Source organism: Allopontixanthobacter confluentis, assembly GCF_009827615.1.
In the GTDB taxonomy this organism is placed as follows: Bacteria; Pseudomonadota; Alphaproteobacteria; order Sphingomonadales; family Sphingomonadaceae; genus Allopontixanthobacter; species Allopontixanthobacter confluentis.
The window spans coordinates 230687-286904 of sequence record NZ_WTYU01000002.1; the positions used below are offsets into that span (position 1 = coordinate 230687).

General features: G+C 60.1%; 54 protein-coding genes (2 of these 54 cut by a window edge). 23 read left to right on the plus strand and 31 right to left on the minus strand.

The annotated features are described in order from the left end of the window. Together GRI44_RS09390 and GRI44_RS09395 are read left to right on the plus strand one after the other, a co-directional pair. Window positions 1-319, plus strand: partial view of a TIGR04282 family arsenosugar biosynthesis glycosyltransferase gene (locus GRI44_RS09390; RefSeq protein ID WP_232843094.1) — the 3' portion only. The gene continues 272 nt to the left of window position 1, outside the view; 319 of the gene's 591 nt are visible here — the last part of the coding sequence; the start codon falls outside the window, past its left edge; its stop codon occupies window positions 317-319. Beyond that, a complete protein-coding gene (locus tag GRI44_RS09395; RefSeq protein WP_232843095.1) occupies window positions 319-1056 on the plus strand; it encodes a glycosyltransferase in 738 nt (245 codons plus the stop codon). The genes GRI44_RS09390 and GRI44_RS09395 overlap by 1 nt, the downstream gene beginning before the upstream one ends. On the opposite strand, the gene GRI44_RS09400 is transcribed toward GRI44_RS09395, so the two are convergent. Both GRI44_RS09400 and GRI44_RS09405 read right to left on the minus strand, forming a co-directional pair. Then, the gene (locus tag GRI44_RS09400; protein ID WP_160601557.1) at window positions 1016-2080 is read right to left on the minus strand and encodes an SDR family oxidoreductase; all 1065 of its coding nucleotides are present in this window, start codon (window positions 2078-2080) and stop codon (window positions 1016-1018) included. The two genes, GRI44_RS09395 and GRI44_RS09400, sit on opposite strands and share 41 nt — an antisense overlap. Beyond that, the gene (locus GRI44_RS09405) at window positions 2074-3123 is read right to left on the minus strand and encodes a methyltransferase domain-containing protein (protein ID WP_160601558.1); all 1050 of its coding nucleotides are present in this window, start codon (window positions 3121-3123) and stop codon (window positions 2074-2076) included. The genes GRI44_RS09400 and GRI44_RS09405 overlap by 7 nt, the downstream gene beginning before the upstream one ends. A 102-nt stretch (window positions 3124-3225) precedes the next feature. Here GRI44_RS09405 and GRI44_RS09410 point away from each other — a divergent pair, with 102 nt between their 5' ends. Beyond that, complete coding sequence (locus GRI44_RS09410; RefSeq protein ID WP_160601559.1) at window positions 3226-4641, plus strand: dihydrolipoyl dehydrogenase family protein; 1416 nt, start codon at window positions 3226-3228, stop codon at window positions 4639-4641. Then, window positions 4638-5633, plus strand: a complete 996-nt coding sequence (locus GRI44_RS09415) for a radical SAM protein (RefSeq protein WP_332872399.1) — start codon at window positions 4638-4640, stop codon at window positions 5631-5633. The genes GRI44_RS09410 and GRI44_RS09415 overlap by 4 nt, the downstream gene beginning before the upstream one ends. 24 nt (window positions 5634-5657) lie before the next feature. Here GRI44_RS09415 and mtnP read toward each other — a convergent pair whose 3' ends face one another. From mtnP to GRI44_RS09430, 3 genes are all read right to left on the minus strand, one after another. Beyond that, a complete protein-coding gene (gene mtnP / locus GRI44_RS09420; RefSeq protein ID WP_160601561.1) occupies window positions 5658-6524 on the minus strand; it encodes an S-methyl-5'-thioadenosine phosphorylase in 867 nt (288 codons plus the stop codon). A gap of 88 nt (window positions 6525-6612) precedes the next feature. Beyond that, window positions 6613-7899 carry an acyl-CoA dehydrogenase family protein gene (locus GRI44_RS09425; RefSeq protein WP_160602310.1) on the minus strand — a complete coding sequence of 429 codons (1287 nt, stop codon included), beginning with the start codon at window positions 7897-7899 and terminating at the stop codon, window positions 6613-6615. Next, window positions 7899-9269, minus strand: coding sequence for a phosphotransferase (locus tag GRI44_RS09430; RefSeq protein ID WP_160601562.1), 1371 nt, complete (start codon window positions 9267-9269; stop codon window positions 7899-7901). Before GRI44_RS09430 ends, GRI44_RS09425 begins: the two co-directional genes overlap by 1 nt. A gap of 132 nt (window positions 9270-9401) precedes the next feature. On the opposite strand from GRI44_RS09430, the gene GRI44_RS09435 reads away from it, so the two are divergent. Further along, window positions 9402-9812, plus strand: a complete 411-nt coding sequence (locus tag GRI44_RS09435) for a baeRF12 domain-containing protein (RefSeq protein ID WP_160601563.1) — start codon at window positions 9402-9404, stop codon at window positions 9810-9812. A 132-nt stretch (window positions 9813-9944) separates the two neighbouring features. Then, window positions 9945-10970, plus strand: coding sequence for a serine hydrolase (locus GRI44_RS09440; protein ID WP_160601564.1), 1026 nt, complete (start codon window positions 9945-9947; stop codon window positions 10968-10970). A 131-nt stretch (window positions 10971-11101) separates the two neighbouring features. Here GRI44_RS09440 and GRI44_RS09445 read toward each other — a convergent pair whose 3' ends face one another. Continuing rightward, a complete protein-coding gene (locus tag GRI44_RS09445) occupies window positions 11102-11374 on the minus strand; it encodes a hypothetical protein (protein WP_160601565.1) in 273 nt (90 codons plus the stop codon). A 248-nt stretch (window positions 11375-11622) separates the two neighbouring features. Between GRI44_RS09445 and polA the strand changes: the two genes are divergently transcribed. From polA to GRI44_RS09460, 3 genes are all read left to right on the plus strand, one after another. Beyond that, window positions 11623-14475, plus strand: coding sequence for a DNA polymerase I (polA, locus tag GRI44_RS09450; RefSeq protein ID WP_160601566.1), 2853 nt, complete (start codon window positions 11623-11625; stop codon window positions 14473-14475). Beyond that, the gene (locus GRI44_RS09455) at window positions 14457-15764 is read left to right on the plus strand and encodes a CHASE3 domain-containing protein (RefSeq protein ID WP_160601567.1); all 1308 of its coding nucleotides are present in this window, start codon (window positions 14457-14459) and stop codon (window positions 15762-15764) included. Before polA ends, GRI44_RS09455 begins: the two co-directional genes overlap by 19 nt. 83 nt (window positions 15765-15847) lie before the next feature. Next, complete coding sequence (locus tag GRI44_RS09460; protein ID WP_160601568.1) at window positions 15848-16924, plus strand: mechanosensitive ion channel family protein; 1077 nt, start codon at window positions 15848-15850, stop codon at window positions 16922-16924. 12 nt (window positions 16925-16936) lie between these two features. Here GRI44_RS09460 and GRI44_RS09465 read toward each other — a convergent pair whose 3' ends face one another. Beyond that, window positions 16937-19243: a CDC48 family AAA ATPase gene (locus tag GRI44_RS09465; RefSeq protein ID WP_160601569.1), complete on the minus strand. Its 2307-nt coding sequence runs from the start codon at window positions 19241-19243 to the stop codon at window positions 16937-16939. A 584-nt stretch (window positions 19244-19827) separates the two neighbouring features. Here GRI44_RS09465 and GRI44_RS09470 point away from each other — a divergent pair. Beyond that, window positions 19828-20550 (plus strand): CoA transferase subunit A, encoded by a 723-nt coding sequence (locus GRI44_RS09470; protein ID WP_160601570.1) that lies wholly within the window; start codon window positions 19828-19830, stop codon window positions 20548-20550. Beyond that, window positions 20550-21224, plus strand: a complete 675-nt coding sequence (locus GRI44_RS09475; RefSeq protein WP_160601571.1) for a CoA transferase subunit B — start codon at window positions 20550-20552, stop codon at window positions 21222-21224. Before GRI44_RS09470 ends, GRI44_RS09475 begins: the two co-directional genes overlap by 1 nt. Before the next feature lie 78 nt (window positions 21225-21302). On the opposite strand, the gene metK is transcribed toward GRI44_RS09475, so the two are convergent. The 6 genes from metK to hisS all read right to left on the minus strand — a co-directional run bounded on the left by metK (window position 21303) and on the right by hisS (window position 28422). Next, complete coding sequence (metK, locus tag GRI44_RS09480) at window positions 21303-22520, minus strand: methionine adenosyltransferase (protein WP_160601572.1); 1218 nt, start codon at window positions 22518-22520, stop codon at window positions 21303-21305. Between the two features lie 62 nt (window positions 22521-22582). Beyond that, entirely contained in the window at window positions 22583-24169 is a 1587-nt protein-coding gene (gene lnt / locus GRI44_RS09485) for an apolipoprotein N-acyltransferase (protein WP_160601573.1), read from the minus strand. A 43-nt stretch (window positions 24170-24212) separates the two neighbouring features. Further along, window positions 24213-25055: a DUF4167 domain-containing protein gene (locus GRI44_RS09490; RefSeq protein ID WP_202386294.1), complete on the minus strand. Its 843-nt coding sequence runs from the start codon at window positions 25053-25055 to the stop codon at window positions 24213-24215. Between the two features lie 232 nt (window positions 25056-25287). Next, a complete protein-coding gene (gene prmC / locus GRI44_RS09495) occupies window positions 25288-26124 on the minus strand; it encodes a peptide chain release factor N(5)-glutamine methyltransferase (protein WP_202386295.1) in 837 nt (278 codons plus the stop codon). Beyond that, window positions 26117-27187 (minus strand): peptide chain release factor 1, encoded by a 1071-nt coding sequence (gene prfA / locus GRI44_RS09500; RefSeq protein WP_160601574.1) that lies wholly within the window; start codon window positions 27185-27187, stop codon window positions 26117-26119. The genes prmC and prfA overlap by 8 nt, the downstream gene beginning before the upstream one ends. Then, on the minus strand, window positions 27184-28422 hold the full coding sequence (gene hisS, locus GRI44_RS09505) for a histidine--tRNA ligase (protein ID WP_160601575.1): 1239 nt from the start codon (window positions 28420-28422) through the stop codon (window positions 27184-27186). The genes prfA and hisS overlap by 4 nt, the downstream gene beginning before the upstream one ends. Before the next feature lie 136 nt (window positions 28423-28558). Between hisS and ppa the strand changes: the two genes are divergently transcribed. Beyond that, complete coding sequence (gene ppa / locus GRI44_RS09510) at window positions 28559-29092, plus strand: inorganic diphosphatase (RefSeq protein ID WP_160601576.1); 534 nt, start codon at window positions 28559-28561, stop codon at window positions 29090-29092. Between the two features lie 52 nt (window positions 29093-29144). Here the strand turns inward: ppa and GRI44_RS09515 are convergent, their stop codons facing one another. From GRI44_RS09515 to GRI44_RS09525, 3 genes are all read right to left on the minus strand, one after another. Next, window positions 29145-30581 carry a mechanosensitive ion channel family protein gene (locus tag GRI44_RS09515; RefSeq protein ID WP_202386296.1) on the minus strand — a complete coding sequence of 479 codons (1437 nt, stop codon included), beginning with the start codon at window positions 30579-30581 and terminating at the stop codon, window positions 29145-29147. A 4-nt stretch (window positions 30582-30585) separates the two neighbouring features. Next, window positions 30586-31932 carry a TldD/PmbA family protein gene (locus tag GRI44_RS09520; RefSeq protein WP_160601577.1) on the minus strand — a complete coding sequence of 449 codons (1347 nt, stop codon included), beginning with the start codon at window positions 31930-31932 and terminating at the stop codon, window positions 30586-30588. Between the two features lie 124 nt (window positions 31933-32056). After that, window positions 32057-32446: a hypothetical protein gene (locus tag GRI44_RS09525; protein ID WP_160601578.1), complete on the minus strand. Its 390-nt coding sequence runs from the start codon at window positions 32444-32446 to the stop codon at window positions 32057-32059. Between the two features lie 205 nt (window positions 32447-32651). Between GRI44_RS09525 and lptB the strand changes: the two genes are divergently transcribed. The 5 genes from lptB to GRI44_RS09550 all read left to right on the plus strand — a co-directional run bounded on the left by lptB (window position 32652) and on the right by GRI44_RS09550 (window position 37569). Then, window positions 32652-33443, plus strand: coding sequence for an LPS export ABC transporter ATP-binding protein (gene lptB, locus GRI44_RS09530; RefSeq protein WP_160601579.1), 792 nt, complete (start codon window positions 32652-32654; stop codon window positions 33441-33443). 44 nt (window positions 33444-33487) lie between these two features. Next, window positions 33488-34978 (plus strand): RNA polymerase factor sigma-54, encoded by a 1491-nt coding sequence (gene rpoN / locus GRI44_RS09535; RefSeq protein ID WP_160601580.1) that lies wholly within the window; start codon window positions 33488-33490, stop codon window positions 34976-34978. Between the two features lie 227 nt (window positions 34979-35205). Then, window positions 35206-35901 (plus strand): response regulator transcription factor CtrA, encoded by a 696-nt coding sequence (ctrA, locus tag GRI44_RS09540; RefSeq protein ID WP_160601581.1) that lies wholly within the window; start codon window positions 35206-35208, stop codon window positions 35899-35901. Window positions 35902-35980: 79 nt separating this feature from the next. Then, window positions 35981-36682, plus strand: a complete 702-nt coding sequence (gene trmB, locus GRI44_RS09545) for a tRNA (guanine(46)-N(7))-methyltransferase TrmB (RefSeq protein WP_160601582.1) — start codon at window positions 35981-35983, stop codon at window positions 36680-36682. Window positions 36683-36804: 122 nt separating this feature from the next. Then, window positions 36805-37569: a sulfite exporter TauE/SafE family protein gene (locus GRI44_RS09550; protein WP_160601583.1), complete on the plus strand. Its 765-nt coding sequence runs from the start codon at window positions 36805-36807 to the stop codon at window positions 37567-37569. A gap of 6 nt (window positions 37570-37575) precedes the next feature. Here the strand turns inward: GRI44_RS09550 and GRI44_RS09555 are convergent, their stop codons facing one another. After that, window positions 37576-39837 (minus strand): NADP-dependent malic enzyme, encoded by a 2262-nt coding sequence (locus tag GRI44_RS09555; RefSeq protein WP_160601584.1) that lies wholly within the window; start codon window positions 39835-39837, stop codon window positions 37576-37578. A 164-nt stretch (window positions 39838-40001) separates the two neighbouring features. Here GRI44_RS09555 and mutS point away from each other — a divergent pair, with 164 nt between their 5' ends. The 3 genes from mutS to GRI44_RS09570 are packed head-to-tail and all read left to right on the plus strand — an operon-like array spanning window position 40002 to window position 43420. Next, window positions 40002-42620, plus strand: coding sequence for a DNA mismatch repair protein MutS (gene mutS / locus GRI44_RS09560; protein WP_456298095.1), 2619 nt, complete (start codon window positions 40002-40004; stop codon window positions 42618-42620). A 25-nt stretch (window positions 42621-42645) separates the two neighbouring features. Beyond that, a complete protein-coding gene (locus GRI44_RS09565) occupies window positions 42646-43008 on the plus strand; it encodes a hypothetical protein (RefSeq protein ID WP_160601585.1) in 363 nt (120 codons plus the stop codon). Continuing rightward, window positions 42989-43420: a YidH family protein gene (locus GRI44_RS09570; protein WP_232843096.1), complete on the plus strand. Its 432-nt coding sequence runs from the start codon at window positions 42989-42991 to the stop codon at window positions 43418-43420. The genes GRI44_RS09565 and GRI44_RS09570 overlap by 20 nt, the downstream gene beginning before the upstream one ends. Window positions 43421-43432: 12 nt before the next feature. Here GRI44_RS09570 and GRI44_RS09575 read toward each other — a convergent pair whose 3' ends face one another. The 5 genes from GRI44_RS09575 to gluQRS form a co-directional block, all read right to left on the minus strand. Continuing rightward, complete coding sequence (locus tag GRI44_RS09575) at window positions 43433-43777, minus strand: hypothetical protein (protein ID WP_160601586.1); 345 nt, start codon at window positions 43775-43777, stop codon at window positions 43433-43435. 56 nt (window positions 43778-43833) lie between these two features. Next, the gene (locus GRI44_RS09580; protein WP_160601587.1) at window positions 43834-44703 is read right to left on the minus strand and encodes a 3-hydroxyacyl-CoA dehydrogenase family protein; all 870 of its coding nucleotides are present in this window, start codon (window positions 44701-44703) and stop codon (window positions 43834-43836) included. An 86-nt stretch (window positions 44704-44789) separates the two neighbouring features. Then, a complete protein-coding gene (locus GRI44_RS09585; RefSeq protein ID WP_160601588.1) occupies window positions 44790-45374 on the minus strand; it encodes a cob(I)yrinic acid a,c-diamide adenosyltransferase in 585 nt (194 codons plus the stop codon). 9 nt (window positions 45375-45383) lie between these two features. Further along, window positions 45384-45620 carry an HIG1 domain-containing protein gene (locus GRI44_RS09590; RefSeq protein ID WP_160601589.1) on the minus strand — a complete coding sequence of 79 codons (237 nt, stop codon included), beginning with the start codon at window positions 45618-45620 and terminating at the stop codon, window positions 45384-45386. A gap of 15 nt (window positions 45621-45635) precedes the next feature. After that, window positions 45636-46460: a tRNA glutamyl-Q(34) synthetase GluQRS gene (gluQRS, locus tag GRI44_RS09595; RefSeq protein ID WP_160601590.1), complete on the minus strand. Its 825-nt coding sequence runs from the start codon at window positions 46458-46460 to the stop codon at window positions 45636-45638. 128 nt (window positions 46461-46588) lie between these two features. Here gluQRS and GRI44_RS09600 point away from each other — a divergent pair, with 128 nt between their 5' ends. Both GRI44_RS09600 and GRI44_RS09605 read left to right on the plus strand, forming a co-directional pair. Continuing rightward, window positions 46589-47194: an HNH endonuclease gene (locus GRI44_RS09600; protein ID WP_160602316.1), complete on the plus strand. Its 606-nt coding sequence runs from the start codon at window positions 46589-46591 to the stop codon at window positions 47192-47194. Window positions 47195-47327: 133 nt separating this feature from the next. After that, the gene (locus tag GRI44_RS09605) at window positions 47328-47777 is read left to right on the plus strand and encodes a pyridoxamine 5'-phosphate oxidase family protein (RefSeq protein WP_160601591.1); all 450 of its coding nucleotides are present in this window, start codon (window positions 47328-47330) and stop codon (window positions 47775-47777) included. Window positions 47778-47826: 49 nt separating this feature from the next. Here GRI44_RS09605 and kynU read toward each other — a convergent pair whose 3' ends face one another. From kynU to dksA, 7 genes are all read right to left on the minus strand, one after another. Further along, window positions 47827-49092, minus strand: a complete 1266-nt coding sequence (gene kynU, locus GRI44_RS09610; protein ID WP_160601592.1) for a kynureninase — start codon at window positions 49090-49092, stop codon at window positions 47827-47829. Next, window positions 49089-49733 (minus strand): arylformamidase, encoded by a 645-nt coding sequence (gene kynB / locus GRI44_RS09615; protein ID WP_160601593.1) that lies wholly within the window; start codon window positions 49731-49733, stop codon window positions 49089-49091. Before kynB ends, kynU begins: the two co-directional genes overlap by 4 nt. Continuing rightward, on the minus strand, window positions 49730-50521 hold the full coding sequence (locus GRI44_RS09620; RefSeq protein ID WP_160601594.1) for a tryptophan 2,3-dioxygenase: 792 nt from the start codon (window positions 50519-50521) through the stop codon (window positions 49730-49732). The genes kynB and GRI44_RS09620 overlap by 4 nt, the downstream gene beginning before the upstream one ends. A 57-nt stretch (window positions 50522-50578) precedes the next feature. Beyond that, on the minus strand, window positions 50579-50968 hold the full coding sequence (locus tag GRI44_RS09625) for a DUF4112 domain-containing protein (RefSeq protein ID WP_232843163.1): 390 nt from the start codon (window positions 50966-50968) through the stop codon (window positions 50579-50581). A 114-nt stretch (window positions 50969-51082) separates the two neighbouring features. Further along, window positions 51083-52600, minus strand: a complete 1518-nt coding sequence (locus GRI44_RS09630) for an ABC transporter substrate-binding protein (protein ID WP_160601596.1) — start codon at window positions 52598-52600, stop codon at window positions 51083-51085. 65 nt (window positions 52601-52665) lie between these two features. Beyond that, window positions 52666-53043: a PilZ domain-containing protein gene (locus GRI44_RS09635; RefSeq protein WP_160601597.1), complete on the minus strand. Its 378-nt coding sequence runs from the start codon at window positions 53041-53043 to the stop codon at window positions 52666-52668. A gap of 158 nt (window positions 53044-53201) precedes the next feature. Further along, window positions 53202-53660 (minus strand): RNA polymerase-binding protein DksA, encoded by a 459-nt coding sequence (dksA, locus tag GRI44_RS09640; RefSeq protein ID WP_160601598.1) that lies wholly within the window; start codon window positions 53658-53660, stop codon window positions 53202-53204. A gap of 290 nt (window positions 53661-53950) precedes the next feature. Between dksA and GRI44_RS09645 the strand changes: the two genes are divergently transcribed. Then, a complete protein-coding gene (locus GRI44_RS09645; protein ID WP_408609195.1) occupies window positions 53951-54295 on the plus strand; it encodes an SEL1-like repeat protein in 345 nt (114 codons plus the stop codon). A gap of 44 nt (window positions 54296-54339) precedes the next feature. Here GRI44_RS09645 and GRI44_RS09650 read toward each other — a convergent pair whose 3' ends face one another. Both GRI44_RS09650 and GRI44_RS09655 read right to left on the minus strand, forming a co-directional pair. Continuing rightward, window positions 54340-55476, minus strand: coding sequence for a GNAT family N-acetyltransferase (locus tag GRI44_RS09650; protein WP_332872401.1), 1137 nt, complete (start codon window positions 55474-55476; stop codon window positions 54340-54342). Further along, window positions 55473-56218, minus strand: partial view of a glycerophosphodiester phosphodiesterase family protein gene (locus GRI44_RS09655; RefSeq protein WP_160601599.1) — the 3' portion only. Its footprint extends 88 nt past the window's final position; 746 of the gene's 834 nt are visible here — the last part of the coding sequence; the start codon falls outside the window, past its right edge — the gene reads right to left on this strand; the stop codon is at window positions 55473-55475. Before GRI44_RS09655 ends, GRI44_RS09650 begins: the two co-directional genes overlap by 4 nt.

Here is a 56218-nt window from a genome sequence, read left to right on the forward strand (position 1 = left end):
GATGCGCGCTGCAGCCCCTGGCATTGTTATTGGCAGCGATGCCCCCGCGCTGACCCCGCAATTGTTGCAGGCTGCGGCGCTGGCATTGGAGACTGCGCCCGCCGTTATCGGCCCGGCGCATGATGGCGGCTATTATCTGCTGGGCTTCAATACCCCCGTTCCCTTCGCCTTTGCCGATATTGAATGGAGCACAAGCGGCGTGTTTCAGGAAACCCTGCGGCGGCTGGAAGCTAACGGGATGGCCCCTCATATCCTCCCGCCTTTGTCCGATATCGATACGATGGACGATCTGGCAAACTGGCCGGAACTGCTGCCGTGATGATGGCGGGCGCAAATGCGGTCACCATCGTTATCCCGGTGCTGGACGAAGAACGCGCCCTGCCCCGGCTGATCGCCACGCTTGCCGCGCTCGACCCGCAGCCCGCAGAAATCATCGCGGTGGATGGCGGCAGCACGGATGGCACGATGGCGCTGCTGCAAGCTGCCGGATGGCGTGTGCTGGAAACCGCTGCGGGGCGGGCAATCCAGATCAACGCCGGGGTCAGCGCAGCCAGGTCAGCCCATGTCTGCGTGCTTCATGCAGACACCATCCCCCCCGCAGACATGGTCGCCGTGATTGAACGGACACTGGCAGACCGGTCCGTGGCGCTGGCCAGCTTTACGCCGCTGATCAAGGGGCCTGAAAAGACACGCTGGTTCACCACCTTCCACAATTGGATCAAGACCTGGTACGCGCCGCTGATCACCCGCCCGCATCTGTTTTTTCAAGGCGTGCGGCTGCTGTTTGGTGACCATGCGATGTTCTTTCGCCGCGCCGAATATCTGGCTGTTGGCGGCTGCGACCCCGGCACGCCGGTGATGGAAGAAGCCGATCTGTGTATCAAGATGGCCCGGCTGGGCAAAGTGAAGCTGGTCCCGCGCTGGGTAGAAACATCGGATCGGCGCATTGCGGAATGGGGCCCGCTGAAAGCCAACTGGATCTACTTCAAGGTCGGCATCCTATGGGCATTCGGCGCTAGAGCGCGGCTGGAACGGGAATATCCCCACGTTCGGTGATGGGCGCGCCGTCACGCAGAAAGCCTGCCTCGATGCAGAACTGGATCAGCCGGTACAGATATTCAGGGCCGGTGGGCGGGCATATCCGCCCTGCCACGCCTTGCGCCTCGCGGTCATCGAAATGCGGATCGCGCTGGAAATAGCTGGCGTATAATCCGGCCACCCGGCGAAACAGGCGCCGTTCCATCGGCGGCAGGCTTGCAGGGTCAAACCCTTCCGGCTCCACCAGCGTTGGCTGGCAGAATTGCGGAAAGGCCGCGATGGCGCCGGTGAATACAGGCACCGGCACCGGCCTGCCCGATACCAGATGAAATGTGCCGCCAGCCGCCCGCCGCATGTTTTCGGCAATGTCGACAATACTGCCTGCCACATGGTCAATCGGCACGAAATCCAGCGTGGCGCCGCTGCGCGCAGGCATATGGCGCACCCGCCCTTCGGCAATCAGTTTGAAAGCGGCATAAGTGGTGTCGAACTGGCGGATTGCGCCAGTTGCGCTGTCCCCCACCACGATGCTGGGCCGCGCAATGGCAAAGGCCACGCCGCTGTCCCGCACCAGCCGTTCAGCCGCCGCCTTGGATTTTTCATAGCCGTTCTTGAACCCTGCATCCGGCAGGGGATCACTTTCGAGTATCGGCCCGTCCCGCGTGCCGCAGACATAGGCTGTGCTCACATGCAGCAGCGGCATATCGCCCGCGCGCGCAAATTCCACCGCATTGGCAGCGCCGCCAGTATTCACCTGCCGGTAGGCATCATCATCCAGATCGAAACGCACCGTGGCCGCGCAATGGATGATGAGATCATGCGCCGCTGTCAGCCGGTCAAATTCTGGCTTGCCAAACCCCAGAAGCGGCTTCGACACATCGCCGCATACGACTGCACCGGGCGTTACGCTGCTGCCGTCATTGGCGCGAATATCGCGGTTCTGATGGACCAGCGCGGTCACCTGATGCCCTGCCGCCAGCAAGCGCGAAGCCACTTCGCCGCCGATCAGCCCGGCAGCGCCTGTCAGAAAGATTTTCAGCAACAGCCTGCAGCCTCCGCGCTATTTACCGGAGCCGCAAACGGGCTGGCCGTGCCGCAGCCGGGAAACACGCCGTAATGTTTGCTGAAATCGCCAAAAAACTCGAAATGGTCGGCAAACCGGCCTTCCGCCAGCATTTTCCAGCTATTGCCGCACACCGGGAAGACCCGCCCCGCTTCGATCAGATGGTGGGCATCCAGTTCAAACACCCGCTCCTGACCGGCGACGGTGCCCTTGTAACGCACGGCCTGTCCGTAATCTTCGCATTCCGGTTCCAGCCCATCCAGCTTGAACAATCGGTAAGTGGCGGAATGGAAGGCAATACCGTCCAGTTTCTCGGCAATGCGGGCATCGCCAATCGCCAGTGGGCGGGAGGTAACAAGACGCGGATCGGCAAAACCGGCTTCCTTTGCCAGCCGGTCAAAATCACCCCAATAGAGCGCGCCTGACAGGCATTCGCCATGCAGCACCGGATCATCCAGCAAGTCGGCAGGCACGCGGCGGTCGGCATAGACGTCGGAGAAATACAATTCCCCGCCGGTTTTCAGCAAACGGTGGGCAGCGCTGAAAACAGCCGCCTTGTCCGCCACCAGATTGATGACGCAATTGGACACGATGATATCGAAATGGCCCTGCGGCAGGTCCAGTGCATCCAGCCGTTCAATATCGCCTTCCACGAACATGACATTCGACGTTGCGTAGCCGAATTTTTCACGGTGCCATTCGATATGCTCATTGGCGACCGCCAGCTGCTGCGGCGTGGTGTCGACCCCGGTGACGCTGCCGTGCTGCCCCACCAGCTGCGCCAGAATATAGGCATCCTGCCCACTGCCGGAACCCAGATCCAGAATATGCGCGCCTTCGATGGCTTGCGGTGCCACCAGCCCGCAACCGTAATAGCGGGCGCGCACATCGTCATGCACATTGCGCATGGCCGCCATGATGGCGGGCGGCGGTGCTTCGGCGGTGCAGCAGGCATCGGTTTTCAGGTCTTGCGACCCTTCCAGCACAGTGCCGTAATAGTCGCGGCTGTTTTCGATATTCATGGCGTTCCGGATTCTCCGTGGATTGCGAGTGCAATCGGGCAAAAGCCGCTTGGCACAAATCATTTCGACATGCAGCCCATATTGGCTACACCTGCCTGCAAGATGAAATTTACCCATGATGCAATCGTAATAGGCGGTGGCGCTGCCGGCCTTACCGCAGCAGGCGGCGTTGCGCTGTTCGGCCTGAAAGTGGCGCTGATCGAAGCGGCCGAGATGGGCGGGGAATGCCTCAACAATGGCTGCGTGCCATCCAAGGCTCTGCTGACCGCTGCCCGCCACGCGCATGGTGCGGGGCAGGAAAAATATGGCATCAGCCCCGCCCGGCCTGCCATTTCCTGGCCTGGCGTCCATCGCCATATCCACGATGCGATTGCCCAGATTGCCCCGCACGATTCGCAGGAACGGTTCGAGGAGATGGGCTGCGAGGTCATTCGTGACTGGGCAAAAATCACCGGCAAACACACGGTAGAGGTTGGCGGGCGGGTGCTGTCAGCCCCGCGCATCGTGATCGCGACGGGTTCCAAACCCGCCATTCCGCCAATCGATGGCGTGGACAGCGTGCCGTATCTCACCAATGAAAACCTGTTCGATCTGGCGGAACTGCCCGGTCATCTGGTCATTATCGGCGGCGGCGTGATCGGCATGGAAATGGCGCAGGCTTTCCGCCGGTTGGGCAGCGGTGTCACGGTCATCAACCCCGGCCCGCTGATGGGCCGGGATGATCCGGAAGCGGTGGAGATTGTCTCTGCCCGCCTGCGGTCCGAGGGCGTTCAGTTCATCGACGGAACCGCGAAACGGATCAGCGGCCAGGCAGGCGCCATCCAGGTCGAGGTCGGCAATGCGCCCACGGTTATCGGAACGCATCTGCTGATTGCAGCGGGGCGCAAGGCCAATATCGAGACGCTCGGCCTTGAAGCGATTGGCGTCGAAACCGGCCCCAATGGCATCATTGTGGATGCGCGCCGCCGGTCCTCTGTAAAATCCATCTATGCCATTGGCGATTGCCGCGATGGCCCGCGCCTGACCCATGTTTCAGGCTATGAAGGCAGCAATGTCGCGCTGGAAATCACCCTTGGCATTCCGGCCAAGGTGGACTGGAGCGCGCTGCCCTGGTGCACCTATGTGGAGCCGGAACTGGCGCAAGTGGGCCTGACCGAAGCGGATGCACGCAAGCAGCACGGCGATGCCATCACAGTCGTGCGCGAAGGGTTTGACCATAATGAACGCGCCATCGCGGAAGGGCAGACAGACGGTTTCCTCAAAATCATCCTGAAGGGCAAAAAAGTGCTGGGCGCGACCATCGTGGGTAAACACGCGGGCGATTTGCTGCTGCCGTGGAGCCAGTCCATCACGGGCAAAAGCTCCACCTTCGCGCTTGGCTCCGCGATTATCCCCTACCCCACCCGCAGCGAAATTTCCAAAGCCGCAGCTTTTGCCGCGTGGGAGCCGACCGTGTTTGGAGCCATCCCGAAGAAATGGGCCGGGCTGGTCGCACGCCTGCGCAGGGCGTTCAAGTGAACGCGCCGCGCAGCAAAAGCCGCAATGCGCCTGCCGGCCCATCCCCCTTTGCGGTGGATGCCGCCAGCCTGCCACGCGCTAAATTTTCCGATCCGGAACGCACCGCGAAGGGTGAAGCGCGGGCAAAAGTGCCGCTGACCTGGCTGGATACGCTGTGGTTCAACACCGGCACATTGTGCAATCTGGCCTGCGCCACCTGCTATATTGAAAGCAGCCCGACCAATGATGCGCTGCTGTTCATCAGAGCCGCGGATGTTGCTGCCTATCTGGATGAAATTGCCGCCACCTGCCTGCCGGTGCGCGAAATCGGCTTTACCGGCGGCGAACCATTCATGAACCCGGATTTCATCGCCATGCTGACCGATGCGCTGGGCCGGGGGCATGAGGCGCTGGTGCTCAGCAATGCGATGAAACCCATGCGCCGGTATGAAACGCAATTGCTGGCGCTGCTGGCCCGCCATGGTGCGCGGCTGACCATTCGCGTCAGTCTCGATCATCATACCAGCGCTGTCCATGAGGCGGAACGCGGCCGGGGAAGCTGGGATGCAGCGCTGGACGGGCTGCGCTGGCTGTCGGCCAATGGCTTTGCCATCGCGGTGGCGGGCAGGATGCTGCCGGGCGAAGGCGAAGCCGACGAACGGGCTGGCTATGCTGAACTTTTCCGCAGCCAGGGCATCGGCATTGATGCGGCAGACCCGGCACAGCTGGTGCTGTTTCCGGAAATGGATGAGGCCAAGGACATTGCCGAAATCACCACTGATTGCTGGCAGATATTGGGCAAATCACCAGCGGACATCATGTGTGCCACCAGCCGGATGGTGGTCCACCGCAAGGGCGAACCAGCCCCCCGCGTGGCGGCGTGCACTCTCATTCCCTATGACCACGGCTTCGACATGGGGGCGACATTGGCCGACGCCGCGCTAGAAGTGTCACTGAACCACCCCCATTGCGCGCGCTTCTGCGTGCTGGGCGGGGCGAGCTGTTCCGCCTAAAATATATGACTTAGAGAAAACGCTCTAAAGAATACGGCCAGCCACGGCATCCAGCTTTGCCAGCATCGCCGGGTCACGGGCATCGGGGCTGGTAATCAGCGCATGGTCCAAGACTGTATCGAGCGGCGATGGCCCACGTTTTTCCGGCAATGCTGCCATGAATTGTTCGACTGCCTTGCGGGCAATGGTGCCATTGGCCTCCATCTGGGCAATCACATCGCTGACTTCGACAAATGCAGCATCTTCGCGCCAGCAGTCATAATCCGTCACCATGCCGACCAGCGCATAGGGCAGCTCTGCCTCGCGCGCGAGTTTGGCTTCCGGCATGGCAGTCATCCCGATGACATCCGCGCCCCACTGGCGGTACAGCAGGCTTTCGGCGCGGGTTGAAAATTGCGGCCCTTCCATCGCCAGATAGGTTCCGCCCCGCGCAACCTTGCCGCCCGCATTTTCAACCGCCGCAGCAGCAAAGCCGGCCATGCGTTCGCAGACCGGTTCCGCCATGGAAACATGCGCCACCATGCCCGTACCGAAGAAACTGGAATCGCGGCCACGGGTGCGGTCGATGAACTGGTCGACGACCACGAACCGGCCCGGCTCCAGCTCTTCCTGCAGGCTGCCGACAGCGGAGATAGCGAGCACATCCGTGCAGCCAGCGCGTTTAAGCGCGTCGATATTGGCGCGTGCATTCACCGCTGATGGCGGAATGCGGTGGCCCCGACCGTGGCGCGGCAGGAAGCGCACCTGCACCGCGCCAATCCGGCCGCACAGCACATCGTCCGATGGCTTGCCCCATGGCGTATCAATGCTGATCCACTGGGCATCTTCCAGCGCATCCATCTGATACAGGCCAGAGCCGCCAATGATGCCGATGGTCCAATTGCTTTTCATGTCTGCTCCGCCAACTATTCTGGGTTGCTATGCTGCCAATGCGTAAAGCCGGTCTTACCTGTGCCCGCCGCGCAGCCAAAGCCGGTTATCATCCATATTGACCTTTGCGCGGGCCAAGATAGCCGAACAGATAGGCGCCAACCTTGCGCATCTGGATTTCCTCTGCCCCTTCGGTAATCCGGTAACGGCGGTGGTGGCGATAGATATGTTCGAACGGCTTGTGCCGCGAATAGCCGATGCCGCCATGCACCTGCATCGCCCGGTCAGCGGCATCGCACACCAGCCGGTTGGCCCAGTAGTTGCACATGCTGACCTTGTCCGACAGCTGGCTTTCGATGTCCTTGTGCGGCATCCGGTCCATTTCCCATGCAGTCTTGTAAATCAGCATCCGCAGCATTTCGCACTGGGTCGCCAGTTCCACCAGCGGGAACTGGATGGCCTGATTACGCGCCAGTTCCTGCCCGAACGGCTTGCGCTGGCGGGCATATTTCACGCTTTCTTCCAGGCAATAGGTCGCCGCGCCCAACGATGATGCGGCCTGCCGGATGCGGTTTTGATGAACGAAGCTCTGCGCCAGAGCGAGGCCGCGCCCTTCCTCGCCCAGCATGGCATCATCAGGCACCCAGATATCGGTCAGGCTGAGGCGCGGATGGTCGGTGGGCATGTTGAAGGTCCACATCCATTCCTCGATCTTCAGCCCCTCTGTCGGGTTGGGGACCAGAAAACAGGTGATGCCCCGCGCATCGCCCGCATCGCCCGATGTGCGGGCAAATGTGGCGCAATGGGTGGCAACGTGCATCCCGGTAATCCACATCTTCTCGCCATTGATCAGCCAGCCATCGACCCCGTCCCGCGTCTCGCGCACGGCGGTGGTTTCCATATGGGTGGCATCAGACCCATGCTCTGCCTCGGTCAGGCCAAAGGCCACGCGCTTTTCCCGGGCAAAGCCGCCACGTATGAATTCCCGCTTCTGTGCTTCTGTTCCGAACGTGTCGAACATGGCCACGAACGGAAAATTGCCGACAATGGAATGTTCGTTCTGCAGATCATTATGCAGGCCAAGGCCCATCTGGGTGAAATGGTCGCGGATCACTGCCATCCACAAATTGGACCCGTCCTTCCCGCCATATTCCGCAGGCGCGGAAAACCGCCAGTGGCCTGCCGCATCGGCGCGGCGCGTGGCTTCTACCAGCAGGTCTTCCCATTCCTTGCGCGGCAGGCCGCCTGCCTCAAAATCGGTCCGCGCATATTCGCGGCGGTGATCGAAAAAGCGGATGTTGTCATCCTGCTGTTCCAGCGGTTTAATCTCCGTCTCAATAAAGGTGTCGAGCACCGACAGATATTCGACCAGATCCTGCGGCAGGGAAAAATCCATCATTGCTCTCCTTGTTCGGTAATGTCGCCCCACCGGGCGCGGGCCAGCGCCAATGCGGGATATTTGGGCATGTCGGCTGCCAGTTTGCCCAGCGCCATACGCCGCAAATTCGCCAGCAAGTGCGGAGTGGCGAGCGATTTTGCACCGGTCAGCAAATCCTGCGCCAGCGTGAAATCTTGCGCATGTGCGCCGCTATCTGCGCCGCTATCTGCCCCTCTGGCAATAATGCCCAGCGCATTGCGCGCCACGGCCAGTTGGAAACGGTCATGCCCGGTAACGCCATCCTTGATGGTTGCCAGCCATTCGGAAATGGCAGTGGCGATTTCGGCAGTGCTCGCTTCCCCGGAAATATTGTGCGGCATGGCTCGCGGCGGCGGCAGGGGCCTGTCCTGCTCTGCCTGCGGTGCGCTTTGTTCCAGCAGCATCAGCAGATCCAGTTCCTGTTCGGCTGTCCGCCGCGAAATAACCACCCGTTCCAGCGATCGGTCTTCTCCGCTGCGCCAGTATCGGGCCATGCCCAGACAGCCCAATGCCCACCAGCAGGTGCGGTAAACCAGCCAATAATGCACCCGCGTTCGGTCTACCGCGGCCCCTCCCGCAGCTTCATAGGCGGCAAACCAGTCTTCGAATAATCCCAGCCCCAGGGCAGGCCGGTCGATCCGGGCAAAGCGCCATACGGTCATGCAGGCATAGGCAATGTCTTCGTGGCGGTCGCCCAGATGCACCAGTTCCCAATCCAGCACGGCAGATAGCCGCCCATCATCCACCAGCAGATTGCCCAGCCGGAAATCGCCATGCAGCAGCACAGGTGCAATTTCGTCCGGAATATTGTCCGCCAGCCACGCAATCGCCAGCGCGATGATGGGACGGTCATTGCCGGCGTCCCGAAATTGCTCGCGCAATCCCGCCAATGCATCGGCATAGGACACATGGGGGACGCCGGCCGGTGCGCGGTCCACATCCAGCGCATGAATGACCGCCAACTCGCGCGCCGCATCGCGCAGCAGACTGTCCGCGTCCCGGCACGCAAGAATGCTTCGCGGATCAGCCGTGCCCGGCAGCGCCCGCATGATGAAGCCGGTGCCGATGCCATCTTCAGGTGCCAGCTGCGCGATAATTTCCGGCGCGGTCACGCCGCCTGCATGGGCCAGGCTGATGATTTGCGCTTCCACATCATGGCCATAGGCGCTGCGTTCCATCATTTCGGGCGAAGGCGCGCGCCGCAATACCAACTGCTCGTCGCCGCTGGCAAACAGCCAGCTTTCCATCATTGCCCCGCCAGTCAGCCGGGAAAGTCCATGTGGCGGCGGCCAGCCTTCGCGCGCAAGGGCGCGTTCCAGTCCCCGGGCAAGCGCTGTTGGGTCCATCATCTCTCCGTTCCAGACCGGAACGTTGCAGTTGGCGCCCCCCGCCGCAAGCCACATTTTAATCGGCGATCATTTGGTCAATCAGGGACCATATAGCGTGTTCGTTCGTTGGGCAGCCAACAGGAGAATAATTTCATGAAATTGCCCAACAACGCTTTTGTCGCCATTCTTGATGGTGAAACCTTTTTGCTGATGAAAAACACCAGCAGCAATGAAAGCGAACCAACGCTGGAAAAAGCCAGCAATCCCGATCTCGACCCCACCAATTTCAGCGCGGGCGTAAAACATCAGGACGATGGCGGCCAAAAAACGGGCAGCACCGATCTGAATGAACTGGCCCATGCTGCGGCGGCTGCGAACTGGTTGAATACCAAGGCTATTGCAGGCGCGTTTGACCATATTGCCATCATTGCCGATCCCAAATCGCTGGGCGAAATGCGCCGCCATTATCATGGCGAATTGAAAAGCCGCCTGGTTGGCGAAATCGACAAGACGCTGACTGGCGAATCGACGCAGAGGATCGAAGCGGCGATTGCCAAAGCCTAGTTTTTCGGAAATCCTGACGTAATCTTTTGTCTCTCGCGAGACACTTTTCGTCACTTTCTGCTTGTAAGCCTCCACAAGTTGGGCCGTTAAGGATATACAAACCTTAATTGCTTTACGTGTGGGGGCATGCAGATGAGATCACGACTATTTGGTTCGATCGGCGGCGCCATTGCGATGGCCCTGTCTCTTGGCGTTGCACCTTTGAGTGCTGCAAACGCGCAAACAAACAATTTTGAAGCGGCCTTTGACCGTTCTCTGGGCACCGAAACGCGCGCACCGCAAAGCTTCAAGGCCGTTTACGACAGCGGCCTGGAACAGCGTATCGCCCGGCTGGCAGTGGGCGACAAAGGGCGCATCGGTGTTGCCGCGGTGGACCTTACCACCGGCGCTGAACTGTCCGTGCTGGGCGATCAGCGCTTCCCCATGGCCAGCACCAGCAAGATTGCCATCGCCGCGACATTCCTTGAAGGGGTCGAGCAGGGCCGCTGGTCACTGAGCAGCGAATTTCCGCTGCTCGTCCCGGTGCGATCGGCGAAATATTCCACCCGCGTGGCGCCGGTCTCGAAAGGCCAGCACCTTGCCGCCAGCGAATTGATCGAATTGATGATCACCCGCAGCAGCAATTCGGCCACCGATGCGCTGCTGGCAGCGGTGGGCGGCCCCAAGGCAGTCAATGACTGGACCCGCCGTGCCGGCATCCGCGAATTCAGACTCGATCGGGACATTGCCACTTTGGTGCGCGATGATGGCGAGATTGATCCCGCCGCCCATATCGATCTGCGTGATAGTGCATCGCCCAAGGCCATGATCGACCTTTTGTCGGGCCTTTATCAGGGTAAATTCCTGAACAGTTCCAGCCGCCGGGTCATTCTGGGGGCAATGGAACGCTGCCGGACAGGCAAACGCCGTATTCCGGCGTTGCTGCCTGCGTCGGCGCAAGTGGCGCACAAGACCGGATCGCTCAACAACACATCCAGCGATATCGGGATTATCCAGACGCCTGATGGCCGCGCCATTGCCGTGGCGATTTATGTCACGGGCCAGGGTTCACGCCTTGCGCGGGAAGACCGGATCGCCCAGATCGCCCGCGCTGTCTATGACGGCTATGCAAGCGCACCGGGCCAGAACTGGACGAACGCCGAATATACGGGCGGTTAAGCTGCCGAGATCAGCGGCACCTGAATGATCTGATATGAAATGACTGGGCAAACGCATTGTCGGATTTACCCAAACAAAAAGGGCGGCGCCTTGCGGCACCGCCCTTAATTGTTTCGAACAAGGTTCGAAAATTAGTCAACCTGAGCTTCAGCTTCGGTTTCACCCTGAACAGCAGCTTCGGTTTCAGCAGCAGCTTCATCAGCGTCTGCAGCAACTTCGGTTGCAGCAGCGTCAACGTTTTCAGCAGCAGCATCTACGTTTTCAGCAGCAGCATCCATGTTCGCTTCAGCGTCAGCCATTGCGGAATCAGCAGTTACTTCTGCGGAATCCTGAGTGCCTTCCGAGCAAGCAGCCAGGGTCAGAGCGGCGCCGGCAACTGCGGCAGCAAGAACGAGTTTACGCATGTTTTAAAATCCTTAAACAGCGATTGAAAGTCGCATACCCCGTCGGGGAATACGTGAGGCCTTCCGAATGGCTGGCTTCTGATCCCCAAATAATGGCCACAATGTGTCCGCGCAAGTGATTTCGTCACAATTCGCCATTTTTCTGCCTTAATTTTGCCCGGATTGGCCAAATTCCGCCACATTTAATGACAGAAAAAGTCATACGATCTTGGCTGACCTTGCCGCTTTGCACTGCTAACAGCAGCTTTATGTCCGACAAAAAGCACCTCTATCTGGTCGATGGCTCCGCCTATATCTTCCGGGCCTATCACCGACTGCCGCCGCTGACGAACCCGGAAGGCACGCCGGTGGGCGCGGTTTATGGCTATACGACCATGCTGTGGAAACTGGCGGAAGACCTGGACAAGGCCAACGGGCCGACCCATCTGGCGGTCATTCTCGACAAGTCGAGCCATTCCTTCCGCAACGATATTTACCCGGAATACAAGGCCAACCGGCCGCCGCCGCCGGAAGATCTGCTGCCGCAATTTCCGCTGATCCGCGATGCGACCCGCGCTTTCAGCCTGCCCTGTATCGAGGAACAGGGCCTGGAAGCAGACGACCTTATCGCATCCTACGCCCGCGCAGCCACCGCCCGCGGCTGGGATGTCACCATCGTATCGTCGGACAAGGATCTGATGCAGCTGGTGGGTAGATGCGGCGAGACAGGTGGCTGTATCGACATGCTGGATACCATGAAAAACGCCCGCATCGGTATTCCCGAAGTGGAGGAGAAATTCGGTGTGCCGCCTGAAAAGGTTGGCGATGTCCTCGCGCTGATGGGCGATTCGGTGGACAATATTCCCGGCATTTACGGCGTCGGCCCCAAAACCGCGACCAAGCTTATTCAGGATTACGGCGATCTGGCAGGCGCGCTTGACGCTGCGGCAGGCATGAAGACGTCCAAGCTGAAAGAACGCCTGATCGAACAGCGCGAGATGGCGGAACTCAGCCGTGTCCTCGTCACGCTGAAGGAAGATTGCGACCTGCCCCTGCCGCTTGACGATTTCCTGCTCGACGGGGTGCCGCCTGAACCGCTGGCTGCATTTCTGGAAACGCATGGCTTTTCCAGCCTGCTGCGGCGGCTGGGCGCAGGTTCCGGCAGCCCGGACCGCCCCAACGATCTCAACCCGGCCAAGAAGGCAAACGTCGGAGCCAATGCCGCTGCCGGATCCAGCCAGCCCGTGCCCGACCAGCGCGTGCCCGAAATGCCTGCCATCGACCGCAGCGCTTATATTTGCGTGACTGACATGGCGACGCTGGAGCAATGGATAGAACGTGCCTTTGCCTTGCGCGAAGTGGCGGTGGACACAGAAACCAGCGCCCTGGACGCCATGCAGGCACAGCTGGTCGGCATCAGCCTGGGCCTGGGGCCGAATGATGCCTGTTATATCCCGCTGGCACATGGCGGGCATGATCTGCTGTCAGACAAGCCGCAGCAGATTGATCGCGCAGCGGCGCTGGCCGCATTGAAACCGCTGCTGGAAAGCGATGCTGTCATCAAGATTGGCCAGAACATCAAATATGATCTGAATGTCCTTGCCCGTTATGGCGTGGATATTGCGCCGGTTGATGACACGATGATCATCAGTTTCGATCTGGATGCAGGCCGCTCGCTCGATGGTATCGGCGGCGGGCACGGGATGGACGAATTGTCCGTCCGCCATCTTGGGCATACGCCGCTGACTTTCAAGGAAGTATGCGGCACGGGCAAGAAGGCCATCAGTTTTGGCGAAGTGCCGCTGGACCGGGCCACTCAATATGCGGCTGAAGATGCCGATGTGACATGGCGTTTGTATCAGCACCTCAAGCCGCGCCTGGTGACAGAAGGCGGCACACGTATCTACGAACGTGTCGATCGCCCGCTGATACCGGTGGTGGCCGGGATGGAGCGCGAAGGCATCAAGGTTGACCGGGCCAGCCTGGCCAAATTGTCAAAGGAATTTGCCGCCGAAATAGGCAGCCTGGAAAAACAGATACACACCATCGCCGATTGTGAATTCACCATCGGCAGCCCGAAACAGCTGGGCGATGTACTGTTTGAGAAAATGGGTTACAAAGGCGGGCGCAAGGGCAAGAGCGGCCAGTATTCCACCGATCAGGCCATGCTGGAAAAGCTGGATGAACAAGGCGCGCCCATCGCCACCAAAGTGCTGGAATGGCGGCAGCTTTCCAAGCTGAAATCCACCTATACCGATGCCTTGCAGGCAGCCATCAACCCGGCCACTGGCCGGGTCCATACCAGCTATTCTCTGGTGGGCGCGCAAACAGGCCGCTTGTCATCCACCGATCCCAATTTGCAGAATATCCCCATCCGCACTGCCCTGGGCCGCCAAATTCGCGAATCCTTCGTGGCAGAGCCGGGTAATGTCCTGCTGGCAGCCGATTACAGCCAAATCGAATTGCGGCTGGCAGCGCATATGGCCGATGTGCCTGCCTTGAAAGACGCATTTGCAGCCGGGCAGGATATCCATTCCCGCACGGCTGAAGAACTGTTCGGCACGGTGGACCGCGAAACGCGGGCGCAGGCAAAAACCATCAATTTTGCCATATTATACGGCATTTCGCGCTGGGGTCTTGCCGGCAGGCTGGGGGTGGAACCCGATCAGGCGCAGGCCATGATCGACACCTATTTCCAGCGCTTCCCCGGCATCCAGCGCTACATCGTGGCAACGCTGGAGACTGTGCGCGAAAAAGGCTATTCAGAAACGCTGTTCGGCCGGAAAACCTGGTTTCCGCGGATCAATTCGAAAAACCCCAACGAACGGCAGGGCAGCGAACGCGCGGCCATCAATGCGCCCATCCAGGGGACCAGCGCAGATATCATCAAACGCGCCATGGTGCGGATGCTGCCTGCCCTTCGCGAAGCAAGCCTTGGCCATGTCCGCATGCTGCTGCAAGTGCATGACGAACTGGTGTTCGAATTGCCGGAAGGTGACGTGGAGGCAGCAAAGCCGGTGATTGAAAGCGTCATGGCAAATGCAGCCCGGCCCGCCATAATTCTCGACGTTCCGCTGGGCATCGAAATAGGCAGCGGGCCAAGTTGGGGGGCGGCACACTGACTACATCATCCATAAACCCGCTTCGCCTGCTGGCGGGTGACCGGCCCCTGAAATGGACCAATTTCCTCATTCTCGGCCTTGTTTCGGCGGCGCTTCTGCTTGGGCTTATCTTTGTTTTTCGCACGATTGAGGCAGAACGAAGTGAACGGGCGCAGGTGCGTCAGACCAGCGAAATATTGCTGGAATTGCGCAATGTGACGCGGTCGGCGCTCAATGCCGAAACCGGCCAGCGCGGCTATCTGCTCACGCTTGACCGGCGTTATCTTGAACCGTTTGAAACGGGCAAGGCGCAATATGGCCCTGCCATGGTGCGGCTGAAAAATCTGGTGGGCGATGATGCCACGCCGCGGCAGGCCGAATTGCTGGATGAAATCGAGACCCTGCTGGAAGCCAAATTCGCCGAACTGGATGAAACGGTGGAACTGACGAAGCAGGGACAGCTGTTGGATGCCAAAACGCGGGTTCTGTCTGACGAAGGCCAGTTATTGATGAACCGGCTGCGGCGCGCCGCCCGCGAAATGGAGCAGATAGAAAACCGGATCCTGACCACGGCTGCCAATGACACAGCCCGCGCAGAAGCGCAGGTTCTGCCCTTGCTGACAGGGGTGATGCTGCTGCTGATAATCGCTCTTGTAATCGGTTACCGGCTGGCGGTGCGTGCGGCGCAAGCCGAAGTGAAAGCGCAGCAGGCAGTGGAGCTTGGTGAAGCACGGGACCGTGCCGATCTGCTGGCCAAGGAACTGAACCACCGGGTCAAGAACCTGTTCGCCGTCATTCTGGCCATCGTCCGGATGAGCGCGCGTGACAACCCCGAAGCCAAACCGGTGGTCGAACGCATCGCAGAACGTATTCACGCCTTGCTGACCGCGCATGAAGTGACCCAAGGCACATTGGACAAGCCGGTTGCGTCGCTTGGCAAACTGATCGAGACGACACTGGCGCCTTACCGGTCATCCAAGATGCGCGCTGATCTTGATGGGCCGGACATCATGCTGCCAGCCCGGCAGGTTACCCCTCTGGGGCTGGTGCTGCATGAACTTACCACAAATGCGGTCAAATATGGTGCGTGGTGCAGCGAAGGCTTGCTGACAGTGAAATGGCACCATGATGGTGAAAACATTGTCATCGACTGGCATGAAGCCTGTCTGGTGGAAGATCAGACACCGCAGCGCAAAGGGTTCGGCAGCATGCTGATGGTGAGCGCGTCGCGCCAGCTACGCGGCAATATCGATCGCCAGTTTTCTGCAGATGGCGTGAACGTGAAAATCGATTTCCCGCTGGAGCAATAAGGGGCCAGCGTTAAAGGCCAGCGTTCAGGGCTAGCACTCAAGCCAGCCTTGCCAGTCGGCATGGCAAGCAATAGTGCCGCCGCATGATTGACAGATATTTCCCCAAAAACACCGAAATCGCGTGGACAGAACTGGCAATTTCGGCTGCCGAACTGGCGGTAACGGTCATCGCAGCCCTGATCCTGCACCGTGTGCTATTTGCCATATTCAGCCGGCTTTCCAGCATGTCATCAACGCCAGTAGACGGCATGGTCTATGACAGATTATTGCGCCCCGCCCGCTGGTCCTTTGTCGCTATCGGTATTTCGCTGCTGGCAAAGGCCAACCCCTATGTCGCCGATATCTGGAATGTAGCGGCCAGTTTTGTCGTGCCTGCGCTGATGGGCTGGATGACGCTGTCGATCCTGCGCGCTTTTGCCCAGGCGCTGGAATATCAGACCGAATCATCTGAAGACCCGGTTGCAGCGCGCAGCCGCAGAACCCGCATTTCCATTCTGTCCCGCGCCGCCACCTTTGCCATCGTTCTGGTAACTGTGGGCCTGATGCTGCTGGCCATTCCCGGCGTGCGCGACGTGGGCGTGACGCTGATGGCATCGGCGGGCCTTGCCGCATTGGCAGTGGGTGCGGCCGCGCAGCCCGCGCTCAAATCCCTGATCGCCGGGATGCAGATGGCCATTACCGAACCCTTGCGGCTGGGCGATCTGGTGGTGGTGGAAGGCCATACCGGGCGGGTGGAAGAAATCCGCATGAGTTTTGTCATCGTCCGCACCTGGGATGAGCGCGCGATTGTGGTGCCGACCGCGGCGTTTCTGGACCATAGTTTCGAAAACTGGTCGCGGCAGAGCGAAATGCTGACCGGCCCGGTATTCCTGCATCTGGATCCTGCCACTGACATCGGGCCCGTGCGTGCAGAATTCGAACGGTTCGTGGCAACGCATGATTTATGGGACCAGCGCACCGCTGCGATGGTGATGACCGAAGCGCATCCTGAAAGCGTGGAACTGCGCCTTGCCATGAGTTCGCACACGATTGGCGATCTGTTTGCGCTGCGCTGTGCAGTGCGCGAACATATGATTGGATGGCTGCGGACAGAAATGCCCGGCGCGCTCATCCGTCACCGGCTGGAAGTGCAGGCAGCGAATGAGCGCGCAGTGATGTAATCTGCTAGTTCGTCACGTGTGCTTCTTGGTACGGGTGGACTCGATCATCCCTTCATAGACAAAGCCGATCGGGTTCACTTCTGCAGCGCGTTTCTTGAGTTCGCCCTGCATGGATTTATATTCCTCTTCCATCTTGGCCGTAACGGTGGCGCGCGAATCTTCCAGTGCCTCGGCAAAATCAGCCGCGGTCACTTCCTTCACATCGCCCCCTGCGCGGCGCAGCGCGTTGAGACCGGCACGGCGAACCACATCTTCGAGGTCCGCGCCGGTAAACCGTTCGGTCTTGGCTGCAACGTCATCCAGTTTCACATCATCTGCCAACGGCATATTGCGGGCATGAATCCCCAGGATATGCTCGCGCCCTGCCTGATCCGGCGTGCCGACATAAATCAGTTCATCGAACCTTCCCGGACGAAGCAAGGCGGGATCAACCAGATTGGGCCGGTTGGTCGCGCCGATGACCACGACGGACTGTAATTCCTCCAGCCCGTCCATCTCGGCCAGGATCGTATTGACCACGCGCCCGGTGACTTGCGGCTCGCCCTGTCCGGACCCGCGCGCAGGCACCAGGCTGTCAATCTCGTCGATGAAGATGACGCACGGCGCAACCGACCGCGCACGGGCAAACATCCGGGCAATCTGCTGTTCGCTTTCGCCATACCATTTGGACAGAAGATCGGAGCTTTTCATGGAAATGAAATTGGCTTCCGCTTCCTTGGCCACCGCTTTTGCCAGCAAGGTCTTGCCGGTTCCGGGCGGGCCGTAAAGGAGGAAACCCTTGGCCGGACGGATACCCAGCCGGCGGAAGGCTTCTTCGTTTTTCAACGGCAATTCGATGCCTTCGCGCAGCTTTCTGACCGATTCGTCCACGCCGCCAATATCTTCCCAGCCCACCGTGGGTGTCTGCACCATCACTTCGCGCATGGCCGATGGCTTCACGCGCTTCAGCGCCGACAGGAAATCTTCGCGGGTAACGCTCAGTTCTTCCAACACTTCTGGCGGAACGGTGCGTTCATCAAGATCAATCTTGTGCATGATGCCGCGCACCGCATCAATCGCCGCTTCCCGGGCCAGCGCAGCAATATCCGCGCCGACAAAACCATGCGTCACACGCGCCAGTTCTGCCAGATCAACCTTGTCGCCCAGCGGCATGCCGCGCGTATGGATCGCCAGAATTTCGCGGCGGCCTTTTACATCAGGCACGCCGATCACGATCTCGCGGTCGAACCTGCCCGGCCGGCGCAGGGCTTCGTCAATCGCATCAGGCCGGTTGGTGGCAGCAATCACCACCAGATTGGCGCGAGCTTCCAGGCCATCCATCAAGGTCAGCAGCTGCGCCACCAGCCGCTTTTCAGCCTCGCCCGGAACTTGCGTGCGTTTGGGCGCGATGGAATCGATTTCATCAATGAAGATGATCGAAGGGGCAACGCGGGTGGCTTCTTCAAACACCTCGCGCAGCTTCTTTTCGCTTTCGCCATAACCCGACCCCATGATTTCGGGACCATTAATGGTGAAAAACTCTGCATCGCTTTCATTGGCGACTGCCTGCGCCAGACGCGTCTTGCCGGTGCCCGGCGGGCCATGCAGCAAAACGCCCTTGGGCGGATCAACGCCCAGCCGCGTGAACAATTCAGGGTAACGCAGCGGCAGTTCGACCATTTCGCGCAGCTGCTCGATTGTTTCGCCCATGCCGCCAACATCGTCATAATTGACCACGGCGCGGCCATCGCGCGGCTCTTCAAACTCGGCGCGCAATTCGACTTCGGTGTTTTCGTCGATATGAACAATGCCCTTGGGCGCAGTGGACACCACTGTCAGGCGGATTTGCGTCAGCGCATAGGCAGGGGTGTTGAACATGCGCTGCACTTCAGCCGGCATGTTCTGCACGGGCTGCTGCCCGGTTGTGGCCACCAGATCGCCAGCGACCACCGGTTTGCCAAAGAAGTTGCGCTTCAGCGCCTGCGTCGGGCCCTGCAAGCGCATTTCGCGCTGCGCCGGTGCAAAAACCACGCGCGTGGCAGGGCGCGACTGCGCCACCGTGATCGTCACGTGCTCGCCCGAGCCGACTTCGGCATTGCCGCGCTGAAGCCCGTCGAGCCGGACAATCTCCAGCGACTGGTCTTCATCATAGGCCGACATCGCAATGGCCGGGGTGCTGCGCTTTCCCGAAATTTCGACAACATCGCCTTCGGTAATGCCCAGCGCCTGGAATGCCGAACGGGGCAGACGCGCGATGCCCTGACCGCTTTCTTCCTGCCGGGCTGCGGCAACCTGTAACCGGACTTGCTTGAGTTCTACTGCCGCTTCAGCATCAGCCATGTGCTGCTTGCTCCTGAGATTATGAGATCATTGAAGCCCATAGCTAGGAAGCCTGCGGCCATGATGCAAATGGGCAGGGAGGCAATCGCCGCCAAACCGGCGGACTGGCGCAAGCAAACGCAGCCGGAAAATCCCCTGAAACCAGACAGAAAAAAGGCCCGGTCGTTACCGACCGGGCCTGGAAAGTTTTGGGAGAGGATGCCTAAAAGGCACGGCTGATATGAGGGTGGCGTGAAAATTGTGCAAGTGCGAAAAACTCATCGTGAGTTGCGTATTATGCAACACGCTAAATAAAATGTTTATTTGCATTGGTTTAGTGAAGGCAGTGTTGCCCGCGCGTTCAGATATTCGCCGGTGCAGCAGAAATTTTTGTGCATTGCATCATTATTAGAGGCTGCCCGGTATGTGGAACAGTGCGAATCGAGTCCGCCGATTTTAAAGGCGCGCTGGCAAAGCGCCCAGTCCTGTATCGCTGATCGCATCAGATCCATGAAAATTATCTGGTGGCTGCTGTTTGGCGCCGCCACACAGGGTGACACGCCGCCATTGCCGCAGTAAGGATTTGGCGCCTTTCAGGAGATATCATGAACAAGATTTACCCCGATGCGAAATCTGCACTCGACGGCGTGCTGCGCGATGGCCTGCTGGTCGCTTCTGGCGGGTTCGGCCTGTGCGGAATTCCCGAACGCCTGCTCGACGCCATCCGCGACAGCGGTGTAACCGGCCTTACTTTCGCCAGCAATAATGCCGGGATCGACAATGAAGGTATCGGCAAGCTGTTGCGCACCAAACAGGTGAAGAAAATGATTTCGTCCTATGTCGGTGAAAACAAGGAATTCGAACGCCAGTTCCTGTCTGGTGAGTTGGAAGTGGAATTCTGCCCGCAGGGGACATTGGCCGAACGCATGCGCGCAGGCGGCGCGGGCATTCCCGGTTTTTACACCAAGACCGGGGTCGGCACGCAGGTCGCCGAAGGCAAGGAAGTGAAGAATTTTCACGGCGAGGAATATATACTGGAGGAAGGCATTTTTGCTGATCTGGCCATCGTAAAGGCATGGAAAGCGGACGAAACCGGCAATCTGGTGCTCCGCAAGACCGCCCGCAATTTCAACCTGCCCGCTGCCACCTGCGGCAAGATATGCGTGGTCGAAGTGGAAGAGATTGTGCCGGTTGGCAGCCTCGATCCTGACTGTATCCACTTGCCTGGCGTCTATGTGCAGCGCCTGGTTGTGGGCGCGCCCTATGACAAGAAAATCGAATTTCGCACCGTGACAGAGCGTGACCATACCGATGGAGGGAATGCGTGATGACGCAGGCAACAGGAACCCAGCAGCATGCCCAGCAACATGGCTGGACCCGGGACCAGATGGCAGCCCGCGCCGCACGCGAGTTGGAAGACGGGTTCTACGTAAACCTGGGTATTGGCATCCCGACGCTGGTGGCCAACCATATCCCCGATGACATCCACGTTACGCTGCAATCGGAAAATGGCATGTTGGGCATCGGGCCTTTCCCCTTTGACGAAGATGTCGATGCCGATCTGATCAATGCTGGCAAACAGACCATCAGCGAACTGCCCAACAGCGCCTATTTCGACAGCGCGGCCAGCTTCGCCATGATCCGTGGCGGCCATATCGACCTGACCGTGCTTGGCGCGATGGAGGTGAGCGAAGATGGCGATATTGCCAACTGGATGATTCCCGGCAAGATGATCAAGGGCATGGGCGGCGCGATGGATCTGGTCGCGGGCGTCAAGAAAATCATCGTGGTGATGGACCATTGCGCCAAGGACGGCAGCCCCAAATTCATCCCGCAATGTACTTTGCCCCTGACAGGCCGCAATGTGGTGGACATGATCGTGAGCGACCTGGCCGTGCTGCAACGCCCTGATCATTCCAGCCCCTTCCGGCTGGTTGAGCTGGCACCGGGCGTGACGGCGGACGAACTGGCGGCAAAAACCACGGCCAACTACGTCAGCTGAACTGGCGGCACTGCAAAATAAAAAGGGCCCGCCAGATGGCGGGCCCTTGTCGTTTGGGTTGATGGAAATGCTGGCGGATCAGCGGCCCATCGCAGCTTTCAGATCATCGACCAGATTGGTCTTTTCCCAAGGGAAATAATCGCCCTGCGCGATACGTCCGAAATGGCCGTATGCCGCGCTCTTGCGATAGATCGGCTTGTTCAGGCCCAGATGCGTGCGGATGCCGCGCGGGGTCAGGCCGCCCAATGCCTCGATCGAACGGATGGCATCTTCCAGCGCTTCGTCGGTCACGCCTTCTGCCGCTGTGCCATGGGTATCGACATAAAGCGAAAGGGGTTCGCTGACGCCGATGGCATAGGCCAGCTGGATGGTGCAGCGTTTGGCCAGGCCGGCAGCGACGATATTCTTGGCCAGATAGCGCGTGATATAGGCTGCCGAACGGTCAACCTTCGTCGGATCCTTGCCCGAAAATGCACCGCCGCCATGGGGTGCCGCGCCGCCATATGTATCGACGATAATCTTGCGTCCGGTCAGGCCGGCATCCCCGTCAGGGCCGCCAATTTCGAACGCCCCGGTCGGGTTGATGTGATAGACAGTTTCGTCAGACAGAAGCTCTGCGGGCAACACATCAGCCACCACGCCTTTAACATATGCCTTCAGCTCGGCTTCCTTGTCGCCTTCGTGATAGCCCCTGGCATGCTGGGTCGAGACGACGATGGCGGTGGCCGCAGCCGGTTTGCCATCCACGAAACGCAGCGTCACCTGGCTCTTGGCATCAGGTTCGAGGAATGGCGCAGCGCCCGATTTGCGGTCTGCGGCCATACGTTCCAGAATCTTGTGACTGTAATCCAGCGTGGCGGGCATCAGATCAGGCGTTTCGTCACACGCGAAACCGAACATGATGCCCTGATCGCCTGCGCCTTCATCCTTATTGCCCGTGGCATCAACGCCCTGGGCAATTTCAGACGACTGCCCGTGCAGATTATTTTCGAAAGTCAGCGTTTCCCAGTGGAAACCTTCCTGTTCATAGCCGATGTCGCGGACCGTCTTGCGGACCACAGCTTCGATTTCCGCCAAGGCGCCATCGGCCCATTTTCCGTCTTCATAAATGCCCTTGCAGCGAATTTCGCCAGCCAGAACCACGCGCTGCGTGGTTGTCATGGTTTCACAGGCCACGCGGGCTTCTGCGTCCTTGGACAGGAAAAGATCGACGATGGCGTCTGAAATCTGGTCGGAAACTTTGTCCGGATGGCCTTCAGAGACACTTTCGGAAGTGAACAGGTAATTGTTGCGCATGGAACCTCAGCTCGAAAGAATTAGCCAGATATAAAGAATTCTTTATGTCTTCTTGCCGCTTACTAGCGGCGTCTCAATCGCGTGGCAACCGGCGATGCAGCAAGAGCCGCAACAAGTGCCAGAAAAGCCCAACCCAACGCCAGCGCATTGCCCGTTCTGGCAAACAGGGTGGGCGGCTTTGCTGGCGGAACCAGCCCGTCAATCCGGTCTGCCCGGTGGCGGGCGATATATGATCGCACCACTCCGTTGGCGTCGATGACCGCGCTGATGCCGGTTGTGGTTGACCGCAGGACCGGCAGCCCTTCCTCGATCGCCCGCATCCGCGCCTGACCCAGATGCTGGGGCGGACCCCAACTGCCAAACCAGCCATCATTGGACGGATTGAAAATGTAATCGGGCCGGTTGCGGGGGTCCACCACTTGTCCGGAAAAGACGATTTCGTAGCAAATCTGCATACCTGCCTGGCCAAGCGGCCCCAGATCAAGCGTGCGCGGCCCCGGTCCGGGCAGGAAATCTATCGTGCCTGCCACCAGACGGGATGCCCCAAGGGGTTCCAGCAGCCAGCGCAGCGCCAGATATTCCCCGTAAGGCACCAGGTGGGCCTTGCTGTAACTGCCCGCGATCTGGCCCGCTGAATCCAGCGCCGTGATGGTGTTATACGCGCCGACCGCACGCCCGTTCTCAATCGCCAGATCAGTCGCGCCGGTCAGCAGAAGGCTGCCTGCGCCAATGGCGCGGCCAATCCGGAATCTGGCAAAGCGCGGATCGCCGCCCGCGGTCGCACTGTCGTAATAACGCTGCGGATACCCGTCGCGCAGATAATCCGGCACGCCTGATTCGGGCCACAGCACCAGCCTGTTTGCAACTGGATGGCGCGGCATCGAAAGCGCGGCAAGCCGCAGGAACTGGTCTTCATATCTGGACGGATCGGCCAGTTCTTCCTGCCGCAAATCCGGCTGGACCAACGTGAAATTCAGTGTGCCCTGCGCTGCAGGCGGTGCGGGCCAGACCATTCCTGCGGTGACCAGCCCTGCCAATAGCAACGCCGCAATCCCGCGCCGCTGCTGCACCAGAAAGACAAACCCTGCGCCCAGCACGATAGCGAGGCCGGACAAGGCATAGGTGCCCATCCACGGCAGCAACACAGCGATGCCGGGCCGGTCCCACGCGCCGAGCAGGGCAAGGCCAATCGGATCCCAGGCATAGCCTGTGAAAACCCAGCTTCGCAGCCATTCGGCAACAATCCAGCAACCGGCAAAGCCGATCCCGCCGGCCAGAAAGGTCGTTCGCCGAGCCACATGATAGCCTGCTGCACAGGCCATGGCCGGGTAAATGGCCAGATAGAGGGAGACCAGGGGGACTGCGAGCCAACCCAGCACCGGCGGCATTTCCGCCTGATAGGTAAATGCGGTCGCAATCCAGTTATTGGCGAGGGTGAAATGCGCCACCCCGAAAAACCACCCGGTCCACGCCGCCGCGCGCATGGTTGGCGCGGTGCGGATCAGCCATACCAACCCGCCCAACGCCAGCAGCGTAACGGGCCACAGGCCAAGCGGCGGAAAGCCGGTGGCCGCAGCAAGACCAAGCACGATAGCCGCGAGGCGCGGGCGTGCCTTGATCCCTTGGGCGAAGCCGGAAAAACGCTCCATCAGCGAAGCCCGCTTTCAGCCCAAGGGCGCTGTGTCTGGAATGTCAGCCAACAGCTTCGGATGCTTCGCTGTCGTCAGTCCGTTTGCGCCGGGGGCGCGGCGTCAGCTTTTTCGCAGGTTCTGCGCTGCTTGCCTTGCCGATTGCTGGCGGAAGGGCGGCAATATCGATTTCACCGGAATCTTCCGCCGCAGGCCGGGCCTCGCGCGGTTTGCGCGGTTTGCGCGGTTCTGCCCGCACACGCGGCTTGCGCGCTGGCGCGTCATCGCTGTCATCAGACGAGTAGGCTGAATTTCTGCCATCGGACTGGCTGTCGTCCCGATCATGCTGCTGGCTACTGGCCTGAACATTCGTGCGGCCATTGCCGCGGGGCCGGTCCTGACCGGAGCGTTCATTGCTGCGATTCTCGTGGCGGCCATCATTCCGGCCATCGTTACGCGCATCATTACGGGTATCGTTCCGGGAATCATTATCGTCGTCCGAACTGTCGTCGTCGCTGCGATTGTCGAAGCGATCATCGTCTTCTTCGCGGCGGGTGCGCGGGCGGCGCGAACGGCGATTGTCATCGTCCCGGCTATCCTGCTGCGAATCGCCGGAATTGTCGCCCTGATCGTCCCGCTTGGCGCGGGCTTCATCCTGACGGACCTTGTTGTCATTTATGACGCGAAAATAATGGTCGGCGAATTGCAGAAAATACTCGGCCTGGACCCGGTCGCCATTATGCTGCGCGTCCTGGGCCAGTTTCTTGTATTTATCGAGCAGCTGCGGCGCATTGCCCCGCGCACGGCTATCAATCCGGTTAAGCTGGCTTCCGCCACCACCGCCTTGTGGGCGATTACTATTGCTACGGCCGCGACGACGATTGTTGTTACGATTGTTGTTGTTCAAGGAAAATCTTTCCCTCTTGGTGACTATCGGACGGGAAACACCCGGCGCAGTCGCTTCTCATGTTGCCGCAGCCGCCTTAACGCGGCTCGCGGTGCCCCAGTTTTATTCAGCTCGGGCGGTTAAGCCCAGTTGACCTGACATATGTTGGAGCTGGACCGGGCGGGTGGCGAACACGCCGCAAACCGCTGGTCTTGTCCTAGAGGTAGCCATTGCATCACGGTTTGCCAAGCCCTTATGTCAGAACCAGTGCACGCGGCCTGTGGGCAAGATCGCGGCGCACTGTCACGCCGAAGCCGCAATCGCGCGCCAAATGGCCCACGGCTGCCGCCTGTGTGGCGCCAATTTCCAGCACCGCCATACCGCCGGAAACCAGCAAACCCCTCAATTGCGGGATCAGCACACGGTAATCATCCAGCCCTTCTGGCCCGGCAAACAAGGCGCTGGCAGGTTCATGGTCGCGCACGGACGCATCCAGCACGGCACAAGTTTCAACATAGGGCGGATTGCTGATGACAAGATCAAACAGGCCGAGACCATCCTGCCACCCTGCTGCCGTCCAATCCCGCACCAGCATCTGTGCGCGGTCCGCAGCGCCCAGCCGCACCGCATTGGCGGCGGCAACCGACAGGGCGCTGGGCGAGGCGTCCACCCCTACGCCGGTCAACGCTGGCCGTTCCGCCAGCAGGGTGAGCAGCAGCGCGCCGGAACCGGTTCCGCAATCCAGAACGCGGCCTTCTGCGCCAAGGGCGGCAAGTGCAGCCTCGACCACGCATTCACTATCGCCCCGCGGGATCAGCACATTAGAATTGACGATGAAGCTGCGGCCAAAAAAATCCTGTTCGCCCAAAATATAGGCAATCGGCTCATGCTGCATCCGACGGTCCAGCAAAGGCGCGAACGCCGCCGGAACCGGATCTGCCCCGTGCCTCAGCAGCAGGTCTGACCGCGTGACGCCCAACGCATGGGCCATCAGCAATTCAGCGTCCAGCCGCGCGGTATCGCTGATGGGTGCCAGTTGTGCGGCAGCGGCGCGGATCGCCGGCATCACAGTTGCCGGCAGATCAGCCATCCAGCGCCGCGAGGCGTTTGGCCTCGTCTTCGGCAGAAAGCGCATCCACCAGTTCGCCCAGCCCTGACCCTTCCAGAACTTCTGCCAATTTGTGCAGCGTCAGCCCGATCCGATGATCGGTGACGCGTCCCTGCGGAAAATTATAGGTGCGGATCCGTTCTGACCGGTCGCCAGAACCCACCATCGCCTTGCGCGCTTCTGCCTCGGCTCCGTGGGCTTCGGCGCGTTTGAGGTCATACAGGCGCGTGCGCAGAACCTGCATCGCCTTGTCGCGGTTCTTGTGCTGGCTGCGCTGGTCCTGTTGTATCACCACCAGGCCGGTGGGAATATGGGTGATGCGGATGGCACTGTCTGTCGTATTGACATGCTGGCCGCCCGCGCCGCTGGCCCGGTAAATGTCGATTTTCAGGTCGCCCTGATCAATCTGCACATCCACTTCGTCAGGCTCGGGCAACACCGCCACGGTGGCAGCCGATGTGTGGATACGCCCGCCGCTTTCTGTCACCGGAACCCGCTGCACGCGGTGCACGCCGCTTTCAAACTTCAGCTTGGCGAACACGCCCGTCCCGCGAATATTGGCGACAACTTCCTTGAACCCGCCCACGTCAGACGCGCTGGTGCTGACAATTTCGATTTTCCAGCCCTGTTCCGCCGCGTATTTTTCATACATCCGCAGCAGGTCGGCGGCAAACAGCGCGGCTTCATCGCCGCCTGTGCCCGCGCGGATTTCCAGCATGGCCGGGCGCGCATCGGCGCTGTCCCGCGGCAGCATGGAAATGGCCAATGCACGCTCGGCATCGGGCAATTCGCGGTTGATCCGGCCGATTTCCTCAGCAGCCAGCGCCTGCATATCCGGGTCGCCATCATCCAGCGCGCTCAGTTCAGCAAGTTCGGACCGCATCGCCTGAACATGGGTAGCAGCGCGGGCAACCGGTTCCAGCTCTGAATAATCGCGGCTGGCAGTGACAAAGTCCTCACCTTCCAGTGTGCCCGATGCAAGGCGCGCTTCCAACTCGCTGAAGCGGTTGCCGATCTGGCGCAGCCGCTCGTCGGAAATGCTCATGGTGTGACCGCTTCGAACAACGTCCTTATCTCCAACTCGAATGACTCATCGGCCAATTTTCTAAACGATGGAACCGGAACACCGTCATGGCAGTCCACAACTACTATTGTACGAGGGTCTAGCTTCTTGGCTTTGTCGAATCGTTTTCGAGGTGAACCACTGGCAATCAACTCCGTTGAATGGCCCGTATGCCGCGCAATCGCCATTAACTTCAGACCAAAAGTGGCGGCGGCGTCGTCTTCCACGACGATCACCAAATCAGGGCCTGCCTCAGCTCGATCGCCCACCAGCATCGCCAGCCGCTCTATTCCGGCAGCCCAGCCGACAGACGGGGTATGCGGGCCGCCCAATGTTTCGATTAACCCGTCATAGCGTCCGCCGCCCAGCACTGTGCCCTGTGCGCCCAGCCGGTCGGTCACAAATTCGAACGCTGTATGGCGGTAATAGTCAAAACCCCGCACCAGCTGGGCATTGCGCTGCCATGGCACCCCTGCTGCATCAAGGCCGCTGGTAACGGCGCAAAAAAACTCGCGCGCTTCCGCGGTCAGAAAATCATCGATCGGCGGGGCATTGGCGACAATGGCAATATCGCCGCGATCCTTGCTGTCCAGAATGCGTAACGGGTTACGGTCCAGTCGGTCCTGGCTGTCTTCGCTCAAAGCGTCCTTATGCGCAGCGAAATAATGCACCAGCGCAGCCCGCCATGCTTCGCGGCTTTCCGGATCGCCAAGTGTATTAAGCTGCAAGGTCACGCCATCGGCAATGCCCAATTCTTTGAGCAACTGGTCGGCCATCGCCAGCAATTCAACATCGGCCTGCGGTTCTGCCGCGCCCAGAATTTCGGCGTTGATCTGGTGAAACTGGCGGTAGCGGCCCTTTTGCGGGCGTTCGTAGCGGAACAGCGGGCCGTGCGTGGCCAGCCGCAGCGGGGCGTGCTGCTGCCACCCATCGGTGATGAAAGCACGAGCGATGCCAGCGGTGAATTCAGGCCGCAGGGTCAGCGATTCGCCGCCGCGATCTTCGAAGGAATACATTTCCTTGGCCACAACATCGGTGGTTTCACCCAGCGGGCGGGAAAAAACCTCGGTCTTTTCAAAAACGGGCATTTCTGCGCGGCGAAAGCGATAGAGCTTGCGGACGCGTTCAAAGGTTTCCACCACGAAGGCGAATGCCTCTGCGTCGGCGCCGAAGATGTCCTGCGTGCCGCGAACGGCCTGGGGTGTGTTATTTGCCATGATGTGCGGGCGCTTAAATGTTCGCTGCCTTCCCTGCAATGGCCGGGGCGGCATAGGGCGAATATTGCGCCCGGCTATTGCAATGCAACAAAATTAGTCTTGGCGGGGTCACAAGCGGCGTCTAGAGAGCCGCTCCATGAACATCGACATGATCCCGATTGGCGATAACCCGCCTGAAAGCCTCAATGTAATCATCGAAGTGCCGTCAGGCGGCGAGCCGGTGAAATATGAATTCGACAAGGCGTCTGGCGCGCTGTTTGTCGACCGTATTTTGCACACGCCAATGCGCTATCCCACCAATTACGGGTTCATTCCGCATACTTTGTCGCCCGATGGTGACCCGCTGGATGCGCTGGTTATTGCCCGTTCGCCCTTCATTCCGGGTTGCGTCGTGCGCGCCCGTCCGATTGGCGTGCTTAATCTGGAAGACGAGCATGGCGGCGATGAAAAGCTGATCTGCGTGCCTGTGGACACCACTTTCCCCTATTATTCGGATGTGGGCGAACGCGGCGATCTGCCGTCAATCGTGCTGCAGCAGATCGAACATTTCTTTACCCACTACAAAGATCTGGAAGCGGAAAAATGGGTCCGCGTCGGCCAGTGGGGCGATGCCGCAGAAGCGCGCCAGATTCTGCTGGAAGCGATCGAACGGGCGGAAAACGCCAAGTAAAACAGCGAGCAAAACAGCTGGCCGCGTTGTTCGGCCATCCTGGTTTGTAAATTTATTCCACCGGCCTGCCGTGATCGAGCAGGTCCTTGTCCTGCGGATCGGCAATCCGTTCCGCATCGACCATTTTTTCCACTTCGGTATCAGGCGACACGTCAGAAGCATTGGCAGAAGCCGTTGCCGGTGATGCTGCCGCCGTACCGGCAGCAGCTAGTTGTTTTTTGGCAGGCTGTTTTTTGACAGGCCGGTCTGCTGGCGGGGGCGCCGCTTGGGCGATATTCCCGTCTGCCAGGGGCAAGTGCGCCCCAGCATCGAAACGCAGGCGGTAAATGGGTTCGGGCAAGGCAAAGCCAGCCCCTTCCAACGCATCTTTCACCGCCGGTATCGCTTCGCTGCGGGCTTTGAACCAGTCGGTCCGGGTCTGGTCAATCCAGCCCAGAAACTTGATCACGATGTTGGAATCGCCCACTTCTTCCACCCGTGCGGATGGTTCAGGCGTGTCGAGCACGAAATCCAGATCGCGCAGCACCTTTACGCCCAAGCGCCGCGCTTCGCTCACATCATCTTCAGCATCGATACCCAGTTCAAATTCGAACCGGCGCTGCGGATTGCGGGTGTAATTTACAATCACCGCCTTGAAGACCGTGGAATTGGGGATCCGCAGATGATTGCCGTCCAGCGTCATCAGCACAGTGGCCCTGCTGGTTAGCCGAATAACCCGGCCTTCCATCGTGTCGATCACTACGTGGTCATTGGCGCGGAATGGCTGGCGCAGGGACAGCATCAGCGATGCCACATAATTTTCAATCGTGTCGCGCATGGCAAAGCCCAGCGCGATACCCACCACCCCGGCGCCGCCCAGCACTGCGCCCAGCAGGGCGGTCGCGCCGATCATGTCGAGCGCGATGACCACCCCGCCCACCACGAACACAAAGCGAATGGCGCTGGCGATCAGTTCAGCCAGAAAACTGTTGGGCGCAAGACGGTGCCACACATTGCCGAGGCTGGCGATCAGGTAGCCGGCCAGGGAAATGGCCAGCGCCACCCCCAGCGCCACCGCGATCAGCGGAAGCAGGTTGAGGAAGCTGTCGATCTTGCCCGACAGACCGCCCAACCCGCCCAGATTGCCATCGACCGAAACGTCGCGTTCGACCGCATTTTCCACGGTAACCACCCCGGCAACCCGGCTGGCAATCCGTTCTGCGCGGTCCTTGTCTGCCGCATCAGAGACTGACCCATCCAGCGACACCACGCCTTGATTAACCACGACATTAATATCCGAAAGGGCCGGAATTTCGCCGAAAATATCGCGGATACGCTGGGCAATGCGGGCATCAGCGCCGGCATCATGGGTATCGTCGATCTGCGGTTCAGCCGCCGGTTCCGCGGCTGGTGCGTCAGTGGCAGCAGGCACCAGCATGGATGCAGTTGCAGGCGCCGCCGCAGGGGCGATCAGCAACAGAATTGTCAGCAGCAGCCGCCAGAATGTCATGGTCCTATTCCCCCGCTACCATCATGCCATCAATCCGCAATGTCGGCACATTGACTGCGCGATAAAATTCCAGATCATCTGCTGCCTGCACAGCTGCCAGCATCGAAAGAAGATTGCCGGCAATGGTGAATTCAGCCACCGGGCCTGCAATTTCGCCATTTAAAATGCGGAAACCCGCCGCGCCGCGGCTGTAATCACCAGTGACAGGATTAACGCCCTGTCCCGAAAGTTCGGTTACCAGAACCCCATGCGCGATATCGCTGATGAGTTCAGCGCGCGTAAGGCTGCCGCCTTCCAGATGCACATTGCTGGCCGATACGCCCGGCGCGCCGCCGCTGCCGCGTGCGGCATGGCCGGTGGGCGCAATCCCCAGCTGGCGGGCGGATGACAGATTGGTCAGCCATCCGGTGATCCTGCCGCCTTCCACCAGAGAACGCATCGCGGTGGGCAGCCCTTCGCCGTCAAACGGACGGGACCGCAAACCGCGCAGGCGATGCGGGTTATCAATAATGCGGATATGATCCGGAAAAAGCTGTTCCCCCAACCGGCCGAGCAGGAAGCTGGAGCGCCGGGCAATGGCAGGGCCAGACATGGCCCCCAGCACATGGCCCACCAGCGATCCGCCCACGCGCGGGTCAAACACAACGGGCATGGCACCGCTGGCCAGCCCGCTGGGGCTGAGGCGGGCCATGGTGCGTTCGCCCGCTTCCCGTCCGATAGCATCAGGCGATGGCAGATCGGCCAGGTGGCGCGCGGTGCGATAGGCATAGTCGCGCTGCTTGTTGCTGCCCTCGCCCGCAATCACGCTGGCGCTGAGTGAATGGCTGCTGGAACCATATCCGCCAAGAAATCCGTTGCTGGTGGCCAGCACCGCGACAGACCGGCCAAAACTGGCGCTGCCCCCTTCGCTATTGGTGATGCCGCTTACGGCGCGTGCGGCATCCTCTGTCGCTTCTGCCCGTGCCCGCAGGGTATGGGGATCAGGCTCGCAAACGTCTTCAAGTTCAAGGTCGGGCCATTCGCTGCTGGCCAGCAGATCTGCCCCGGCAATGGCAGCATAGGCATCTTCCGGCGCGGCGCGCGCCATGGCGACGGCCCGCTGCGCCAGTTCACTGAAAGCAGCCGCGGAAAAATCGCTGGAACTGATGGACGCCGATTGCTGCCCGACAAACACCCGCAGGCCGATTTCCTCGCCTTCGGATCGTTCGACATCTTCCAGCTTGCCCAGCCGGATGCTGACCGCTTCGGATGAAGAAGCGCGCACCACCGCATCGGCGCTGGTGGCCCCGTGCAATTTTGCAGCGTCGAGCAATTGGGCACAGCGGTCCTGCGCAGCGGCAAGATCAATCATGGAAAACAGATGCAGTGGATCATGACCGGGAACCTAGGCCACGGCTGATGGCGGCGCAACATGGGCGCCTGAACATTTTACGAAAAGACTGCCCCTGTAATGCGGGCGATATGTGGCGGGCTTTTCAGCCGGCAAACACGGTGTTGAAGAAGCCGGTGAGGGCAAAGGGCAGGCCAATGGCAAGAAGCCAGAGGCCCAGCTGATCACGCCGGTAAGCGCCCGACCGCGCCGGGTCTGCTGCCTGTTCATCGCTCAGGCCCATCCACCGGTGTTCGAAGAAACGGCAGGCGGGGATTATTCCCACCACCAGCACCACCAGCGCGAAATAAGGGAGAATGGATGAACCGCCCTGCTCCATAGCGCCGACAGTGACGAAAATCTGCAGGCCGGTGTAAATCAGCAGGGCGTAAGCAACATTGTCGCTCATGCCGCGCCGCCAGTCCAGGGATCTGGTGCGTTTTGCAGCGGGTCCGTCAGCCTGACGGTGTGCGACCCCGTCCAGTGCTTTAACCATGCCCATCTCTCCCCATGTGCAAGTTTCGAGTCGGAGTATTTCAAACCTTTGGCCTCCAGTCAAACAAAGTAACCATTTTGTAACATTGCGCGCAAGCAATGGTCCCACGCACGCCATCGCTCCCCAATGCGCCCCATGCATGAAGCCTGCCACTTTTCGACGAACGGGGGTTTTCTGACCGCCCGGCAGTGCTACATGGGGCGTAATGAGCACGATAGACCAAGCCGCCGCCACAGATGCGCACCCCGCAATGGATGCGTCTGCCCCCATTCCGCAGGGCGGGCTGGAAGTCATCTCCATCGCGAAAAGCTATGACAAGCGGGCAGTGCTGACCGACATTTCCCTGACCGTGGGCAAAGGCGAGGTGCTGGGCCTGCTGGGCCCCAATGGCGCGGGCAAGACCACCTGTTTCTATTCCATCATGGGCCTGGTTCGCCCTGATTCCGGCCGCATCCTGATGGATGGCGAGGATGTGACCAAACTGCCGATGTATCGCCGCGCCATTCTCGGCCTTGGCTATTTGCCGCAGGAAACATCCATTTTTCGCGGCATGACCGTGGAACAGAACATCAATTGCGTGCTGGAAATGGTCGAGCCTGATCGCGGAACGCGCGAACATGAACTCGAACGCCTGCTGACAGAATTCGGGTTGACCCGCCTGCGGTCCTCGCCCGCCATGGCCCTGTCCGGCGGTGAGCGCCGCCGCTGCGAGATTGCGCGGGCGCTGGCGGCCAAGCCGTCGATCATGCTGCTGGATGAACCCTTTGCCGGCATCGATCCGCTATCGATCAGCGATATTCGCGACCTGGTCAAGGACCTGAAGCAGCGCGGCATTGGCGTTCTCATTACCGATCACAATGTGCGCGAGACACTGGATATCGTGGACCGGGCCTGCATCATTTATGGCGGGCAAGTGCTGTTTGCCGGCACGCCGCAGGATCTGGTCGCGGATGAAAATGTGCGCAGGCTCTATCTCGGCGAAGGCTTCACCTTGTGATGCGGCGCTGTTTCACAAAGCCTGCGCCTACGGCACGCTGATCGATGGCATTGGGGCCCCGCCTCGATCTACGGCAGAGCCAGTCACTGGTGATGACGCCGCAGTTGCAGCAGGCCATCAAACTGCTGGCGCTGTCCAATCTGGAAATCGAAAGCTTCATTGGCGAGGCACTGGAAGCCAACCCGCTGCTGGAAGCAGGCGAAGTCAGCCGCGATGCCACTGACACAGATGACGGTTCCGCCTCCCCCCGCGAAGAAGGTTCTGCCGATACGCTGATGGCAGAAGGGCGCGGCGAACAGGACAGCCCGCTCGACATTGCGACAGAAACGCTCGACCGGGACCGCGATACAGGTGACGGGGAATGGGGCAGCGCAGCCAGCAGCATGATGGGCGCCGAAGGCCCGTCGATTGACGAGCGCGGCAGCGGCGCCATTTCGCTCGCGGATTTTCTGTATGAACAGATCGGCTCTGCCTCGCGTGACGAGCGGGAAGACTTTATTGCCCGCTATCTGATCGGCCAGATTGACGACACCGGCTATATGACCATGCCGCTGCGCGAAGTGGCAAGCGAGCTGGATGTGCCGCTGGCCGAAGTAGAGCGGGCACTGGACGTGGTGCAGACGCTGGAGCCGACCGGAGTGGGTGCGCGCAATCTGTCCGAATGTCTTGCGCTGCAGGCCAAGGAAGCGGACCGCTACGATCCGTGCATGGCGCGCCTGATCGATAATCTGGAACTGATTGCCAGGGGGTCGTTCGAACAGCTGCGCCGGATGTGCGATGTGGATGATGAAGATTTTGCCGACATGCTCAGCGAACTCAGAACCTATGACCCGCGCCCGGGCCTGCAATATGGGGCCGCCGAGGGCACGGCCGTGGTGCCTGATATTCTGGTGGGCCACGGGTCTGATGCAGCAGATGGCGACAGCTGGAAAATCAGCCTGAACGAGGCCACCCTGCCCAGGCTGGTGGTCAACCGCACCTATTACCTTGAACTGAAACAGGGCAGCACGGACAAAGAATCGCGCGGCTGGCTACAGGAAAAACTGGGCGATGCGAACTGGCTGATCAAGGCGCTGGACCAGCGGCAGAAAACCATCCTCAAAGTGGCTGCCGAAATCGTGAAGCAGCAGGACGGTTTTTTCCGCCGCGGCGTTTCTGAATTGAAACCCCTCACCTTGCGTGCGGTGGCCGAAGCGATCGAAATGCATGAAAGCACGGTCAGCCGCGTGACATCGAACAAATATCTCCATTGCGACCGGGGCACGTTCGAACTGAAATATTTCTTTACCAGCGGCGTTGGCGCATCTGCCGATGGCGAAGGCGGCGCATCGTCCGAAGCCGTGAAATCGCGCATTAAGGCGCTGACCGAAGCCGAGGACCCGAAGAAAATCCTTTCCGACGACAGACTGGTTGAATTGCTGAAAGGCGAAGGGTTCGATCTGGCCCGGCGAACGGTGGCGAAATACCGGGAAGCCATGGGCATCGGCAGTTCCGTCCAGCGCCGCCGGTCCAAGAAGATGGCGGGAATGCGGTAAAGGCAAAACCTGTTGTCCAGGCGTCGCAAATTGCTGACGATTCTTCCGGATCGTCGCAAATCCGCGCCCTTCAGACTCCCCGCGACTCGCCGGATTCCATAGGTTTACGGTTAATTAACCTTTTCTGTTCAGAAGTTGTGTGGTTAATACAGGTCAACACCTCTTGCTAAGGGGTTACTGCCTGCAGGTTTCGGCCACAGGGATTCGGGTTAAGGGGGGACTTTCCCATGCGTGTACTGTTAATCGAAGACGAGCCTACAACGGCCAAGGCGATCGAGCTGATGCTCACGACCGAAGGTTTCAACGTCTATTCGACCGATCTGGGCGAAGAAGGCCTCGATCTGGGCAAACTGTATGATTATGATATCATCCTGCTCGACCTGAACCTGCCTGACATGCACGGCTATGACGTGCTCAAGAAACTGCGCGTCGCCAAGGTGCAGACGCCGGTTCTCATTCTTTCCGGCATTGCCGAAATGGACAGCAAGATCCGCAGCTTCGGTTTCGGGGCGGACGATTATGTGACCAAGCCTTTCCACCGCGAAGAACTGGTGGCCCGCATTCATGCCGTGGTCCGCCGTTCCAAGGGCCACAGCCAGTCGGTCATCCGCACCGGTAAGCTGGCCGTGAACCTGGATGCCAAGACCGTGGAAGTCGATGGCGCCCGCGTTCACCTGACCGGCAAGGAATATGCCATGCTGGAACTGCTCAGCTTGCGCAAAGGCACCACGCTGACCAAGGAAATGTTTCTCAACCACCTGTATGGCGGGATGGACGAACCGGAATTGAAAATTATCGACGTGTTCATCTGCAAGCTGCGCAAGAAATTGAGCCATGCCTGCGGCGGTGAAAATTACATCGAAACAGTCTGGGGCCGCGGCTATGTTCTGCGCGATCCGGAAGAAAAGGCAGAAGCTGCCTGACAGGTTAGAGTTCCTTTGGACGGGAAAATGAGCCCGGGGCCTCGCGTCCCGGGCTTTTTATTGGTAGCGGGCCGCCATCATGACTGCACATAAACCCGGTGACCCCACCACTCTCAACCGTCTGTATGGCCGCACCCAGGGACGCGCGCTGCGTCAGGGCCAGCAGGAATTGCTGGAAACGCTTCTTCCTGCCCTCAGCGTGCCGGATGAAGGCCCGGTGACATCGCAGGCATTGTTCGGCACTGATGCACCGCTGCATTTTGAAATCGGCATGGGTTCCGGCGAACATCTGGCCGCGCGCGCCGATATGCTGCCCGACCACGCCTTTGTCGGCGCCGAACCATTTGTGAACGGCATGGTCGGCGCATTGGGTCATGTCCGCGACATGGGGCTGACCAATGTGCGGCTGCACATGGGCGATGCGCTGGAAGTGCTGGCGCGCATTCCGGACGGGGCGCTGTCCTTTGTCTATCTGCTGCACCCGGACCCATGGCGCAAGGCGCGCCATGCCAAACGGCGAATGATGAATGACGGCCCGCTCGACATGATTGCAGCCAAGCTGAAACCGGGCGGTGAATTCCGCTTTGGCACCGATCACCCCATCTACCTGCGCCACGCGCTGATGGTGATGCGCCGCCACACGCAGCAGTTCGAATGGCTGATCTCCGGCCCGGCAGATTTCCAGAACCGCCCCGGCGGCTGGAGCGAGACCCGCTATGAAGCCAAGGCCCGCAGGCAGGGCCACGAAGTGTGGTATTTCCGCTATCGCAAGCACGCCTGAAATTTGGCCTAAAATCTGGACCTGAATAGCTGGATTTTACTGGCTGAACGCGCAAAGAATCTCTTTCTCGCCAAACCTGCCAAACCATTCTAGCGGCGAAAAAAATCGCTGGAGTGTGGTGGATGGAATTCTTCGGGATCGACTTTACGGCGCTGCTGCCCTTCATCGCCGTCGGCTTTGCCGCACAATTGGTGGATGGGGCGCTGGGCATGGCATTCGGCGTTATTACCAATACGCTGCTGGTCGGCGTGCTGGGCGTGCCGCCTGCGCTGGCATCACAGCGGGTGCATATCGTTGAATGTTTCACCACGGCGGCATCCGGCATCAGCCATCTGGTGCAAGGCAATATTGACAGGAAGCTGTTTTTCAAATTGCTTATCCCCGGCATCATAGGCGGCGTGACCGGCGCCTATCTGCTCAGTTCGATCGATGCGGCAGTGGTGAAACCCTACGTGCTCGCCTATCTTGCCTGCATCGGTATTTACCTACTGATCAGGGGGCTGCTTTATCCGCCCCGGCAGCGGGAAGCGAAATTTGTCGTCCCGCTGGGACTGGTCGGCGGGTTTCTGGATGCAGCCGGCGGCGGCGGCTGGGGGCCGGTGGTGACATCCAACCTGCTGATCCAGGGTGCCAATCCGCGCAAGGTGGTCGGCACGGTCAATTCGGTCGAATTCTTCCTTACCATGGCGGTTTCAGCCACTTTCATCTTCCATCTCGGCATTGCCGATCTGGCAGGCGCGACGCTTGGTCTTCTTATCGGCGGAGTCGTGGCGGCGCCGTTCGGGGCCATCGCCGCCAAGCGTTTCTCCACCAAATTCGTGCTGATACTGGTCGGCATCGTGCTGACGCTGACCAGCGGTTACGGCGCGTGGCTGGCGTTCAACTAGGGCGTTTCAGCCCACCACCCCAGCCGCCGCCAGCACCGCCAGCGTCAGAATATCAGGCGCAATCGCAGTCATCGGCACGATCTGCACCGGCTTTTCCATGCCGATCAGCATCGGGCCGATGGTGTCATCCCCGCCCAGTTCCTTCAGGATCTTGGCCGACAGGTTGGCCGATTGCAGGCCGGGCATCACCAGCACATTGGCCGGCGCTGACAAGCGGCTGAATGGATATAGCGCCATGACCTTGGGGTTGAGCGCGGCATCGGGGGCCATTTCGCCTTCATATTCGAAGTCCGGCTGTTCCTTGTCCAGAATGGCGACCGCGCCGCGGATATTATCCAGCCATTTGCCGCTCGGGTTGCCGAACGTGGAATAGGACAGGAACGCCACGCGTGGTTCGTGGCCCATCCGCCGCGCCACTTCTGCCGTTTCGCGGGCAATATGGGCCAGTTCTTCCGCGCTCGGGCGTTCGTTGATGGTGGTATCGGCCAGGAATGTGGTGTGGTTCTTGCCGATCATCATGTGAATGCCGAACGGCAACGCGCCTTTCTTGGCATCCAGCACCATGTTCACTTCGCGTGCGGTCTGGGCAAAGGTGCGGGTCACGCCCGAAATCATCGCATCGCCGTGGCCCAGCGCCACCAGCAGGGCGGCAAACACATTGCGTTCCTGATTGACCATCCGGCGCACGTCACGTTCCGTAAAGCCCCGGCGCTGGAGGCGTTTGTAAAGGAAATCGACCATTTCCGGCACGAATTCGCTATCTGCCGAATTCTGGATTTCGAATTCGCCCGGGTCATCCACCCCCAGCATATGCAATTTGTCTGCCACAGCTTTTGTCCGGCCCACCAGCACCGGCGTGCCATAACCAAAATCGCGGAACTGGACGGCGGCGCGCAGCACCACATCTTCTTCTGCTTCGGCAAAAACCACGCGCTTGGGATTGGCGCGGGCAATTTCATACGTGTTGGTGAGGACAGCCGTGGTGGGGTTGAGGCGCGATTTCAGGGCCAGACGATAGGCATCGAAATCCGCAATTGGCGCCTTGGCCACACCGGAATCCATGGCCGCTTTGGCCACCGCAGATGAAACAACTTCCATCAGCCGCGGATCAAATGGTGCAGGGATGATGTAATCGGTGCCGAATTTATGGCTCTTGCCATAGGCTGCGGCGACTTCATCGGGCACGCGCTGCCGGGCAAGTTCCGCAATCGCATGGGCGGCTGCAACCTTCATTTCCTCGTTAATGGCAGTGGCCTGCACGTCCAGCGCGCCGCGGAAGATGAAGGGGAAGCCCAGCACATTATTGACCTGGTTGGGATAGTCGGACCGGCCCGTGGCGATAATGGCATCTGGCCGCACCGCTTTGGCATCATCAGGGGAAATTTCCGGATCGGGATTGGCCATGGCGAAAATGATCGGCTGATGCGCCATTTTCTTCACCCATTCAGGCTTCAATGCGCCAGCAGCAGACAGGCCAAGGAAGATGTCCGCGCCCACCAGCGCTTCTTCCAGGCTGCGCGCTTCTGTGGGCACGGCATGGGCGCTTTTCCATTGGTCTACATCCTCACGACCCGGATAGATCGGGCCGGTGCGGTCGCAGACGATCACCTGATTATGCGGTACGCCCATCGCCTTGATCAGGGCCGTGCAGGCCAGCGCGGCTGCGCCAGCACCGTTGACCACAATTTTCACATCCTTCAACTCGCGGCCGGTCAGGAAACAGGCATTGATGAGGCCGGCGGCAGAAATGATCGCCGTGCCGTGCTGGTCATCATGCATGACGGGAATGTTCATCCTGTCGCGCAGGGCCTGCTCGATAATGAAGCATTCGGGTGCCTTGATATCTTCCAGATTGATGCCGCCGAAAGTCGGCTCCATCAGGGCCACCGCATTGATGAAGGCTTCGGGGTCTTCTGTATCCAGCTCGATATCGATCGCATCGACATCGGCAAACCGCTTGAACAGCACTGCCTTGCCTTCCATCACCGGCTTGGATGCCAGCGCGCCCAGATTGCCCATGCCCAGAATGGCGGTGCCGTTGGAAATGACCGCGACCAGATTGGACCGCGCCGTATAGCGCGCTGCATTGGCCGGATCATCCGCAATCGCCTGCACCGGCGCAGCCACACCCGGCGAATAGGCCAGCGACAGGTCGCGCTGGGTCGCCATGGGCTTGGAGGCAATGATCTCGATTTTGCCGGGGCGGATGGTTTCATGATAAAACAGCGCCTCGCGCGTGGTGAAGCTGGTCTGTTTATCGTCGGCCATGTCCGGAACTCCCTGTGTGTCGGCCATCCCGTAACGGACACAGGCCAGAAGCGATAGGGCAAAGCGGCCAGATTTAGCCTGAAGTTGGCCCGAAGCTGATGGGACAGGGGAAAGCCCGCGTTCACCCCTTCCCGAATCGCAAGGACAACGCCTAGGCACAGCGCATGGCGGGTTCCAAGGCCGGTAAGGTCACTCCGATGATGCAGCAGTATCACGCGCTGAAGCGCGAGGCGGAAGGCTGCCTGCTGTTTTACCGCATGGGCGATTTTTTCGAATTGTTCTTCGATGATGCGCGGCAAGCCGCCGCCATTCTGGATATCGCGCTGACCAGCCGCGGCGAACATGACGGGCAGCCGGTGCCGATGTGCGGCGTTCCCGTTCACGCGGCGGAAGGGTATCTGGCCCGCCTCATCAAGGCCGGCTGCCGCGTGGCCATTGCCGAACAGGTGGAAACGCCCGAAGAAGCCAGAAAACGCGGCGGGTCCAAGGCATTGGTGGCGCGCGATATTGTCCGCTTTGTCACTGCCGGAACCTTGACCGAAGATGCCCTGCTGGAACCGCGCCGTGCCAATATTCTGGCGGCGGTGTGCGAAGTGCGCGGCAAGGCGGGCATTGCCGCCTGCGATATTTCCACCGGCCGGATGGAAGTGGAAGAATGTGCGCCCGACGATATCGGCGCTGCCCTGGCCCGGCTGGGCGCAAGCGAACTGGTCGCCCCCGAAGATTGGGCCAGCGCGCCTGACAATGCCATCACCCGCCCGCGCGGTGATTTTGGCAGCGATGATGGCGAAGCCCGCCTCAAGTCGGTCCACGGCGTGGCGACGCTGGACGGGTTCGGGCAGTTCACCCGCGCCATGCTGGCAGCCGCAGGCGGTCTGATTGCCTATCTCGACCATGTCGGCCGGGGCAAGCTGCCGCTGCTGCTGCCGCCAGTGGCACATAGCGGCAGCGCCGCTTTGGCGATGGATGAAGCCACGCGCACCAGCCTGGAAATCCTGCAATCGCAGCAGGGCAGCCGCGCCGGCAGTCTGATTGCCGCGATTGACCGCTGCGTAACGGGCGCAGGCGCACGGCAATTGGCGGATGATCTGGCCGCACCGCTGATGGATGCAGCGGCCATCGAAGCGCGTCTGTCGCTGGTTCACTGGCTGCATGATGATCCGCTGCTGCGGGCAGATCTGCGGGATGTGCTTCGGTCCCTGCCCGATATCGGGCGGGCGCTGGGCCGGGTTGTGGCAGGCAGGGGCAGCCCGCGCGATCTTGGCCAGATCCGCGATGGCCTGGCAGAAGCGCGGCGGCTGCGCGATTTTCTGGCGGCCCGCCCTGACCGCCCGCAATTACTGGACAGCATCCTGCCGCACATGGGCGGCCACGGCCATCTGGTGGACCTGATGCAGCGCGCACTGGTAGCAGCGCCGCCGACAGACTGCGGACAGGGCGGCTATATCGCCGCTGGCTATGATGCGGCGCTGGACGAATTGCGTGCGATGTCGGGCAATTCACGCCGCGCCATCGCCGCCATGGAAAGCCGTTACCGCGAAGAAACATCGGTCGCCGCCCTCAAGATCAAGCATAATGGCGTGCTCGGCTATTTTATCGAAGTGCCAGCCAGATATGCCGATGTTCTGATGCAGCCTGACAGCGGCTTTACCCACCGCCAGACAATGGCCGGTGCAGTCCGGTTCAATTCGGTCATGCTGCATGAAGAAGCAGCCCGTATCGCGCAATCAGGCGGCCATGCGCTGGCTGCCGAAGAAGCGCATTTTGAAGAACTGACCGCGCAGGTCATCGAGGCGCGCCAGACCATTGCCGCCGCCGCAGCGGCGCTGGCGCGGATCGACGTGGCAGCGGGCCAGGCGGAACGGGCTGCTGATGGGGGCTGGTGCCGCCCGGCAATTACGCAGGACAATTGCCTGAATATCGAAGGCGGCAGGCACCCGGTGGTGGAAGCCGCGCTGGCCCGTTCGGGCGAACGGTTTGTCGCCAATGATTGCATCCTTTCGCCCGATGACCGGCTGTGGCTGATCGGCGGGCCGAACATGGGCGGCAAATCCACATTTCTGCGGCAGAATGCACTGATTGTGCTGCTGGCACAGGCAGGCGGATATGTGCCTGCCACCGCCGCCACGGTGGGTCTGGTGGACCGGCTTTTCAGCCGGGTCGGTGCCTCTGACAATCTGGCGCGGGGGCGGTCCACGTTCATGGTCGAAATGGTGGAAACCGCAGCCATTCTGGCGCAGGCGACCACGCGGAGTTTTGTCATTCTGGATGAAGTGGGGCGCGGCACCTCCACTTATGACGGGCTGGCACTGGCCTGGGCGGCGGTCGAAGCGGTGCATGGCACCAATCGTTCGCGCTGCCTGTTTGCAACGCATTACCACGAATTGTCGCGGCTGGCGGAAAGCTGCGATGCGCTGTCGCTGCACCATGTGCGCGCGCGCGAATGGCGCGGCGATCTGGTGTTGCTGCATGAACTGGCAAAAGGGCCTGCTGACCGCAGCTACGGCCTGGCCGTGGCCAAATTGGCAGGCGTGCCCAAAGATGTGGTCGCGCGCGCCAAATCCGTGCTGGACCGGCTGGAAAAAGGGCGCGCCGAGACTGGCGGCCTTGCGGCGGGGCTGGGCGATCTGCCCCTGTTTGCAGCCGCCAGCCAGTTGCAGGGAAAAGACGCAGACGAATTGCGCGACCATCTGGACACGCTGGATATCGATGCCCTGAGCCCGCGTGAGGCGCTGGATATGCTGTATGAATTGAAGCGGCTGGCAGGTTCAACGCAAACTTAACCGATGCGCTGATAGGCTGGCTGCCATGTTGAGCCAGATTTTCCGGAGCCGCTGGGGGGCGCTGATTATCGTGATGATATGTGCCGCGGGCGCGGCAGCACTGATTGGCACTGGTGAAAATTCCGGCATGTTGCTTGATGCAGCCGACAGGCTGGCCAGTCAGCAGGGTGAATTGAACCAGCCAGCCGCCGAGGTCACAGATCCGAATTCGGTGCCTGACACGCATGACCCGTCTTCGCTGACAGAATTTACGCCTGACGATGAACTGGTGGACGATACATCAGGCATCGACCCTACACCGCCTGAAGAACAGCCTTTCCAGCCTGACGTCGTTGCGCAAAGCGATGATATGGTTATTGTTCTGGACGATGACCCAACCGGACAATAACCCGCCAGCCGACCAGAATTCGGACCCATCGGACACCGATATGTCCACAATTGACAGTACCAAACTTGCTGAAAACCGCACTAACTGGGCGGAGGACCGCACAATTCTGGCGCTGGAACGCACCTTTGCCGGGTGGATGCGCACAGCCTTCGCGGCGATTGGCATTGGCCTTGGTTTCCGCGCGTTGTTTGGCGAATTTGATCCGCCGTGGCTCGCCCGCGCCATCGCAACCATGTTCATTGGGCTGGCGATTATTTTCGCAATTGGCGCCCAGAAACGGGCGCGCAAGGCGTTTGAACGCCTTTCGTCCCATGCAGTAGACACGCCGAACCTGCCGAACCTGAGATGGATATCCTATTCAGTTTCGGCAGGTGCGATTTTGCTGATTATCGCGCTGTGGGTGCTGCATTAACGAAGCCGCGGCCTAGCTTCCGTCGCCTTTCAGCCCATCGAGTTTGGCTGCATCGCCGAATTTATCGACATTATCATCGTGGTTGGGTTCACCGCGAAACGCATCCATGTCGATCCTGCCGCTGCTTTCCATATCGCGCATGTGGTCAATCACATCCTGCGTGGAATCGCCCATCAGATCAGAATTATTGTCGCTTTTGGTGCTTTCTGTCGGGCTGTGGGTATCGCCTCCCATATCGCGGGCCTGCTGCGCCACTTCCTGCGCTTGCGATCGGTGATCGTCCTGCTCGTCATTATGCGTTTCGGGCGCCAGATCGGCCTGGCGTTCTTCCTGGCTCTTCATCTTGTGGTCGGTCATGCACATTCTCCTCTGCCTGACCAACGGGTGATGCGCCCCACCTGTTCCACAAAAACTCAGCGCGTGGGAACGGGGGCATCGCCAGTATAATCGTAGAAGCCCCGGCCTGTCTTTCTGCCCAGCCAGCCGGCCTCGACATATTTGACCAGCAATGGCGCCGGACGATATTTGGAATCGCCAGTGGTGTTATACAGCACCATCACGATATCAAGGCAGGTATCCAGCCCTACGAAATCCGCCAATTCCAGCGGGCCCATCGGGTGGTTCAGACCAATGCGGCAGCCCTTGTCGATATCCTCGATGCTGGCAGTGCCCTGCCCCAGCACGAACACCGCTTCATTCAGCATCGGGATCAGGATGCGGTTGACCACAAAGCCGGGTTCATCCTGCACTTCGACCACCTGTTTGCCCAGACTTTCGGCAAAAGCGCGGGTGCGCGCAGTGGTTTCGCTGCTGGTGGCAAGGCCGGGAATGATTTCAATCAGGCCCATGATCGGCACCGGATTGAAGAAATGCAGGCCGATAAAGCGCGCCGGATCGGGCGAGAAATTGGCCATGCGGGTAATGGGAATGGAGCTGGTGTTGCTGGCCATGATGGCATCTTGGCCCAGCACCTTGCCGGCTTCGGCAAAAATGGCCTGTTTGATTGCTTCCTTCTCGGTCGCGGCCTCGATAATCATCTCGGCATCGGCCATCGGGGCATAATCGGCGATCGGGGTGATGCGCGCCAGCGCGGCTTCTGCTTCGGCAATTTCCAGCTTGCCCTTGCCCACCAGCCGGCCCAGCGCCTTGTCGATGCCGGCCTTGGCTTTTTCCGCAACTGAAAGGTCCACGTCGGACAAAAGCACCTGCATGCCATGTTGCGCGATTGTCTGGGCGATGCCCGAACCCATCTGACCCGCACCAATTACAGCAATCTTTTGCATCGCACCATTCCTTCGCATTTGCAGCAAGGATGGCCTGTTAGCGCGCCCGGAAGAGGATAGCTAGGGGCGGTTTCAGACAGAATGAATCAGCGGTTTGCGCCGGGAATCCACTTCACATCTGCCCGGCCGTCATCATTGGCAATGCGGGCAAGGACGAACAGATAATCAGACAGGCGGTTGATATAGGCCAGCGCTGCCGGATTGACCGGTTCTGCCTGCGCCAGCGCCGTCACGCTGCGTTCCGCGCGCCGCACAGATGCACGGGCAATATGCGTGCGTGCCGCGGCTTCGCTGCCACCGGGAAGGATGAAGCTGGTGAGCGGCTCAAGCCGTTCATTCAGACTGTCAATCGCCTGTTCCAGCCATTCAGCCTGGGCAGGCACGATGCGCAAAACCATTTCGGAAGGTTCAAAATCCTTGCCGCCGACATCGCCCAGCGGCGTTGCCAGGTCTGCGCCCAGATCGAACATGTCGTTCTGGATGCGAAACAGACTGTCTGCATGATCGCTGCCGGCCATGGCAACAGCGGCCAGCCCGATGGCGCTATTGGCCTCGTCCACCGCGCCGATCGCTTCGATCCGCGCAGCATGTTTCACGCAGCGCGATCCATCCACCAGCCCGGTAGTTCCATCGTCACCGGTGCGGGTGTAAATCTTGTTCAGTTTGACCATGAAAAGGGGTTAGCCGCGGCCACCGACTGCCAGAATGATCGCCACCACCAGCACGGCCAATGCCTGATATTTGATGCGGGCGAACATCATCTTGTTCTGCAACAGCTGCATTTCGGTGTTTTGCTGGGTTTCACCACTTTCCAGATCCAGCTTGGTGGTTTTAAGGAAAGCCACAATACCGCGAACCAGCGAAATGACGACCAGCGCACACAGCACGACGAGCACGATTATGAGTAATGTTGTCATGCCGGTAATGTAGGCTCAATCCAGCAGAATACCAGCGGGAAAGCGCCCCTGCCGCATGGCGTCTGCCAGCCTCCGCCCATCTTCCGCGCCCATGCGCCGGTCCGCCAGGGAAGCAGAGCCACGCCGCTTCGCGAGCTTGGTGCCGCTTTCATCCACCAACAGGCCGTGATGATGCCATTGCGGCACTGGCAAGCCCAGCAATGCCTGCAACAGCCGGTGAATATGCGTGGCGGCGAACAGGTCCCTGCCCCGCGTCACCAGCGTCACGCCATCTGCTGCATCATCCAGCGTGGCAGCAAGGTGGTAGCTGGCAGGGGCAGACTTGCGCACCAGCACCAAATCGCCGCCTTTGTCAGGCCGCGCCTGCTGCGGTCCGGCCAGCGCGTCAGTCCAATACAGCGGCCCGGCCTGTTCCATGGCGGCTGTGACATCCAGCCGCCATGCCGCACCTTGCGATGATGCGGGAGGATTACGGCGGCAGGTGCCGGGGTAGACCGGACCTTCCGGCCCCGTCTGCGTTGCCGCCGCTGCAATGTCGGCGCGGGTGCAGACGCATGGATAAAGCAGGCCCATGGCCTTCAGCCTTTCGGCAGCATCCGCATATTCCGCCAGCCTTGTGGATTGCGCGGGAACATCCCTCCACGTCAGGCCCAGCCATGCGAGGTCCGCCCGGAAGCTGCCTGCAAGTTCCGGCCTGCTCCGCTCTGCGTCGATATCCTCCACCCGCAAAATGAACTGTCCGCCCGCCTGTGCCGCCAGATCATGCGCGACAATTGCCGAATAGGCATGGCCCAGATGAAGCGGGCCATTGGGGCTTGGGGCAAAGCGGGTGACGATCATGATTGGCCAGCCCGGATAGGCCAAATGCAGCAGCTGAGCAAAATGTTCTGTGGATTCAGCCCATGTCACAGGGTTGACGCTTTTTCACAGCAATGCCTACCTAGGGCAGATCGGAGGTGACACCAGACGTGTTCAAGGCCGAATTGATTGAACGCGCGGCACAGTTTCGCAGCGCAGCAGAAGATCCGACACGCAATGTTTCGGGCTGCCCCGCGCTTGTGCTGAATGCGGATTACACCCCGCTATCCTATTATCCTTTGAGCCTGTGGCCGTGGCAAACCGCGATAAAGGCGATTTTCCTCGACCGGGTGGATGTGGTGGCCACCTATGACCGCGAAGTGCATTCGCCTTCACTGGACATGAAAATACCATCCGTGATCGCGCTGCGCCAATATGTGAAGCCGAGCGAATTTCCCGCTTTCACCCGTTTCAATGTTTTTCTGCGTGACCGGTTCGCCTGCCAGTTCTGCGGCGACACCCGTAATCTGACCTTCGACCATGTCATCCCGCGCAGGCTGGGCGGCAAGACGACCTGGGAAAACATCGTTGCGGCTTGCGCGCCCTGCAACATGAAGAAAGGCGGCCGCACCCCGCAGCAAGCGCATATGCCCCATGTAAAGCCGATCCGCCCGACCAATTGGCAATTGCAACAACGCGGCAAATCATTCCCGCCCAATTTCCTGCACGAAACATGGCGGGACTGGCTCTATTGGGACATTGAGCTGGAAGCCTGAAGGGCGCTCTTGTCGCTGGTATAGGGCGTTGGCTTGCTAGCAAATTGCTGGTTTTCGACGCGAAGAAGTTTCTGCGGTGCGGGAACGGGCGCCTCGCTGGCGCGCTTCTGTCTTATACAGAAAGGCGTAACCCATGAGTGACACCGCAGCCAGCCAACACCTTGAGCATATTGCAGAAGCAATGAAGAACATCGATTTTGCGATGCTCAATACGCATACGGCCAATGGGCAGATCGGTGCACGCCCGATGAGCAACAACCGTCAGGTCGATTACGATGGCGACAGCTATTATTTCACCTGGGAAAATGGCCGCATGGTGGATGACATCAAAGCCGACCCCAAGGTCGGCCTGTCATTTCAAGGCACCCCGTCACCTGAAGGCGCGCCGGGCATTTTCATAGCAGTCGAAGGCAAGGCCGAGATCGTCCGCGACAAGGCTGCGTTCAAGGAGCATTGGGTCGACGAATTGAGCCGCTGGTTCAAGGACGGGATCGATACCGAAGGGCTGGTCATGCTGCACATTCATGCCACCCGCGCTGCTTATTGGGATGGCGACAAGGAAGGCGATTTCGACATCGCCTGAAGCGGGCTATCACGCCGACACAACGCCCCGTAGTGGGAGTGAAGCCCCCTTACGTCACTGCCGAGCGGGCTTTAAACCGGGGCGCATCCCATTCACGCGTCGCAATGATATGGGCGAGATTTTCCGCCGCCATAAACGCATCTTCAAACGAGACATAGGCAGGCGCAAAGCCGAAGCGCAAAATGTCAGGATCGCGGAAATCGCCAATGATGCCGCGTGCGATCAGCGCCTGGCAGATGGCATAAGCTTCGTCGTGACGGAAAGAGAGCTGGCTGCCGCGTGCCAGCGGATCACGCGGGCTGACCAGTTCCAGATCGGGAGCACGATCTGTCACGCAAGCGCGGAAAAATTCGCTCAACTGGCGGGATTTCTGCGCCAAGCGATCGATTCCGATTTCCGCAATCAGATCGACACCGACTTCCAGCGCGGCGAGGCCGAGGATACCCGGCGTTCCCGCCAGCAAACGGTCCACGCCCGGTGCGGGGCGATAATCATCGGAAAAAGCAAAGGGCTGTGCATGGCCCATCCATCCGGTGAGGGGCTGGGACAAAGCCGCATGATGCCGCGCGGCCACAAAGGCATAGGCAGGCGCGCCCGGCCCGCCATTCAGATATTTATAGCCGCAGCCGACGGCAAAATCGGCATTGCAGCCATCAAGATCGACCGGCAACGCGCCGCCGCTATGCGACAGGTCCCACAGCACCAGCGCGCCTGCGTCCTGCGCCGCTTGTGTCAGGCGCACCATGTCATGCATGCGGCCTGATTTATAATGCACATGGGTCAGCATCAACAGCGCCACTTCGCCATCGAGCGCGGCTTCGATAGCGTCAGGCGCGGCCAGACGTCGCTGCGCCAGGCCCTGTTTCTCCAGTCCGGCGATCATATAGAGATCGGTCGGGAAATTGCCCGGTTCGGACAGGATGACTTTTCTGCCGGGCTGCATAGCCAGCGCCGCACCGATCAGTTTGAACAGGTTTACCGAAACCGTATCGCAGGCGATGACTTCATCCGGGGCCGCGCCAACAAGGGCTGCGATTTTGGCGCCAACGCGCTGCGGATACCGGATCCAGCCAGTATCGTTTGCGCCATCATCTTTAGCGCCATCATCATTTGGGCCAGTATCGTTCCAGCTGCGGATCAGCCGTTCACCCCATTCCGCGCGCATCACCTGTTCCAGTCGCGCCAGTGTCGCCCTGGGCAAAGCGCCCAGCGAATTGCCATCAAGATAGATCACCCCGTCGGGCAAATGGAACCGCTGGCGATAGGCGCGCAAAGGGTCTGCTGCGTCACGCAGCCTTGCATCTTCCAGGCTCATTCGCCAAGTTCCCGCAATATCGCACGGCACAGGCCGGCATCGCCGCCAGCGATTTTCAGCGGCAGGGCAATCAGTTCATACTCGCCAGCCTCCACCCCATCCAGCACCAACCCTTCCAAAATCCGCATGTCATGTTCCAGCACAGCCTTATGCGCGTCGATCGATTTGGAATTTTGCGGGTCCACAGATGGTGCGTCCGTGCCGATCAGCTTCACTCCCTGCGCTGCCAGCCAGCGGATTGCGGCGGCAGAAATGGCTGTAAAATCTTCGCGCCACGCATCGTGCGGGAATGCCTCATACGTGCGGAACAGCACCCGGTCCGCGCTTGCCATCGCGGGCAGGTCCCCCACCCCGATTGCGCCCATTATGCCGCGCGCATCGACCACCAGACATTTTCCGATATAGGGGTCGAGCGCAACCGAGGCGATGTCAGCTGCGTCATTGCCATAATGCAGCGGCGCATCGCCATGCGTGCCGGAATGTGTGCTCATGGTCATTCTGGCAACATTAACGGGCGAACCTGCGCCCATGTCCCAGCTGCGCTCAAAGGCAAATTCAGTATCGCCCGGCCACACCGGCAGGCCGGGCCGCAGGGTCTGGGAAATATCCCAGATTTTACGGGCAGATTTCCATTCGCTCATATCGCAGTCCTGACCGACAGAAGTTCCGGGAAAAATACCTGGCTCAGCACGCCTTCCAGATAGGCCACGCCTGCCGTCCCGCCAGTGCCGCGTTTGAAACCGATGATCCGTTCCACCGTCTTTAAATGGCCGAAGCGCCAGCGCTGGAAATGATATTCCAGATCAACCAGTTTTTCTGCCAGCTCGTACAAATCCCAATATTGACCGGGCGCCCGGTAAATCTGCGCCCATGCCGCTTCTACTTCGGCACTGGCCTGCCATGGCGCATCGGTTTCGCGCGCCAAAACAGATGCAGGAATGTCAAAACCGCGCCGCGCCAGCAGGCGGATTGCCTCGTCATACAGGCTGGCGCGGTTCATTTCGGCGCGCAGCATGGCGGCAACATCGGGCGTGGCTTCGTGGATGGTCACCATGTCGGGGTTGCGGCCACCCAGCAGGAATTCCATCAGCCGGTATTGCGCCGACTGGAAGCCTGACGATGTGCCCAGATGCGGACGAAGCTGCGAATAATCATGCGGCGTCATGGTCGATAGCACTTCCCAGCTGTGGATCAGCTGGTTCTGCGCCCGCGCCACGCGGGACAGCATCTTGAATGCCGGGCGAAGATCATCACCGATGATGTGGGCGCGCGCGGCCTCAAGTTCATGCAGGCACAGCTTCAGCCATAATTCGCTTGCCTGATGGACAATGATGAACAGCATTTCATCATGCGCGGGCGATGACGGATGCTGTGCTGACAGGATCCGTTCGAGATCGAGATATCCGGAATAGGTTACGTCACGTGCCATGGCGCAGGCCTATAGCCGCAAAAGCAGCCGCGATGGAATGCCCACGCAGCAGTTACCCTAACTCTCGATAATGCGGGATGCAGGGTGATGTTTGTCGAGGTGTTTCTTGACGATTTTGAGATTTCGCGTGTTGGACCGGAAAACAAGGTCGAAGGCATCGCCCACCACCGGGATGGCGCCCAGCGCCGTATCGACGGCCACATTGCCGGCCATGCGCCACAATTTCCACTTGGGCATGCCCAGGTTTCTGGCTTCCCACACCATATATCCGCCCATGGCCGCAGTCACCAGATCGCCCAGCACCGGCACCAGACCGACGATGGAATCAAGGCCCAACGGATAATTCACTCCGGGAATGGTGAAGCTGCGCTCCAGCAGTTTTTCCATCGCTTCCAGGCGTTTGCGCACTGAAACAGGGTCATTGCCCATCGGCAGTTCAAAACCCATCCTTTCGGCAGAGCCGGAATTGAGGCGTTCAGCCTTCGCAATGGGTTGGAGGCGATCTTCCATGGTGTAATCCTTGCGACATGAGCAGGCCCTACCAGATGGCCGGCATAGGGGTCACATGGGGCGTAAAGCCATCGGGAACAAGGGATGCAGGCCCCAGCGATTTTCCGAAAAACCGTCAACATTGCCGCGCACCAGCGACCAGCGGATGGGCGCGCCCAGCGGGATGAAGGCATTGATCGACGTCAGCTGCGCTTCTGCCTGGGCCAGCAGCGCGGCTGTTTGCAATGCGTCAGATGTGCGGCCAGCCTCGGCAATAAGCGCATCGGCTTCGGCGGAACACAGGCCGCGTTTCAGCGAACAGTTGAACTGGTTCAGAAACCAGCGCGCATCAGCATAGCGCGCCAGACGGTCCACCAGCACAAGATCGGCCTTTTCGCCAGCCTTAGCCCTCACCAGCCGCACACCAATGGCAGCAAGGTCACCTGCCAGCTCGCGAAACAGCAGATCAGACCCCGGCCCTACAGGCAGTGCGATGGACAGTGACGCGCCGCCCGTTGTACGCGCTGCAGCGCCAATGCGGCGCAGCGCCTGTGCCTGCCGCTGTTCGAGCGACAGACCGGTCCAGCGTTCGCCAACCCCGCCCGCATTGGCCCCCGAGTTGGCGCCAGAGTTTTCCCCCGATCCCCCCCCAAATTCACTGGGCAGGTCGGGCGCAACAATCCGCGTGGTCGGAACCCAGCCGCCAATGTTGAACGGTGCCAGCAGGTTTTCCCGGTCGATAGCCATGGCAATTGCTTCACGCGTGGTGGCTTCACTCAGCAGCCCTGTATCATGCATGATCTGGATGCCGAACAGGCCCAGAGTACCGTCCAGCCGGACCGTGCCGCGCGACAGTGGGCCAGTATCAGCCAGGGGCAGGCTGGCCAGCGTCCCGTTCATGACGATATCCGCAATGCCCTTGTTGAATGCATCAACCGCCTCCGGCGCGGCAAAGGCATGGACCCGCACCTGCCGCACGCGCGATTCCCAATTTTCATCGAACGGCAGGCCGCGCGCCTGCGGCGGCAGCGGATCGAGCACTGCAATATCATCCGTACGCTGCAAACGCATGGGGCCAGTGCCTTGCCCGCTGCGGCGCAGGCCCAGTTCTGGCTGCGCCAGCAATTGCAGGAATTGCGGCATCGGGCTGTCGAGCCGGATTTCGATCACGCGGCCCGTCATCGGAATGATTTCGGATATTTTGGCCAGATCCAGTCCCAGCGACGTGCCGCGCAGCGCCCGCAGATTGCGCTGCATTTCGTTGCGGACATTTTGCCCTGTTATGGGCGTGCCATCGGGCCATTGCGAATCGCGCAGGCGGAAAATGTAACTCAGCCCGTCTTCCGTCACGATCCAGCGTTCCGCCAGCGCCGGAACGACTTCGCCAAATTCGTCCATCGCCACCAGCCCTTCGGACGTGGCGGCGCGTATTTCCTGCCCCACGGGCGCAAGCCGCTGCGAATTGTCGAACATGGCGTCGGTGCTGCCAATGAAGGCAACATCGACCACCGTGTCATCCCCGCTTTTGCCGCAACCTGCCAGCACCAGAAATGCGCAGCACAGGACAATAAGGCGATGGGTGGATTTCATTGAATGTGCCTAGCAGCTTGTCACTGCCGGGTCAGGACCGATTTTGCCGTTTGAGGCAGCCAGGTTCAGATTTTTCTCAACGCAGCAGGATCGGGCTGCGCGGGGGACTTCAAATGCTTTGCCGGATTGATGAACATCTGGCGCCCCTGCGGCACACCAGCGCCGGTGGCGCGCACTTGTTTCGGGTCAATCTGATGGGTGAAGGCAACGCCGCACCGATCGCCCTGCACCCATGCAACAGCGCCGGGAACCCAGCCGATATGGCGCAGGTTGATCTGCACATGCTGGCCTGGGACAACCGGTATGGAACCTTCCGCCATCATCCCGCCTGCCGAAAGGTTACGGACCTTGATCCTGAAATCTTCCGGCGCGCCATCCACGCGCACATCAGCCAGCAGCAAAAGCGAATCGCGTGCAATGTTTCGGGTTTCAACACCGGACATTATGCGCACCCATCCTTTTTGCCATTGTTGCCGACATGCTTTGCGATCCCACATATTTCAGCCTGCCGGGGCAGATCGAATTGCGAATTGACCGCTTTGCTAGCACACAATTGGCTAACGAAGGTTTAAGCGTGTTCCAGGGGTAAAGACCGGCCGGATCAATCGTCCCGCGAGATTTTCTCGCGCCGTTCGTGCGCTTCCTGCGCTTCCACGGTCATGGTCGCCACGGGTCGGGCAATCAACCGCTTGAGGCCAATGGGATCGCCGGTGACTTCGCAATAGCCATATTCGCCCTCGTCAATCCGGCGCAGGGCGGAATCGATTTTGGAAATCAGCTTGCGCTGCCGGTCCCGCGTTCTGAGTTCGATACTCCAGTCTGTTTCACTGGACGCGCGATCATTCAGATCTGCCTCGCGGATCGGCCCGTCCTGCAACGACTGAAGAGTGGCGCTGGACGCATTATGGATCGAACGTTTCCATTCGAGCAGCAACATGCGGAAATAATTCTGCTGTGCATCGCCCATATACGGCTCGTCATCGCTCGGCACATATTCCGGCGCGAGAGATTTCCGTGCTTTTTCGAGCTTTTCTAGATCGTCGGCTGCCACAGTGGCCATATGGTCCTCTCAAATCGGAACAATGCAACAAGATACACCTGCGAAGGCTGCCCCGAATTTTTCCGGTGGCTTTGTTTCGACCGTTTCGCGGGCCTATAGTCGGGCGACATGAGGCGCACAAGCGCCAAAGCCGCCTCGGCCTATAGAGTGCACAGAATTAAGCACAGCCGAACGTAAACCCCTTTGTATGGTTAAAGAAATCGGGGCCTGTGTTAACCATTTGTTGACCAGCGGCAGGTGAAACCTTGTCAGGCGGCGACATGGGGGTCGTCCTTGAGGGGGGAATACACATGAAACTGACAATTATCGAAGAAAGAGCCGGCATAGTTCAGGCTGTCAATACTGCAGATATTCTGGGCGCCGACATGATGGTGGCCAATTGTCTGGCTGCCGCAGCCACAGGCGATGTGACGGCCTGCTATGATCTGGGCGTTGCCTTTTCCACCGGCAGTCACGGCGTGAATTGCGATCTGATCGAAGCGCATAAATGGTTCAATCTTGCTGCGGTTAACGGCCATGAAGAAGCCGCCTGGTGCCGCGCTGATGTGTCGGATGAAATGACCGCCCGCGAAATTGCCGAAGCACAGCGCCGGGCGCGTGAATGGCTCAAATCAGGCATTCGCAAGGCAGCCTGATCAACAAGGGCTCCTTATCTATCAGTTCTGGTGCCTGTTGCTGCCTAGGTTTTTCTGAACGGCGTGCGTTCCCCGAGGAACAGCTGGTCGGCATCTGTACCCTGCCGTTCACGCTCCAGAAAATCCGCCACTGCCGCGCGGAAACCGGGGTCTGCAATCCAGTGCGCAGACCAGGTCTGCACCGGCTCATAGCCGCGGGCCAGCTTGTGGGTTCCTTGCGCGCCTGCTTCCACGCGAGACAAGCCGCGCGCGATGGCAGCATCAATCGCCTGATAGTAACATAATTCGAAATGCAGGAAGGGCCGATCCTGCGTGCAGCCCCAATACCGGCCATAGAGCGCCGAACCGCCGATGAAATTCAGCGCACCGGCCACAGGTTGATCGCCGTCATAGGCCAGCATCAGGATCATCTGGTCACCCATACGCTCGCCCAGCAGCGAAAAGGCTGCACGCGTGAGATAGGGCGTTCCCCATTTGCGTGCCCCTGTATCCTGATAAAACACCCAGAACGCATCCCAATGGGCTTCGGTGATCTCGCTACCGGACAGATGGCGGAAGGTTAGGCCCTGGGCAGCGGCGGCGCGTTCCTTGCGGATGGCCTTGCGCTTGCGCGAAGACAGGGCCGCCAGGAAATCATCAAAACCCGCATAGCCGCGGTTGGCCCAGTGGAACTGGATATCGCTGCGCGCCAGCCAGCCGGCATTTTCGAACAGGGCCATCTGCGCAGGCTCGACAAAGGTGGCATGGGCGGATGCAAGACCATTGCTAACGCATAATTGTTCAGCAGCGCGCAGCAGCGGCACGCCATAGGCTGCATGGCGCGTCAAAATACGCGGCCCGGTTGCCGGGGTGAACGGCGCGGCAATCTGCAATTTGGGGTAATAATTTCCGCCCGCCCGCTGCCAGGCATCGGCCCAGGCATGGTCAAACACATACTCCCCCTGGCTATGTCCCTTGGCATAGGAAGGCAGCGCGCCCACCACCAGGCCGGACCGATCCTCCATCACGATCGGCGCAGGATCCCAGCCCGTGCCGGGGCCAACGCTGCCTGATTGTTCCAGTGCGGTCAGAAAATCATGAGACACAAACGGATTATCGCCATCTGTCAGATTGTCCCACACATCGCGTGGGACATGGCTGACAGAAGGCATGACGCGCGCCGTAAGGGATGCTTCGCTCACGCCTGGGGCGATCCTGCAAGGGCAGATTTACGGGCTTGGGCGGCCTCCCCTTCGGCAATGGCGGCATCAGCATACCGCGAGACAGTCTGCAGATGTTCAGCGGTGCGCACAGTCCAGCTCAGCACCGGCAGGCCGCGCCTGCGCTGCGCGGCGGCGAAACGGCTGGGCAAATCGCGGATATCATAGGCCAGAAATTCAGGCCGGGCGATCCACAAGGCAAAATGCCGCCGTAACCGGCCAGCCAGGTTTTTGGTGCCTTCCTCTGTGACCACAAGGCCGCGCACGACATGGCCTGAATGACGCGCAAACCACTGCGACACCCGCGGGTCAAAGCTCATCACTGCGCATTGCCCGCGATAGCCGTCCAATGCCCGGTGGACTGCGAGACAGATGGGCAAAATGCGCCGGTCCTTGCGGCTTTTTATTTCGATCAGCACCGGCACCCGCCCGCCGACCTGTTCCAGAAACCGTTCCAGCGTGGGGATAGTGCCCCCGTCACCCGGCAGGGAAATGCGCTCGATCTCCTCTGCCTTCAGCGCAGCAACTGGCCCGGTGTGCGGCGTCAGCCGGTCAAGATCCCAATCGTGAAAGACCATGGCGCGGCTGTCTGCGCTGCGCTGGACATCACATTCAATCCCCAGCCCTGCATCAATTGCCCGGGCAAACGCCGCAGGGCTGTTTTCGGGCACATCCGCGCTATGCAGGCCGCGGTGCGCATATGTCCATTGCCCCAGCCACCCTG

What these genes read in the sequence shown, in the direction of transcription:
- GRI44_RS09395 (WP_232843095.1), top strand. Translation starts at nt 319, where the DNA reads ATGATGGCGGGCGCAAATGCGGTCACCATCGTTATCCCGGTGCTGGAC.
- GRI44_RS09475 (WP_160601571.1), top strand. Translation starts at nt 20,550, where the DNA reads ATGACGCAGGCAACAGGAACCCAGCAGCATGCCCAGCAACATGGCTGG.
- lptB (WP_160601579.1), top strand. Translation starts at nt 32,652, where the DNA reads ATGAGCACGATAGACCAAGCCGCCGCCACAGATGCGCACCCCGCAATG.
- GRI44_RS09460 (WP_160601568.1), top strand. Translation starts at nt 15,848, where the DNA reads ATGATTGACAGATATTTCCCCAAAAACACCGAAATCGCGTGGACAGAA.
- GRI44_RS09410 (WP_160601559.1), top strand. Translation starts at nt 3,226, where the DNA reads ATGAAATTTACCCATGATGCAATCGTAATAGGCGGTGGCGCTGCCGGC.
- GRI44_RS09430 (WP_160601562.1), bottom strand. Translation starts at nt 9,269, where the DNA reads ATGATGGACCCAACAGCGCTTGCCCGGGGACTGGAACGCGCCCTTGCG.
- mutS (WP_456298095.1), top strand. Translation starts at nt 40,002, where the DNA reads ATGGCGGGTTCCAAGGCCGGTAAGGTCACTCCGATGATGCAGCAGTAT.
- metK (WP_160601572.1), bottom strand. Translation starts at nt 22,520, where the DNA reads ATGCGCAACAATTACCTGTTCACTTCCGAAAGTGTCTCTGAAGGCCAT.
- hisS (WP_160601575.1), bottom strand. Translation starts at nt 28,422, where the DNA reads ATGGCAAATAACACACCCCAGGCCGTTCGCGGCACGCAGGACATCTTC.
- kynU (WP_160601592.1), bottom strand. Translation starts at nt 49,092, where the DNA reads ATGAGCCTGGAAGATGCAAGGCTGCGTGACGCAGCAGACCCTTTGCGC.
- GRI44_RS09585 (WP_160601588.1), bottom strand. Translation starts at nt 45,374, where the DNA reads ATGGTCAAACTGAACAAGATTTACACCCGCACCGGTGACGATGGAACT.
- prmC (WP_202386295.1), bottom strand. Translation starts at nt 26,124, where the DNA reads ATGGCTGATCTGCCGGCAACTGTGATGCCGGCGATCCGCGCCGCTGCC.
- GRI44_RS09570 (WP_232843096.1), top strand. Translation starts at nt 42,989, where the DNA reads ATGACCCAACCGGACAATAACCCGCCAGCCGACCAGAATTCGGACCCA.
- GRI44_RS09605 (WP_160601591.1), top strand. Translation starts at nt 47,328, where the DNA reads ATGAGTGACACCGCAGCCAGCCAACACCTTGAGCATATTGCAGAAGCA.
- gluQRS (WP_160601590.1), bottom strand. Translation starts at nt 46,460, where the DNA reads ATGATCGTCACCCGCTTTGCCCCAAGCCCCAATGGCCCGCTTCATCTG.
- GRI44_RS09405 (WP_160601558.1), bottom strand. Translation starts at nt 3,123, where the DNA reads ATGAATATCGAAAACAGCCGCGACTATTACGGCACTGTGCTGGAAGGG.
- GRI44_RS09525 (WP_160601578.1), bottom strand. Translation starts at nt 32,446, where the DNA reads ATGGTTAAAGCACTGGACGGGGTCGCACACCGTCAGGCTGACGGACCC.
- GRI44_RS09465 (WP_160601569.1), bottom strand. Translation starts at nt 19,243, where the DNA reads ATGGCTGATGCTGAAGCGGCAGTAGAACTCAAGCAAGTCCGGTTACAG.
- GRI44_RS09550 (WP_160601583.1), top strand. Translation starts at nt 36,805, where the DNA reads ATGGAATTCTTCGGGATCGACTTTACGGCGCTGCTGCCCTTCATCGCC.
- mtnP (WP_160601561.1), bottom strand. Translation starts at nt 6,524, where the DNA reads ATGAAAAGCAATTGGACCATCGGCATCATTGGCGGCTCTGGCCTGTAT.
- GRI44_RS09630 (WP_160601596.1), bottom strand. Translation starts at nt 52,600, where the DNA reads ATGAAATCCACCCATCGCCTTATTGTCCTGTGCTGCGCATTTCTGGTG.
- ppa (WP_160601576.1), top strand. Translation starts at nt 28,559, where the DNA reads ATGAACATCGACATGATCCCGATTGGCGATAACCCGCCTGAAAGCCTC.
- prfA (WP_160601574.1), bottom strand. Translation starts at nt 27,187, where the DNA reads ATGAGCATTTCCGACGAGCGGCTGCGCCAGATCGGCAACCGCTTCAGC.
- GRI44_RS09645 (WP_408609195.1), top strand. Translation starts at nt 53,951, where the DNA reads ATGAAACTGACAATTATCGAAGAAAGAGCCGGCATAGTTCAGGCTGTC.
- GRI44_RS09445 (WP_160601565.1), bottom strand. Translation starts at nt 11,374, where the DNA reads ATGCGTAAACTCGTTCTTGCTGCCGCAGTTGCCGGCGCCGCTCTGACC.
- GRI44_RS09435 (WP_160601563.1), top strand. Translation starts at nt 9,402, where the DNA reads ATGAAATTGCCCAACAACGCTTTTGTCGCCATTCTTGATGGTGAAACC.
- GRI44_RS09440 (WP_160601564.1), top strand. Translation starts at nt 9,945, where the DNA reads ATGAGATCACGACTATTTGGTTCGATCGGCGGCGCCATTGCGATGGCC.
- GRI44_RS09635 (WP_160601597.1), bottom strand. Translation starts at nt 53,043, where the DNA reads ATGTCCGGTGTTGAAACCCGAAACATTGCACGCGATTCGCTTTTGCTG.
- lnt (WP_160601573.1), bottom strand. Translation starts at nt 24,169, where the DNA reads ATGGAGCGTTTTTCCGGCTTCGCCCAAGGGATCAAGGCACGCCCGCGC.
- ctrA (WP_160601581.1), top strand. Translation starts at nt 35,206, where the DNA reads ATGCGTGTACTGTTAATCGAAGACGAGCCTACAACGGCCAAGGCGATC.
- GRI44_RS09565 (WP_160601585.1), top strand. Translation starts at nt 42,646, where the DNA reads ATGTTGAGCCAGATTTTCCGGAGCCGCTGGGGGGCGCTGATTATCGTG.
- rpoN (WP_160601580.1), top strand. Translation starts at nt 33,488, where the DNA reads ATGGCATTGGGGCCCCGCCTCGATCTACGGCAGAGCCAGTCACTGGTG.
- trmB (WP_160601582.1), top strand. Translation starts at nt 35,981, where the DNA reads ATGACTGCACATAAACCCGGTGACCCCACCACTCTCAACCGTCTGTAT.
- GRI44_RS09425 (WP_160602310.1), bottom strand. Translation starts at nt 7,899, where the DNA reads ATGGATTTTTCCCTGCCGCAGGATCTGGTCGAATATCTGTCGGTGCTC.
- GRI44_RS09620 (WP_160601594.1), bottom strand. Translation starts at nt 50,521, where the DNA reads ATGGCACGTGACGTAACCTATTCCGGATATCTCGATCTCGAACGGATC.
- GRI44_RS09575 (WP_160601586.1), bottom strand. Translation starts at nt 43,777, where the DNA reads ATGACCGACCACAAGATGAAGAGCCAGGAAGAACGCCAGGCCGATCTG.
- dksA (WP_160601598.1), bottom strand. Translation starts at nt 53,660, where the DNA reads ATGGCCACTGTGGCAGCCGACGATCTAGAAAAGCTCGAAAAAGCACGG.
- GRI44_RS09515 (WP_202386296.1), bottom strand. Translation starts at nt 30,581, where the DNA reads ATGACATTCTGGCGGCTGCTGCTGACAATTCTGTTGCTGATCGCCCCT.
- GRI44_RS09555 (WP_160601584.1), bottom strand. Translation starts at nt 39,837, where the DNA reads ATGGCCGACGATAAACAGACCAGCTTCACCACGCGCGAGGCGCTGTTT.
- polA (WP_160601566.1), top strand. Translation starts at nt 11,623, where the DNA reads ATGTCCGACAAAAAGCACCTCTATCTGGTCGATGGCTCCGCCTATATC.
- GRI44_RS09580 (WP_160601587.1), bottom strand. Translation starts at nt 44,703, where the DNA reads ATGCAAAAGATTGCTGTAATTGGTGCGGGTCAGATGGGTTCGGGCATC.
- GRI44_RS09590 (WP_160601589.1), bottom strand. Translation starts at nt 45,620, where the DNA reads ATGACAACATTACTCATAATCGTGCTCGTCGTGCTGTGTGCGCTGGTC.
- kynB (WP_160601593.1), bottom strand. Translation starts at nt 49,733, where the DNA reads ATGAGCGAATGGAAATCTGCCCGTAAAATCTGGGATATTTCCCAGACC.
- GRI44_RS09470 (WP_160601570.1), top strand. Translation starts at nt 19,828, where the DNA reads ATGAACAAGATTTACCCCGATGCGAAATCTGCACTCGACGGCGTGCTG.
- GRI44_RS09625 (WP_232843163.1), bottom strand. Translation starts at nt 50,968, where the DNA reads ATGGGTTTTGAACTGCCGATGGGCAATGACCCTGTTTCAGTGCGCAAA.
- GRI44_RS09520 (WP_160601577.1), bottom strand. Translation starts at nt 31,932, where the DNA reads ATGATTGATCTTGCCGCTGCGCAGGACCGCTGTGCCCAATTGCTCGAC.